Here is a 50,182-nt window from a genome sequence, read left to right as displayed (position 1 = left end):
AAACTGAACGAAAAGTCGCCTTTTTTGTTTTACATGTGTTTTATGAGATGAAAAACGAAAGTTTTTCAGTGGCCTCTACAGATTTGGATACTACTTTTTTAAGTAAGCCACCTGTGCCTTGTAGTATTCTAATTCTTCTTCCATACTATCGAATTTCGTACGAGAACGACCTTTCAAGGGGTTTTTGAAGCCCTTATTACCGTTGTTTTTCCCCCGTGAGTCTGAAATACCACCTGTTTCTTGATATTTCTGAACCCAATCCATTAACTGTGTTCTACTTTTAAGCCCATATTTCTTCGCTATAGCTGATTGGCTACCCTCATCATTTAAAAAACTTTCTACAACTTGTATCTTTAATTCATCTGAATAAGTTTGAAATTTAACCCCTTTTTTAACCATAATAAAATCCCCTCCAAGTAGAAGTGTAACATCCATGTTTGTTCATGGTCTTTTTACACTGTCTACCTTAAGGGGATAATATCAGGTTCGAAGTGAACAATAATAGTAGACATTGGTCCCGATCCTGAAACGGGCAAAAGACGCCAAAAATGGTTTTCAGGATATAAAACGAAAAAAGAAGCACAAACCGATATGGCTAAAAGAATCGTAGAAATAGAAGAAGGCTCGTATATCGAGCCCACAAAAATGAGAGTACGTGAATTCTTTATTCAATATCTTGAAGCTAGGAAGATAAATCTTAGAGAAACCACGTACTATAACTATAGTAGACATATTAATAATCGTATTATACCAAAACTCAGTAACATTCCAATGCAAAAATTAAAGGATATAGATCTTGAAAAATTTTATAGTGATCTATCAGAAAGTATGAAGCCCATTACGGTACGAAGTATACATCAGATTATTCGTACTGCCCTTTCTTATGCAATGAGACATAAAATTGTTAAAAAGAATGTTGCGGATGTTGTAAGTCCACCTAAAGGTGTAGAAAAAACAGTAAACACTTGGTCTGAGGAAGATGTACTGCGTTTTTTAAAAAATGCTCAGGATAGTCGTTATTATGTAGCTTATCTTCTTGCAATCACTTGTGGAATGCGTAAAGGTGAAATACTAGGTCTACAATGGAAAGACATTGATTTTGAAAGAAGAACATCATGAACGAATACATGTAGAAAAAGAACGTTACGGAAGTGAATATAACGACTATGATTTGGTCTTCCCTACCGTCAACGGTAATCCTTGCAATTTCAGAAATTTGACACAGCTCTGGAAAAAGCTTATAAAGAAAAGTGAGGTTCCTGATATTCGGTTCCATGATCTAAGGCATACCCATGCAACTCTAATGTTGAGACAAGGTATTCATCCGAAGATTGTAAGTAAACGTTTAGGACATAAAAGAGTAGGCATCACTTTAGACACCTACTCGCATGTCGTACCAGGACTACAAGAAAAAGCAGTTGAAGATTTTGCAAATAATCTATTTCAAAAACACTAATGTTTGTAAAATGTTTGCAAATACGGATTTTGCATAAAAATACTAGCAGATTCGTATAAAATTGAAAGGAGCAAAAAACATGAAAGAAATCAAGTCTGAAAAGGAATTCAAGGATATTATCGCAAGCGAGGAGCCAGTAGTAGTTAAGTTCTTCACTACATGGTGCCCAGATTGTGTACGTATGGATAACTTTATCGGAGATGTAATGGAAGAGTTCCAGAAATTCGAATGGTATTCTATTAATAAAGATGAGTTCCCAAGTATTGCAGAAGAGTATCAAGTAATGGGAATTCCTAGCTTATTAGTGTATCAAAATGGTGAAAAACTTGGTCATTTACATAGTGCGAATGCAAAAACAGAAGAGCAAGTTACTGAGTTTTTAGAAGCATACTAAAATAGAAGAAGTGCCTCTGAGATATATTCTTTCAGAGGCACTTTTTTAGTCTTTTTTAATGATTTTCTTTCGTAATTACTTAGTCATTTCTTCAGAAGTGTAATAGGCTATTTCCTCCTGACCAATATACATTAGGATACTTCTTTCTCCTTCATCTCCAAGATACATCTCCATTTTTATATGTAATTAACAAATCATATAGCAGATTACTAATCCCCTTTAATTTTTAATATTCATAAAATAAGCTTCATTTAAACCGCCAAATCCTTTCGAAATAGATATCGATAGCATAGAAATATCTTGCTTCCTCATTGGACGACTTACCCCCTGTGATACTAAGGATCGTAAAAAGCAGGATAATATTTTTCGCATCTTCCCCCTTCCTTATATCGCAAAGGAAATCCGATGAAATTTTTACCTTTTCTCACTTTGTACTTTGCAACATATTTTTCCTTTGCGAAACTTTGTTATCCCCTACTTAAAAAAATATAAAGCGTCAACAATGTTTGTATAGACCCACACGAGTTTCGTTTGATACTCTATTAATAGAAAGAATTTCCCAACAGAAAGGTGAGTGATCATTATGAATTCACTTTCTAATAAAGAAGCTGATAAAGGAGCTATTGTCAGCATTATCGCCTACATATTTTTATCATCACTGAAAATCGTAATTAGCTATATTGCCCTTTCCAGTGCATTACGGGCGGATGGTTTAAATAACTTAACAGATATTGGTGCTTCTTTAGCTGTATTAATTGGTCTTAAAATTTCTCGTAAGCCCCGTGATCCGGATCATCCATACGGACATTCACGTGCAGAACAAATCGCTTCACTTGTTGCCTCCTTTATTATGGCGACGGTCAGCTTAGAAGTAATCGTAAGTGCAATTCAATCGTTTTTCAATCCGCAAAAAACAGCACCAAATGTACTTGCGGCATGGGTTGCCTTATTTTGTGCTGTCATCATGTACGTCGTGTACAAATATAATAATAAAATTGCGCAGCGAACAAAGAGTAAAGCATTAGAAGCCGCTGCAAAAGATAATTTATCAGATGCTCTCGTGAGTATAGGTACAGTTGTCGGCATTGTAGCATCACAGTTCCACATGCCTATCCTCGATCCAATTGCGGCGTTAATCGTTGGCTTTATTATTTGCAAAACCGCGTGGGACATCTTTATAGAAGCTTCTCATATGTTAACTGACGGCATTGATCCGGATAAAATGGAGGAATATTCACAAGCTGTCAGACTCGTTTCTGGTGTTGAACATATTGTTGATATTCGCGCACGTATGTATGGAAACCAAACGTATGTGGATATTACGATTGAAGTAGATGCCCATATGGACGTGAGTAAAAGCCATCATATTACCGATAAAATTGAAGAAATGTTAGAACGAAAATTTGGAATTTTACACACTCATATTCATGTTGAACCTATGCAAAAAGAACCTATGATGACATAGGTTCTTTTTTGATGAATGCTTGATGAAACATAATACATAAAATAAGCCAACTTCCACCCGCTGCCCAGCCCGCTAATATATCGGATGGATAATGGACACCGAGATATACACGGCTAACAGAAATAGAAAATATAACAAAACATGTAATAAAAATAAGCAACAACTTTTTATGCAGTGTAATGCGATGTTCTGTGATTGTTACATAGGCGATAAACCCTAAAAATGCTGTAGCATTCATCGTATGGCCGCTCGGAAAACTATACCCTGTAGCTGTAACAAGCTGCGTGACATCCGGTCTTGGGCGCTCGTACCATAATTTTAAGAGGCTGTTAAGATAACGAGATCCATAATAATTAACGATTAAAAATAACGCACTTAACAACTTTTTTCGAATGAGAAAGTACATTACAACTATGATTAATACTGGAAAATATATTTTTTTTGAACCAATATAAGACATCCAGGTAAAATAAGCTGTCAAATAATCGTTCCGAAAACCTTGGATAAATTTGGAAATAACATCATCAAATCTCTCAACACAAGCGGTATGATACGAAAGTGATAATCCGACAAAACAAATGAGTAACGTACTTAACAAGTATACATGTCGATATCGTTTCACATACATAACCTCACTATATAAAAATAAGAAATGGAGCGGTTGTTTTAGTTTTCCTCCCCATTTCTTTTTTATGCATCATTTATTAAGAAATATAACTGTTAATTTTTTGCTGCATCGTTGGAATGTCTTCACGTGTTACAGTAAAGCGAACAACTCTTTCATCTAAGTCTAAAGCTTCTGAAAATAAACCTGCTAACCCACGGGCTTTTCTGTCAACTTCCATAATAATGTCCAAACGATCATAAGCACGTGGTAAAATTAATAATTCCAATTCATCCAATTTGCCATAATACTGTCCGGAAACTGGAATGAACTCAAACTCTTGCGCAAATGGAATATTGGCACGTAAATGACGTGGTAATTCTTCACACTCCGCTTGACGAAGCCTAAATCCTAATTGTTTTACGCTATCTAAAACACTGTTTAATAACACATTCGGTAGCACCTGAATGTAATCACGATCACTCGGATCAATACTGTGCTTAATATCAAGACCTGTATGAATCCAAACCGTTTTCATTCCAAATGTAAGTGGCGCTTCAATTGGCATTGAGAATGAAAATGGAATTTCTACTTTTTCATTTGGAGATATCGTAATAGGTTCGGTTAAACGTACTCGTTCTAGATCGAATGTAGCACTTACTTTTTTATCATCTACTTCTCGTATATACAATGTCGATAGTGTTAAATAAATGCTTTCAATTTGTTGATTGACTGATCCACCCGTAATATGAACCACACCTACAATTTCTTCTCCTACTAAATATTCATCTTTCTCAAGAACTGTATCCACTTTTGCATTTCCTATTCCAACGCTTGCTAAAAACTTTTGAAACATGTATCCCCCATCCTTTCTAATGCATGGCGTACATCTTCTCTAACTTCTTGTATATTTTCGTAATAAGGAGGCTTCATCCGTAGCATTCGCATAATAATTTCACAGTTTTCTTTCATTAGCTGTAACTCTTCGTACCATGGCCTTTCTTCTTTTGCAGTAGATTCATAGCCAGAGTATAATAAAAATAATGTAAAGTGGCCTAGCGCATAAAAATCACTACGATAGTGAATTTCTCGCATATAGGCTTGTTCTCCTTCATAGGTAGATGCTCGTTCATCGATTTCTTCTATAAATCTAGCTAATCCAAAATCGATAATACTAATCTGCTCCTCTTTTATTAAAATGTTAGGAATTCGTAAGTCTCGGTGAATAATACCTTTACTATGAAAATAAGAAACTGGCTCAAGTACTTTATATAAAATCTGAAAAACCTCACGCTCTTCATATACATGTCCATCTTTGAAAATGAAGTCTTCAAAATTCTTACCTGGCATGTACTCCATTACAAAAAACGGCTGTTTTTTCCATATAAAGCCGTCATATAAGCGCGGTATTGCCGGATGATCTAACTGCTCTAAAATCGCTTGCTCCTGTGCGAATGACCTTCTACCTGACATATATTTTTGCTTACTTTGTCTTAACTGTTTCAAAACTCTTTTTTCTTTCGTTTGCAAATCATAAACGATATATGTAAAGCCATAGCTGCCCATTCCAATTACTGATTCAATTTTATAGCGCTGCGAGACAATTGTATCCATACGCAGCGGTCTATCAAACCAGGCGAGTATATCACGCCATTTCATCAACTACTTGAAAAAAAGCTGCGGCTTTTACGCTTTCTTTTATAATGCTGATGTCCATAGCCATGAGAATTTCTCCTCTTGTTATAATCACTACTTGAATACGAACGACCTCTATGACGATAATGACTACTTGAATACGAACGATATCTATTCTTCTTTCCTAGTAAAGAATCAATAATTTTTTTGAACATCCCTTCACCTCTTGCTTAAAGTTTTCTTTTTATTATATCAATAATTACGCTTTATGTTTGTGACAAGTTTGTAAAGAAAGAATTTTGAAGTGTAAAAAACGACGAGTAGATCCCGTCGTTACTTTCACCCTTCATCCTCATCAAACACTTCATCAATCATACATTTTTCTAGTAAATATTCAAATGTAATATCAGCGAGATCTTCAATCTCTTCTCGCTTTGGTACATACCCTCTCTCAATTAGTTGCTCATAAAAAAACTCCGCAATTTCTTCCGTATCAATTACGACTTCAATTTCCTTCATGAGCATCACCCCTTTATTTCTGTTTTATGAAAAAATTTCAAAATTATGTATACGAGATTAGAAAAATAGATTTTCTTTTCCAAATCATACTTACTTGTCTGTCATATCCTTTCATCTTGCAGCATACGATGTAGTACAAGCAATTTGAAGGGGGAAATACGAATGGAATATCAATATGAAATAGAGCAAAGAAAAGAAGAGTTCATGCATGAAGATAAATGGGCAGACTCTATCATTAAAGGGCTTATTATTTTTTTAACTATTGTAGGTATACCGTACACAATATATATTTTTGTTCAATTTCTTCTTGCTTTCTAACTATTTTTTCTCTGTTAATTTAACTAAATAATTATGGACGACATCCATAACAATTTTATATTCTTCATCTTGAAATGTTTCGTATAATAATTGATAGTCGTTATAAATATCTAATAATCCATCAATAATTTCTTGTCTGCTTGTTTTAATACTCACCTTTTTTGAGTTGTTTATTGACTTCAATTTTCCTAAATCTAATTTATTCATCCCGGCTTTATCTTGTTTCATTTTTTTCAAGATTGCATTAGCAGTTTGTGCATTCGCAAGCAAAGTTAAATCTGATTCATCAGCCTCTAACCACTCACCATCTGTAATTCTCGATAATTCATATATTGTATCTTCCCAGGCATCATTTTTATACCGCCACACCTCTGTGCGAAACCCAACGATACGAAAAACATCTTTATCATATCCCGTAACTTGCACAAGATCACCGAACGTAAAATGATAGCGTAATTCAATCCATTCTGTTTCACCTTTTTTCATTTCTTGTTCCGTAACATGTTGAAGTGTTTGTTCCACGTAATATCCATCATGATTATTAACTTCATATACATAAACGCCATCTAATATTTTCATATTTGTAATTTTGCCAACAGTTCCATATAGCGTAATCACGACTATATCTCCTACATTATATTTAGGTTGTTTTTTTCTTGCCATTTATATCTCTCCTTTTTAAAGTCGTGATTTTGATACCAGTATATGCAAACGGCAGAAAAACGCTTATCACATCAGCTTATATTCAAAAAATTTTTCAATAAAAAAATACATCACTTTTTATAGAGTGATGTACCAATACAGATATATTTGTATGTGTTTAATCGTTATCTTTCTTGTATGTATAGCTCCCACGCCTCATCAAAAATAGACATACTGCCTAGTAATCCACTTAATTCTAAATATGAACTAATTTCATCGTAATCTTCTGATTGCTTCGGAAAACTTAAATCATCGTACATAGCTTCAGCTAAATCTGATATTTCATTTCTGATTAAAGACGCACGATACTTCATCATATAGTGATAAAATGACTTTTTCAAAAATATTCCCTACCTTTCTAACTTGGATACATTATACAAGGGTAAAAAGAAAAAAACCAGCATAATCGCTGGTTAAAAGTCGAAATAATTTCTTTTCAGGAGACGTGGACGTTCCATTAATTCTTCATATGTCAATTGTTTTGGTAAATCTTTTGTATAAATTAAAAACAACTGATCTTCTATTTCTTTTACAACATGATCAGCCTGATAGTCCATTCCACATGATGAACACGAAATACATGGTGTCTTTTGAATTTCAATGGCTTTTGTACCATCTGGCAATTCCCAATATACAGTATTCAGACTTTCTCTTGCTTCTGTACTGTCACACCACATACAATTCATACTGCGTCACCCTCAGCTTTTTTGCCATCTTCTAATTTCGACATTTGGGCTTGATACTTTTTATCTTTTAACTGATCACGCTTATCTCGTTTATCTTTTAAAGAAGAATGTGTTTCATTTGTTTCATAATCTTTCCGACGATTCATACGTTGTAAATCATCCGGAACAAGATTAAATTTCTTATCACTCATCAATCCTGCTACACCAATATCCGAACGTTTCTCTTCATATGTTGGATAAATCTCTTTAAAGTAACCTTCCGCTCTTCCTGGTACATAGTTTTCTGGTTCTGGATATGTTGTAATAACACCTTCAAAGTTACGAAGAACAACTTTATCTGCGCTTTGTGAAATTAAATAATTTGGCTGAAGAGCAATTTTCCCGCCGCCTCCTGGTGCATCTACAACGAACGTTGGGACCGCATAACCAGACGTATGTCCACGTAACCCTTCAATAATTTCTAATCCTTTTGAAACCGGAGCGCGGAAATGACCGATACCTTCTGATAAATCACATTGATAAATGTAATACGGACGAACACGAATTTTTACTAAATCGTGCATCAGTTTTTTCATAATCGGAACGCTATCATTAATACCTGCTAAAATAACCGCTTGGTTTCCAATTGGAACACCTGCATTTGCAAGCATTTCACATGCTAGTTTTGATTCTTCTGTAATTTCAATAGAAGTGTTAAAGTGCGTATTTAACCATACTGGGTGATATTTTTTAATAATATTACATAGATTTTCTGTAATACGTTGCGGGAATACAACTGGCGCTCTCGTTCCGATACGAATAATTTCCACATGCGGAATTGCGCGTAAATTTTTTAATACGTATTCTAAGATTTTATCATTAATAAGAAGACCATCCCCACCAGAAATTAAAACATCTCGTACTTGTGGCGTTTCACGAATATAAGCAATTGCATCATCTAATTGTTTTTTCGGAACACCCATTCCAATTTGTCCACTAAAACGACGACGTGTACAGTAACGACAGTACATAGAACATTGATTTGTTACTAAAAATAACACGCGGTCTGGATAACGATGTGTTAAACCTGGAACTGGTGAATCCTCATCTTCATGAAGCGGATCTTCTAAATCATACTTTGTTTTATATAATTCTTCCGAAATCGGTACAGATTGCATCCGAATCGGACAGCGTGGATCATCGGGATTCATAAGAGAAGCATAATACGGTGTAATATTTAACGGAATCGTTTTTGTTGAAATTTTAACACCTTCTTCTTCTTCTGGTGTCAAATTAATCACTTTCTTTAAATCATCTAACGTTTTGATCGTATTCGTTAATTGCCAAACCCAATCATTCCATTGCTCTTCTGTAACATCTTTCCATAATTCGATATCTTTCCAGTGACGATTTGGTTTGTATACATCATGTAACATTGCTATTCCCCCTTTTTTTACGCTCGCCATTTATATAAGCAATAATTATGCCAACTCCACATTTTCAAGAAGTGATGACGAAAGATACCCTATTATATATAAGAAAAAATATTTTTCTTATTTTAAATGGCGCTCTACTCAATACAATATTCGTTACTTTCTGTATATGTAAACGCTCTTTTTTTGGTGCAAACACACAAAAACCGCCGATTATTCGGCGGTTTTGTCATACTTATTTAATTTATACTGCAATGTTTGTCTTGGAATACCTAATAATTTAGCAGCTTGCAAAATATTCCCATCCGTTTCCATTAGCGCTTGATTAATTAATTCTTTCTCTGTTTGGTGAAGTGCCTCACGTAATGGAAGAATAGATTTCTTCTGTTTCTTTGAATCTACTTCTTTTCGAAATGTTCGTGGTAAACAACTAACTGTTAATGAACCTCCTTCTGCAATAATTACAGCGTGTTCAATCGTGTGTTTTAACTCTCTTACATTTCCAGGCCAATGATATGCTAGCAACCTTTCTTTCGTCCCATTATCAATATGGAGCACCTGTTTTTTATATTCTTTGTTATAGTCTCTTAAAAAGTAGGATGCTAACAATAATACATCTTCTTTTCGTTCACGAAGCGGTGGAATATATAGAGAAAATACATTTAAACGATAATATAAATCGGTACGAATTTTATTTTCACGTAAACATACTTCTGGAGGTTGATTCATCGCCGTAATCACGCGAACATCTACTTTTCTCGTCTTACTATCACCGATGCGACGAATTACTCCATCTTCTAATGCACGTAGCATTTTCGCCTGCAGATCAAGGGGCATCGAATTTAATTCATCTAAAAATAATGTCCCTCCATCTGCAAGTTCAAATAGCCCCGCACGTTCAATAGCTCCTGTATAACTCCCTTTAGTTGTCCCAAATAATAGACTTTCTAGTAAGGACTCTGGAAGAGCTGCACAATTCTGGGCAATAAACGGTTTGTTTTTACGGTTGGAAGCCTCATGAATCGCTTGTACAAATAGTTCCTTTCCTGTTCCCGTTTCCCCGTATATTAAAACGTTTGCATTTGTTGGAGCTACCTTTTGCGCCAAATCTTTTGTTTGTTTAAAGCGGGAATCATTCGTCACAATTGTATTAAAAGCAACGTGTTTTTTTGTTATCTTCTTCCTAGAGGATCGTTTCATTTTCGATTGTAAATCAACAATTGTATCCGTTAATTTTTGAATCGTCGAGTAATCTTTTGCGATTTCAACAGCACCTGCAATTTCACCTTCTATAAAAATAGGTAATGTGGTATTTACAGTACAAACATCTTCACCATTTAAATTTTGATAACGCTGCACTTGATGTAAAATCGGCTTTTTTGTATTTAAAACTTTCATAAGTGTACTCGTTTCCCTTGATAAAGATGGGAATGCTTCTAATAAATGCTTACCCAATACATTCTCAATCTTTGATCCGTCATGTTTTGCAGCAACAGTATTATAAAAAATTGTAATACCATTCTCATCCACAGCATGAATCGCTTCATCAATACTGCCCAAAATCGCTTCAATGACTTCTTGTGTCGAAACTGCCAGCAATGTCATTCCCCCCTCTTGCTAAAAATTCAGCAATTTATATGCCGAATTTCCGGCACCCCTGTGCGCGATTATAAGCATTGCCATTCCGTTCTACTTTTCTATTTATTTCATATCATTACTTTCCCGCCAACAAGTAATAAAGTGCAACTCTAATCAGCGGGGGGCTTCATCCCCCACTGATTATTAGCCCGCAACAATCTGGTATTCTAAACTTTCAAGTAAAGATCTTACTACGCATTCATGCGGGATAAATCTTTTACCCATACATTCATATCTTCTAATTTATCAAAAATATAACAATTATTTGCTAGCCTTCCTGTGTATGTATATCCTAGCTGATGAAAAGCTGCATTCATACCAAACGAAAGTGAACGTGCGATTGTGTAAGAACAAAAAATTGTTCTCTCTTGTAGTTCTTCTTCTAACTTAATGAGTAAACTTTTCATAAATCCATGCTTTCGATATTCAGGTAAAGTTGCACAATTCGTTAATTCTGCGTTACCTTCTTTCACATTCATTTCTGCTGAAGCAGTACTAATAATACGCCCCTCTGATTCATACACATAATAAATCGTATCTTCTTTCATCGTCTGAACAATATAGTCTGCTTCATTTAACGGTGTCGGATAAATTTCAAACACTTTTCCAAATACACTTGCCAATTCTTCTGCGTCTGCCTCTGTCGCTTTTCGTAGTACAAATTTCTCTGGAACTTGTTTCTCCTTTACTTCCTTTTCTCTCACACCATCTATAATGCGGTCCTCATCAATCCACTGGATACTATTTCGTCTTTCATCATCACGATATTTTACGAAAAAGTATGCATCATGTCCTTGAAAATAATGTGGAATCGTCGCTTCTAATAAAAAGCCAAAAGAGAGCCACGCCGAAACATGCTCTCCCTTTCCTTTTATAATGCATTTGGTGAAAGAATGCTTCTCTGCTAACTCTTCTATTTTTCGCATAAGACTTTCTACATTTCCTGTATAATGATCTACCCGAATACGTTTATTAAAATAATCTAGCACTCCTTCTACAGTATAGTAGTTTGTCTGTTCTCTGAATGATTCATAATAGTTCATTTTTTCACCTCACACCAGTCTAGTAATGTACATGCAATAACTTTTGCTGCGGCAATCATTTTATCCACTTCAATGTATTCATTTGGATAGTGGGCTACCTTTGTCTCTCCTGGTCCGAATATAATGGTTGGGATTTCTGCGATTTGTGTAAATAAACCACCATCTGTGCCCCATGGTGATGCTTCTATAATTGGACTTCTTTCTTCAATTTGAGCAAAATTATCTTGAAGCGTTGTAATGAGCGCATGCTCCTCATCTAATTCACCTGGGACCCACCTTGCCCCAAACCATTCTACCTCTACTGGATATTCTTCGAACCATGGATCTACATTCTTTAATTGCCCTATCCAATTTTCAAATTCTTCTTTTACCGCCTCCATAGTCTCATTCGGCGCAACTCCACATCTTCCTTCTAAAATCAACGAATCTGGTACGGAGCTTGGCCAGCTACCACCTTCAATTTTCCCAACATTGATTGGAACAGGGATTGGAATTTCTTTATATAACGGGTCTGTAATCCGTTCATTTCTTTTCTGTTCTAATTGTCTCAAATGTTCAACAACAAACACGCTCTTTTCAATTGCACTTACTCCTTCATAACGAGTCCCGCCATGTGCTGCTTTTCCTTTCACATGCAAGCGAAACCACATCGAACCTTGTTGTTTCGGGAAAAACTTCATATTTGTTGGTTCTGGAATGATAACCCCATCTGCCTTATACCCTCGTAAAATTGCTGCTAAAGTACCTGCTCCACCGCTCTCCTCTTCTATTACACTTTGAAAATAAATATCTCCTTTTAATTCAATACCCAGTTCTACAATCGCTTCGATTGCCAGCATAAGCGCCACATTGCCGCCCTTCATATCGGTTGTTCCACGACCATATATGCGATTCCCTACTTTTTCACCACTATATGGATGGTGTTCCCACTGATTCACATCACCTTCTGGTACAACATCGATATGTCCATTTAAAATCATTGATTTTCCATCGCCGCTTCCTTTTAACGTCGCAACAATATTTGGGCTATCTGAAAAATTCGTTCTTGGAGATACAAAATAAGGATGATCTTTCATTTTTGTAAAAGAAGGCTCCCAAATATCGAGATCTAAACCTAATTCACGTAGTTTTTCAATGACAATTGCTTGCGCGCCGCTCTCATCTCCAGATACACTTTTTTCTTGAATTAATCGTTTTAAGAGCTTTACACTTTCTCCTTCATGACTTTCAATATAATCACACACTTGTTTTTTTAATTGCTCCATATTTGTTAGCTCCTCTCATTCAATCACAAGTAAATTAGAACTCACATGAAAAGATGCCTCCGTATTTCGTTTTACATCCTCTACTGTATAAGGGCTCATTAACTCTTGGAGTATTAAACCTTCAGAAGTAACTTCCATTACAGCCATATCTGTAATAATTAAATCCACGCACCTTTTCGACGTTAATGGAAGCGTACATTCTGAAACAATTTTTGCATTTCCATACTTATCAACGTGATTCATCACAACAACGACCCGCTTTGCTTTTTGCGCTAAATCCATCGCTCCGCCAATACCAGGAACACGTTTCCCGGGAACAATCCAATTTGCTAAATCACCTTTTTCACTTACTTGTAGTGAACCAAGTATTGTTACATCAAGCAACCCTTTTCGAATCATTCCAAATGCAGTGCAACTGTCAAAATAACTTGCTCCTGTAATGAGTGACGTCGGCAATCCAGCCGCATTACACAAGTTTTCATCTTCGCTTCCTTTACTTGGCGTCGGGCCCATTCCAACGATTCCATTTTCCGCCTGGAACATAACATGTATATCTTCAGGCAAATGGTTAGGTACAAGAGAAGGGATACCAATCCCTAAATTTACAATCATTCCATTTTGAATTTCTTTCGCAGCACGCCTTGCTATCTTATCTCGTACTTCTACTCCCATACCCATTTCCAATTCACTCCTTCCGACGGCACAATATAATTTACAAAAACACCTGGAACAACAATTTCCTCAGGATCTAAACTTCCAAGCGGTACGATTTCTTCTGCCTCAACAATTGTAATATCTCCAGCCATCGCAACGTGTGGATTCATATTGCGAGCACTTTTATCAAACACAAGATTGCCAAACGGATCCGCCTTCTTCGCATATACAATCGATACCTCTGCAGTTAAAGCCGTTTCCACTAAATATGTTTTTCCGTTCATTTCGACTGTTCGTTTTCCTTCCTCTACAATCGTATCCACACCAACATCGACAAGAATTCCGCCTAATCCCATTCCACCTGCACGAATTCGCTCTGCTAGCGTTCCCTGAGGCGAAAACTCAATCCGTAATCGTCCTTCATTTAACTGTCTTCCTGCATTTGGATTTGAACCAATATGAGAAGTAATTAATGATTTCACTCGCTCATTTGTTACAAGGCGGCCAATTCCTACATCTGGAAATCCCGTATCATTTCCGATTAAATGTAAATTTGTAATTCCTTTTTGTGCAATAGCCTGTATTAATGATGGAGGGGATCCAATTCCGCCAAACCCTCCAAACATTAACGTCATATCATCATGAAACAATGACATAATCTCTTCAATTTCTTTTAATTTACCAAATGTATTTGTAATGGTTGTCATACGATACTGTGCCCTCCTTTTTGCATCATCTCTTCCACACTTTTCGCAAAAATCTCAAGTAACTCATCTAACTCAGAATATGTAGTTGTCATCGGCGGTGCAACAAGCAGCGCACTATCCTCTTTTCCTGCTTGCCCTGAAACAGCTTGATATAAAAGAAGTCCGTTTTTCGCCGCGACTGAAATGAGCTCAGACGCTTTTGTAAACGATTGCAATTCTACTCCGATCAGGAGTCCTTTTCCGCGCACATCGGCAATAATTGTCGATTGCTGCTGAACTTTCTGCAATCCTTTTATTAAATATTCTCCTTTTTCAGCTGTTTTTTCAGGTAAGTTATGTTTCTCCATATATTCAATAACCGCTAAAGCTGTCGCGGCTGATAACGGGTTAGCACTTAGCGTATGCCCACTCATAACTGATCGCGACCCTCGTAAAATCGGTTCCATCACACGGTCACTCACAACCGTCGCGGCCATCGGTGTATAACCAGCACCTAGACCCTTTCCTAACGTCATGATGTCTGGCTCCACGCCCCAGTGTTCCATCGCAAACCATGCACCTGTACGCCCAAGGCCTGTCATCACCTCATCAGCAATAAATAAAATATCATAATGGCTGCAAATATCTTTAATTACTTTATAATATTCTTTCGGTGGTACAACCGCACCGCCTGCCGCCCCAATAATCGGTTCAGCTATAAAAGCTGCAATATGTTCTGCACCAATTCGTTCAATTGCTCGTTCTAATTCCGTTGCACAAGAAAGCTGACACGTTGGATATACTTTCTGCACCGGACAACGGAAACAATACGGCGCTGGAACAGTTGGATAATCTTCTAAAATAGATACAAATCGCTGGCGACGAAGTGGATGCCCTGACATTGATAAAGCTCCCATCGTAATACCGTGATAACTCATCCAACGTGATAAAATTTTATGTTTCCCTTGAATACCGCGCTCTTGAAAATGTTGAATCGCAATTTTCATAGCCGTTTCATTCGCTTCTGTACCACTATTCACAAAGAAACTCCAGTTCAAATCTCCTACACTTAAATCACTTAACTTCTTTGCTAACTTCTCAGCTGGCTCACTCGTAAACTGTGAGCGGTACACAAAAGCAATCTCCTCTGCCTGCTTTTTAATCACTTCCGCAATCTCCGTTACGCCATGTCCGATACCTGCCGTAATCGCTCCTGACGAACCATCAAAATATTTATTACCATTTTGATCATACAAATACACACCTTTTCCATGTGAAATCATTGGATACGGCTGACCAACAAGTGGCTTAATTAAGTAATCGCGCATAGCGCTCCCCCATTTCTCCAATTTGTATATATATATATATATGAAGAAAATTGACGTTTCTTTCATAAAAAAGAACCCTCTGCAAACGCAGTGAATTTATCAAAAAACTATTATAAAATATACAAATGAGTGCTAAAAATCAAAATAAAAATAAACATTCAGAAATATAATAAAAGACCAAACCCTTTACCCCTCTTAAAAAAATCCTCCCCCCTATAAAAAATAAGCCTAAAAAACATACTACCTAATTATTTTTTCACCATACCATCAGCTTCGCTCAATTGCTGACATTGTGTAAACTTCGACGAAACTCCCGTCAATTTCCTTCCTATTTATTTTGTTTATCTGTCATATTTTTCAACAAATTTAGACAAATCCTTCAAAAAGAAACCTCCTATGATTACTCAATCATAGGAGGTTTCTTTCATATAATTTATTTTTCAAATTTTCGACATCTACTTATTCCTATTAAAAAACATACTTTTATTGCATTTTACAAAATATTTTTTACTGAGAAAAAACAAATGTGCTAATCCTCTGTACGAGGTTTCTCCTCTTACATAGCACCTTAATCTATCTAACTCTCCCAGCGATTCAACCCTAAATAACAAGCTCCATACACACCAGCATCATTGGTAATCGAGATGCTTCTTTATATTGGCGAATAAGTGCAGAAGTCGATGCATATCGTTCGTAACATCCTTTTCCACCGTAACTACATTCTTTTCCATGATATATTGATTATATAAATAATAAATTAAATCATGATATCATGTTGTCATTACCAGTTGTTATGAAGTATACCATTACAACTTTTTCTTTCGTAATACATTTTCTGAATTTTTTATAAAATTTTCCAAACATTTTTATTCATAGCTTAACAATATAATTCTATTTATTGCGAAATAAAAACCATGAATGGAATTGCCTGCAAGAGAAAGATTATTTTTATCAAATTGATTCTTCCCGTAAAAATCTGATCGATGAAGGTTAATTACTAATAAAATTCTCCCTACCTTAAAGTCCGTACAAATGAGAAAGATAGGTGCGCGGGATAATTGCCCACAAAAAAATCAATTGGTCTGGCTAAATGAAAGTTTCACTTTATCTCAGAAAAAGAAAAGGAGTGTTCCTATGATTCAACAATTAAAAACATATTACGGTAAAGATATAACGGTTAATGAAACAGTATTGTCTGGGGAGTATAGCTGGTTTTTAGTTGAAGGAAACAAAGTAGGGATTCGCAAATCTCGCTTACACCAAATGGAACGTCAATTACTTTCATCAATCTTAACGCCCATTCATACTGATACATTTTATGAAACAGAAAAAGAAAAGTCTTGGTATGAAGCGTTATATCAAAATAAGGATATTCCTATCGTATCTGTTCGTTTTTTACATTTTTTCACAAATCACTCTATAGTAGAAAGAGAAGAATTTCAAGATGCTTTACAGTCCATGTTTTCTTTCGCCACTACAACGATATGGGAGACTTCTCAAGCCGGCGTTCTCATCTTAGAAGAAGATATATCGAAATCTATATTACAAACAGCCCTTGATACATTAGAAACAGATTTTTTTATATCTCTATCCTTTTTTATTGGCAGACACTATACCGAAACAAATGGAATTTCTCATTTGTATCAATGGGAACGAGCATTATTTTCTTTTCTTTCTCCCTATTTATCAAAAAAGATTATACACATTGAACACCTACTCCCTTACCAATTAATGATCTCATTACCAAAAGAAGAAAGAGAAAAATATACAAATCAATTGTTAGCACACATTTCAAATGACAAAGAACTAATCGATAGTGTTAAAGTATTCTTCCAATGTAATATAAATGTATCACTTGCAGCGAAACATTTATATTTGCATCGTAATACCTTGCAGTATCGAATTGATAGATTCATTGAAAAAACAGGAATTAATATCAAAACATTTGAAGGCGCTGTAGCAGTTTACATGGCATTCCTTTCTTTAGATATCTCGTAAACTTGCATAAAAACCTCTCATTTTTTTGTGCAATTTGCCAATTTACCTACCTGCAAAAAAATCTTATAATTCAATTAATTCAAAGAATAAGGAGTGAGTAATTGTGGCAGAACTCGTATTAGATCATATTTTTAAAGTTTATGATAATAAAACGACTGCTGTTTCTGATTTTAATTTACATATTGAAGATAAAGAGTTTATCGTATTTGTCGGTCCTTCTGGATGTGGAAAATCAACAACTCTACGTATGATTGCGGGTCTAGAAGACATTTCTGATGGTTCATTTTATATTGATGGAGAACGTATGAATGATGTCGCTCCAAAAGATCGCGACATTGCGATGGTATTTCAAAATTACGCACTATACCCACATATGTCTGTTTATGATAATATGGCGTTTGGCTTGAAACTACGCAAACTTCCAAAAGATGAAATTAATCGCCGCGTAACAGAGGCTGCGAAAATCTTAGGACTTGAAGATTACTTAAAACGAAAACCAAAGGCATTATCAGGTGGACAACGCCAACGTGTTGCGCTAGGAAGGGCTATCGTTCGTGACGCAAAAGTATTTTTAATGGACGAGCCTCTATCCAATTTAGACGCAAAATTGCGCGTAAGTATGCGCTCTGAAATCTCTAAACTTCATCGCCGTTTAAACACGACCACTATATATGTGACACATGATCAAACAGAAGCAATGACAATGGCATCACGCCTTGTTGTTATGAAAGATGGTGTCATCCAGCAAGTTGGTACGCCAAAAGAAGTATACGATGCTCCTGAAAACATTTTTGTTGGCGGATTCATTGGTTCTCCAGCTATGAATTTCTTTACCGGAACATTACAAGATAACTATTTTCATATAGAAAATATTCGTTTCAAAGTACCAGATGGCCAACTAAAAGCATTAAAGAAAAAAGGATATAATGGAAAAGAAATCATACTCGGTATTCGTCCTGAAGACATTCATGATGAACTAATTGTTCTTCAATCTTCTCCTGAATCAACTGTCGAAATTACAGTTGAGGTCGCTGAATTATTAGGTGCTGAAACGATGATTCATGGAAAACTTGCGAGTCAAAACTTTGTTGCACGAATCAACGCTCGTTCAGAAATTAAAGCTACCGATAAACTTCCGTTAGCTTTTAGTTTAACTAAAGCGCACTTTTTCGATATTGATACAGAACAACGTATACGTAATGAATAGACATACTTGATTAAGGTATAAACCATTTTTCTTCCTGATCTTTCTGTACTATTTACCTAAGAAAGGCCAGGAAGCTTCTTTTTGATATTTTATTTTTTTACAAGTATTATATTTAATCCTTTTCGTTTTTTATTGCTACCACCTGACGCTCCTCTTATTTTTCATTTTCATTAACATTTTTTGGCTACTCCTTTTTTATCTCGCTATTCGCGAGCAGTAAGGCCCCACCCCAACATGCAACAAAAGCAAAGAAATTAGGTGGGAGATGAAGCCCCACCGCTGATTGAAGTTTCACTTTATAAAAATCTAATTTTTCTAATCCTCTATAGATACAACCTTATGTAACCTTACACATGCTTCTATTCAATGTAATTTCAAATTTTCAAGTACATATTTAACAATTAATTTCACAGTTTCTGGATAACCTTTACCATCATTAGTTTATCCCACTGCAACTTCTTCATTTGTTCTTTTGTGTTAAAATATCGCAAGACCTCATGTTCCAACTGATATTTTAAATACGAGTTTACATTAAAATAAAAAAGAAAGAACCGATTAACTATATTAACCAGTTCAGCATGACGCTCTTTATCAGTTATTAACGAACCCAACATGCCCCGATGATAATTAGTAAAATAAACAATACAACGATCAACGCAAATCCAGAACCTGTACCGCACCCTCCGCCGCCATAACCATATCCGCAATAACTACTAGGATATCCGTAACCCCACATGATTTGCTCCACTCCCTCCGCTACTTAAAAATTAAATTCCCTTAATAAATTATGTAGGACAACTCCCACTTTGTATGTGCGTTTGCCTATAAATTAAAAACTCCATAACTCCGCTAACGACTTTATAGTTTGCACCAGATCGAGCAACTTGTATATGTATAAAATTTGTGGCATTAAATACAGTGAAACTTTAATCAGTGGGGGTTTTCTTCATCCCCCACTGATTATTAGCCCTCACCAATCGGGCTTTTACGGGCAGTTGATCCCCTACCTACCTTGTTTCTCCCTGAATCTTGAGGTGGGGGTCTTACTGCCCGTTAATGCGGGATAAACTATCTATTATCCTATTTATATTTTGAAGCATTTTTTGCATAAGCCCTTTTCCGAGATGCATATAGTTATAGTGATGACAAAGGAGGAATTTTACATGGCTCAATCTGAAATTGAAAAATATGGACAAGAAGCAGCCCTGTATGAACAACTTGCCCGTTACTATCAATATACAAATCCCAAAAAATATATGGAATTATATATGAAATATCATAGTGCGATTACCAAACTTGTACATGTGTATGAAAAACGCGGCTCTCAAGAAGCAACATTGCCATCCTATATGAGAATATTCCACGCATCCCCTCATACACCAGCTATTGATTTTTTAGTTAACGGACAGAAGGTAGTAAAAAACATTTCTTTTAAACAACACAGTCCTTATTTGTCCTTAACTCAAGGGCAGTACCGGGTTGATATCGTTCCAGTCGGTAATGAAACACCTATTTTTTCAGCACTTGTTCCCATGATGGGTAACCACTCTTATACACTGGCAGCAATTAGTACCGATACACATCTACAGTTGCAACCAATGCTTGATAATACTCCTTTGCAATCTGGTCAAGCAAAAATAAGATTTTTACATTTTTCCTCTGATACCCCTGCTGTTCATGTATCCATAAAAGGTGGCGACTATTTATTCGAAAATGTCTTATTTAAACAAGTAACAGATTATTTACAGGTAAGCCCTGGAACAGCTGATATTGAAATTTCTCTTGCCGATACAAAAAAGATACTTGTAACCATCCCTGATGTAAAAGTAGAACCAAATACAATTTACACATTTGCATTAGTAGGATATTCTAATCAATCCCCAAAATTAGAAGCCGTGGTTCTTACAAATTAAAAAATCTACACCATTCTCTTGGTGTAGACTTTTTTCTCTTTATTTTTGAAATGAAATATGAAATTCTGTCCATTCTGAATCAGAGCGACACGTAATCGATCCATTATGCTTTTCAACAATTTGTTTACATACAAACAAACCGATGCCAGTTCCTAATTTCTTAGTCGTGACAAATGGTTCAAAAATCGTTTCAATACTTTCTGCCGGAATCATCGGTCCATTATTTTTAATAACAATATGAATCCTTTCTTCCTCTTCACATGTATCAATAATAATTTTACGATCTTCTTTAATCACTTCGAGAGCATCGATTGAGTTCATTAAAATATTTAGAAAAACTTGTCTTACTTCACTACGGTATCCTACAAATGAGATAGGATACGGTAAAATCTTTTCAATTGAAACATTTGCATTAACTAGACTTGGATATAAGAAATGAATAATATCATGAAACAAATCATTTAGCCAAAATCGTTCAGACTCATTCCACATTTCTTTTTTTGAAACAAGTAAAAATTGCGAAATACGAAAGTTTAATTGGTCCAATTCATGTGAAATAATATCTAAATATGATAAATTCGGATGATCTAATTTCAATAATTTCACAAACCCCATAATGGAGGTTAATGGATTTCGAAACTCGTGAACAAAACTAGCCGACATTTGTCCTAAAATCGTCAATCTTTCTTTATGTGTTTCATTTATATATTGCTGTTTTTCTTCTAAATTTCTCGATATAATTTCCGAATATTTTAAAACCGTATAATAAATTAATTTGTCAAAACAAGTATGTATTTTTGTCATAATTGGTTTTAATTCACGAGCTTTAACATCTAATTCGCACATTGCTTCAAATAGTTCATTTCTTCCTACATTCGCGTTATAGACAAAATCTCCAATATTAACGTCCGCCCCTGCTCGCTCAATTGCAATTTTTTCACATAACGGCTGTAGATGAGCTACATCCTTATTTTCCATAATAAGTTCAATGATTAACTCTAATAAATTCTCTCCATTCTGAGCTACTTCTTGCTTAAATGGATCTTTTTCGGAAATTATCATTTTGTTTTTCCAGTTCTCTACGAATTGGTGCCTGTTGTTTTTCAAGTGCGAACAAAATACTTCTTTAATATCCTTATCGATTGGAAAAACCCCCATTCCCTCCATTTCCATGCGACGAATACCCTATATATTTTGAATATTAACACAAAAAACGAGTTTCGTTAAGAGATTGTTGTCACATTTTGTTAATTTCTGTTGCTAAAGTTAATTTGAATATGGTATTTGAAATGTCTTTTTTTGCATCCTTTTCATTTCTTGCGTACAATAAGATATGAAAGGTGTGAAAAATATGGTAAATAAAAATGTGGAAGATTATCTCCAAGAAGGCATTCATGGCCAAAAGCAAAACAAACCAGAGGAACGCAATATGTACTTAGGCACATTGCGTGAGCGTGTGGAAATCGCTTTAACAATCGGTCAAGTGATGCAAAGCAATGTTTACACAGAAGTAACTAATAGCATGCGCACTTCTCAATCATTACAACTATATGTAAACGGCAGCATCTCTTACCCACATTTATCAAAATACATTAAATTAGCAAACGAAAAAAATGTACCTTTTACAATCGTCCAAAATAAAGGTACACAAACACCAATTGGTTTAGTTCTTGCGCATAACACAGCGGTAGATAAAGAACAAGTTTATGTTGAAGATACGATTTTTAAACAAGAGATGAAATAATACACGATAATGTGACACTTCCATTACCAATCGGTCTTTTACGGGCAGTTATCCCCCACTTCTCTTCCTTGCTCCTCTCTGAATCTTGAGATGGGGGTCTTACTGCACGCAAATAGCGAGATAAATAAAAGGTACACTTACTTAGATAATAAGTGTACCTTTTATTTGTATTTATTTTTTTATAAAGATTAGTTTCATCTCTGTCATTTCTTCAATCGCATATTTAATTCCTTCACGACCTGTACCACTTTCTTTGACACCGCATATGGCATGTGATCTACTCGAAAAGTTGAAATGTCTTTAATCATGAAACTGCCCATATAAATCCATTTTGATTTTTTGACATATAAGCTGCGGCTATGAATAACAAAATGGGGGGTCTGCATTTGTTTTCACTCGACATGGAGCAGAAAAAGGGTCTGACCGCCGGATGCTCTCTCCCACCTAAAAATTAGGTTTTATGTCAGTCTTTTAATTTGTATTTATCTAATTCTAGTTCATCAATTCCATGCATTGCTTTCGTTAAATGTCTGACTTATTTTATTGTAGCATTGTCCCATTACATAAAAAAATATTTTCCCTACTAAAAAAACTCTGCTAAATGCAGAGTTTACGAGCTTACTTGTTCTTGTAATGTTATTGGTTTTTCAGTTTCTGAAATTAAAATGGGAGCTGCTCGCTTTGTCACTTCTATCTGCTTGATATAGTGGCCATCCAATTCCTTAACGCAAAAATTATAATCTTCAATTTCAACAATATCACCTTCTGTAATTTCTAGGTGCTTTGTTAAAATCCATCCACCAATTGTATCAATATCATCATCATCAATAGATAAACCTAACAATACATTTACTTCGCTAACAAATACTTTTCCTTCTAAAATTGTCTTTGTTTCACTTATATGTTGGATTTCTGGTTTTTCATCTATATCAAATTCATCTTGAATATCGCCAACAATTTCTTCTAATATATCTTCAACTGTTACAAGACCTGCTGTTCCACCATATTCATCAATTAATATAGCGATATGTGTACGCTCTCGTTGCATTTTTAAAAACAAATCATGAATTGCAATCGATTCAATGACAAGTATAATGGGACGAATATACTGCTGCACCGTTTCTTTGCTAAAGGCACCATGTTTCACAAAATCTGTGAAAATATCTTTAAAGTTTACAAAACCGATAACATGATCCTTATCCCCATCAACAACTGGGTATCTTGTATATTTCTCATTGGACATTTTTTGCAATGCTTCTTTAACAGAAGTATCTTTATCTAAAATGTTCATCTCTGTCCGTGGGACCATAATTTCTTTTGCAATACGATCGTCAAATTCAAAGATTTTATTTACATATTTAAATTCAGATTGATTAATTTCACCGTTTTTATAACTTTCTGACACTAACAACCGTAATTCTTCTTCCGAATGGACTTCCTCGTGCTCTTTCGCAGTTTGTAAACCAAACATTCTTGTTACATATCGAGCAGATCCATTTAAAAGCCATATAAACGGAAAAGTAATTCGATAAAAGAAAATAAGCGGTTTAGCAACGAGTAAACTCACTTGTTCTGCCTTTTGAATCGCCAATGTTTTTGGTGATAATTCTCCCACAACAACATGGAAAAAAGTAATGAACATAAACACTAGAATCACGGCCAAAATATCAGCAACCTGGGGAGGCACTTCCCATCTTGCGAAAAGCGAATCAAACATGTGCTTTATTGCTGGCTTTCCTAACCATCCGAGTCCAAGAGCTGTAACTGTAATTCCTAATTGACAAGCTGATAAATACTCGTCTAAGTTTGTAATGACTGTTTTCACAGGAATTGCATGTTTATTTCCCTCTGCAATTAAAAAATCGATGCGTGAACTTCTTACTTTCACAATTGCAAACTCGGCCGCAACGAAAAATGCAGTTAAGGCAATTAAAACAATCACCATACTTATACTATATATGTCCAAATACGTTTCCTTACTTACGCTGTAAGCAAGGAAGCCACCTCCTAATTAATTTATTCAAGCGAAAAAGACTTTTCTTATCATCTTACAAGTTTCTACATTCGCCATCACCTTTTTATACATTATATGCATACATAAAGAGGATATTTATATTTATGATAATCTAAATATCTTCTTTCAGTCAAACTAGAATAATTGAAAAAAAACAGACATTTTTCTCTCTTTTTAGAAGAATCTATATGTTCAAAAACTAATTCTCGTGAAAAAACACTTTCTTTGCCGATTCCTCACTTCTTTTGTCACCCATGCAGGGAAGAAGCTTAATACCTCGAAATAATTCAACAGGATATATATAGGAGGGATTTACCTTGGAATATAAAACACCCATTATTGCGAAAAAGTTAGGTGTTAGCCCAAAGGCAGTGGTTCGAATTGCACAACAATTGAATCTCAATATAGAAAAAAACAAGTACGGTCATTTCATTTTCACTCAAGACAACTTAGATAAAATGTTAGAATATCATCGTTCTCATATAGAACAAACCTTATCTCCAGCTATAATTTCACAAGTAGAACCATCAACTGATTTTGAACAATTTGTTACACAATTAAATACAATTACACACCGTTTAAATCGTATAGAGGAAAAAATGCAAGATAAAGCAGATGATGTCGTCAATTACCAATTGCTACAACATCGCAGAGAAATGGAAGAAATGATGGATAGAATTCAAAAATTAGAAGCTGCTCTTGAGAAAAAAGAACCAATTTACATCACACCTGATATCACGCCAACATATGAACGAGAAGAAAAACCGAAACGTCGTAAAATGATTTTAAGTATATTCGGATTTTAGTTCTTTTCCAATCGTTTGTTCGCGCATGATAATCGACTCCCCCCTAGTCAATTATCATGCGCTTTTTTATTTATATAAAAAGGATGTCTCATTACAAGACATCCTTTTTGTTACGATAACATCATATTCATATCTTCTGCTGCAGTTGTAATAAGTTTTAAACCAAATGTTTCTTGTAATACATCAAGCACACCAGGTGAAATAAATTCAGGGGCCTTTGGACCGATACGAATATCTTGAATCCCAAGACTAAATAGCCCAAGTAAAATGGCAACCGCTTTTTGTTCAAACCAAGATAGGACAATACTAACTGGCAATTCGTTCACTTCACATTGAAAAGCATCTGCTAAAGTTGCCGCTATTTTTATTGTAGAAATTGAATTATTACATTGCCCTAAGTCAATGTAACGTGGAATCTCCGTACCGGGTACAACACCATAATTCACATCATTAAAGCGGAATTTCCCACAAGAAGTTGTTAAAATAACCGTTTCTTGCGGAAGTGACGTTGCTAATTCACGATAGTATTCTCCGCCTTTTCCTGGGGCATCACAACCTGCGATGACAAAGAAGCGCTTAATTTTCCCTCCCTTTACTGCCTCAATGATTTCTGGAGCTAATGATAATACTGTATTATGATGAAACCCTGTTACTAACTGTTCATCCGACTCCATATGTACTTCGGGAAGTTCTAGCGTTTTTTTAATCAATGGTGCAAAATCATCATTTTCAATTTTCCGTACACCCTCCAGGCCGGCAATATCATATGAAAAGAAGCGATCAGAGTATGATCCTTTAATTGGCATAACACAGTTCGTTGTAGCCAATATCGCACCGGTAAATTTTTCAAAAAGACGTCGTTGATCATACCATGCCTTACCAATGTTTCCTTTTAAATGTTTATATTTTTTCAGTTGTGGATATCCGTGTGCTGGTAGCATTTCAGAATGCGTATAAATATTAATTTCTTTGCCTTCTGTTTGCTTTAATAATTCCTCTAATGCAAATAAATTATGACCAGTAACAACAATTGCCTTACCTTCTACATGATTTTGTGTAATTTGAACAGGCTCTGGAACACCGAAATGATTCGTATGTGCCTCATCTAACAACTCCATCACCCGTAAAGCTGATTTCCCAACTTTCATAGCCATATCAATATGTTCTTGTTCATTAAAGTTAGAATTTGTTAATGTCATATATAACGCTTCTTGAGTTGTAGCATCTACAAATGGATCTGTATACCCTAGCTGCGCAGCATGGGTACGATAAGCAGCAATTCCTTTTAACCCAAACACAATCGTATCTTGTAAACTTGCAATTGTTTCATTCTTACCGCAAACACCCATTACTTTACATCCGCCTGTTGGCGTTTGTTCACATTGATAGCAAAACATATCATCCCACCCTTTCCCAATCATTCATTACAAACTAAGCTTAATATACATTGAGAAAAAGGGATGTGATATCAATCACAATAATTTATAAAAATTTGTGACACTTCATCTTGTTAACATAATATTTTTACTGTTCTCTTTGATTAATGCCTGCGCATGAGCATTTCCTTGAATAATATCCCGAAATTCTTTTAAGGAATACAAATGTGTTAATCCTTTCCGAGCATGAATTCGAACAGGTACCCCTTGCAATGTATCATGAAAATAAAACGGATCATCAATTGGTTCAATTGGAAAACCAATTGTAAGTAAATACATATACATTCTTTTTGTAACAACAGCAATATACCACTCAGCTTTCATTTCTAAAGCATGAATAAATAAAATAGCTGTTAACCTTTTGAAATGTCCTCTCCCGCGCGATGTTTTCGCAATACTTAACTTTCCTATTTCATAAACATTCTTTAAACCTTTCATTAACTCATTTTCAGAAAACGGATAGAAAAACTCAGAATTAGATTGTTCAGGTGTCGTATATCGAATACACTCTACTGTACCAATAGAATGTCCTTCTTCTATTAATAAAAATCGTGATGGATTTAAATTACGCTCTACAAACATTAAATCTCTCTCTTCACAAAAATCTCCCCACAGTTGCTCGAACCAAAAATGTTCTTCCTTTGTTTGAACACGCTGGAACATATTTCCCCGCCTTTCCCATCGCCGCCCTATATTTTGATAACGCTTTCAACATCTATCATATAAGAACAAATCTCCGCATGCAACTAAAAGGTATTTACTACATTATACATTCTATAAAAATTAACCAGTTCCTATTCATTTTTTTATATTTATATAAAGTGACACTTCCATTGTATATAATTAGAAATTACCTTTATTGTTTTATCACCTCTATGGGTATTTAATTCTACAATACCATAAATTCACAATTATACTCCCTTCAACAATTCAATTTACTTACACAAAAAGAAACCTTTTCCGTAAAGAAAGGTTTCTTTTCATGTTACAATATTTTTTAACCATTTCTCGAAAATCTGTACAAGACCATGCTTTCCAGCTAACTTTTCTTCTCCCTGCTTTGTTTTATATGGATATAATTGCAAAAAGACTCCGCAACCTGCTTCTATTTTCTTCCCGTGCATATGACTGCCTGGGTATACACAAATCACTTCATGAATCGCCCTTCGGTGAAAAATACGTTTTCCATCTTGTTCTTCTACATATTTAATGGACCAATATTTGTACATTTGCTCTGTTGCTTTTGTATTTCCAACAGGCTGAAAAATATTAAACATAGGACTATATTTCACCTCAACAATAATAGACGACTGGTACTCATAACGTTCCCCTTGCTTCACATAACAATCTAAACGAATGTCTGGCTTTTTCGTATCTTCTCCATTATAGAAATGACTTCCTTTACTAAGTGCAATGAGTGGGTGCGTTTCAATAAGGTCATTAAACACTACATGGATTTGAATATTTTCACGATTTAAAACAATTGTCGTACCATCCTGTAAACCATCTAAGTAAAAATAAGTTTGAATTTGTTCGCGTAATGAAATTTCATCTTTAAATTCTAACTGTTGCAATATAGAAATAATGATAAAAAATGCATAATACTCATACACTAAAAACGTTGGTTTATACACAAATAATAAAGCTGGAGATTGTTGATTATAACGTGGTAGAAACTCTAAATGATATAATAGTTGCCGATGAGTAACAGGTAAAGCATGCATAGTTATATTTGTCTTTTCAGAAATCCCTCTCCAGAATGGAGAATTTAACAAATTTTGAAAGTACAGTATAGCTTGGTGGACAATATGATTTAAAATTTTATACTCTTGTATTTTCATAGATGCTTTCCGCAAGTCTGCCTCTTTTAACAAATGAATATTTCGATATTTTTGCTTTTCCCTATCTGTTACAGACCCGTTTCTTTCAATGGTTTGCATAATTGTTTTTACTGCTTGTTGTTCCTCTTTTTTTGTATGTGTTGCTCTTTCTAATATTTCGATTGTCTTTTGTAAGAAAGCCTGCGCTTCAAGTAAATATTGATAAAATTGTTTCGTTGTAAATTTTAGAAAAGCATTCTCCAAACTATCTGTTTGTTCTATAAATCTGCGATTATAATACTTAGCGTGAGGCTTTTTCTCGTTCATTATCACACTTTTCATCGTCGCTTTTCGTTCCCGTATTTCCCACTCATATCTATCGATATATCTTGTGTTCTCTTCAACTTTTTTATAAAGCTGCTTTATTTTTTTCATTTTTTGTGGCAGCATTCGAAGTAGCATTAAATAGGAAGAATCTTCAATGTCAATTAGCGTTGAGAATGTCTTTTTATAATAACCACGATCTAGCATAATTTCATTCAAAATTGATTTTACATAATTTTGAATCGTTTCAAATTGATCATCAAAAAAATTTTTAGGAACAATTTGAAACGCTCCATAGTATATCTCTTCTTCCACTTTCACCTCGAAATGATACAAACCACAACGCCAAGGATAAAAAAAATCAGTTTTTCCATGTTCATATAATAATAATTTTTCTCTTTTTTCATGCAATTCATATTGCCATTCTTTCTTATCTTTTTGCCCTTCATACACTTTATTCCATATAAAAGTAACACGGATTGGCTTTTCACAATGTAAAGTCAAACGTAATGCTTTTAATTCTTGCACTTTATAAACACAATGTGCCATTGTTGTAGTGTGTTTACAAAGACGATTCAAAAATATAAAATCTCCTTTTCCTTCTGTTCCAATAATTAATTTTAATACGAACGGGAGCTTATCTTTTGTATCTACAATTTCCGTCTCGTGCTGCTCCTCATTTCGCATACCCATACAACTCCAATTCACGCCGTTTTTGTCTAATATAAGCTAGAGAATGTTCGAATGCGGAGACACAATTCGCAAGTGGAGATTGTAATAATGATACTAGCGATAGCCCTTTCTTTTCATCCTCACGAAGAAGTGGACCAATTGTCATTTCCGTACCACGTAATTTTGTTAAAATACGCTGTTTTACTTGTAAATCAAAACCCTCTTCTCGGCTAATCATATAAGATTGATTATCTTTTGGAGGGATATTTTGCAAATAAGTCGCAATCGCAGCAGCGCATCGAAAAGAAACGCCTTTCGATGCGTCATGTGATGATAATACGCCATGTAATCTATCTAATAGTTCTAATTCTTCTTCAAAAAGCACATCAATTATCTCTTTATTTCGTAACCAATTCATACGAAACTCTCCTGTTGTTACTTGTAGGGGCGGGATTTGTATCCCTCTATTTTGCTGCATATTGATTTCACAAAATGGAATCTTTTGAAGTGTAATAAGATTTGTTCGATCCAATAAGCGATCAGATAATTCTTTCGTTGTTTCATCAAAATTCACAGTCCCGATAAAAATAATATTTTCACCAATTTCAATTTTAGGTGGAATTATATTTTCTATTTCATTTCCTTCCTCATATAAAGAAAGAATACGATTTTTCTTTTCTAATTGAAGAATAGATAAAAATGGTGTAAACCAATGTTCAATATGTGACATATTCATTTCATCAAATACAATCATATAAAGCTGATTCGGATTTTCATATGCTTTTAATAATGTCCGAATTAACTTCGTTTCACTTTCGATATATGTTCCATTTGGATGAAGATAACCTATTATATCGTGTGGTTCTTGATAAGATGGAGAAATTGGAATCCATAACAATTCTTCTCCATACGTTAACCCTAACGCTTCTGCATATACTTGCACAAAACGAGATTTCCCGATTCCTGGGATACCAGCAAGAATCGTTAACATATTTGTTTTTACACTAATATGAAAGTTAAAAATATCCGTTGCATCTAAATACAAACCTTTATTATTGATTAAGTTCTGTACATAATGTATAAATGTAGATTCACGCTCATTCCATTCTTGGTCTTCTTTTTGCCCTTTTATGTCTACTACTTCCACCCGTTTTCCCTCTTCTTCGATTTGCTTTAGAAGTTGATCATACATATTTTCTCTTACAAAATACAAATGATCATCCGCTTTCACTTCTATATACTTGGTCCAATTATCAATTTCGATATATTTGCATTCCTTTTTTTGTTCGCAATATGCAATTGAACTAATGGATGATTTTAATGATAAATTCCCATATAATCTACCTTCATACCATAACAACTGTGGTACTTCGAAATCGTGTGGGAATTTAGGAATAAGAAAAGATAAGTACCCATTACCTAGCTTTCGCTCTAAAGATTCTCTCTTTTTATATCCTACTAATCTTGGCGAAGGGATAATCTTATATGCATCCGCGATTTCCCGTTGTTCTGTACATATTAATTCAACATACAAGTTCCCTCTTTCATAATAAAGGCGAAACAATACCAATTGTTTTTCTAACTTTTTTTTCTTTAAATCCGCAAATATTCTCTCATTTTTTTTGTTAGTATATAGTCCTTCAAACAAATATACTTCACCTTCAAATTGCGATTTCAAAATAGAAGGAATTTGTGAAAGACATTGTACAGAAAAAGTATTCTTTTTTTCCTCCTCACCTTCAACGAACTTTCCAAGAAATCTCATGTGATACATCCGCTTTATAAAACTTGGATGGAGAGCTTTATGTAGCTTCAATATACTCACCTTCTTTTTTTCATACTGTTCTTATTATATGAACTGTAAAAGAAAACTAGAAACAAAAAAACCTGACGTACACCGTCAGGTTACAAAAGTAAAACTTATATTAGTGAGAAGGGAAAGCTTTTTTCTCTTGCATAATCGCATTGTGAGCAATTTTCATTTTAGCAAGTACGTATCGTAGTTTATCCTCGGCATTTTCATCTTTATTATGTTGCAGGCTTGCTAAAGTCTCCACAGAACCAGCTAAATTCTCAATCGCTCCACGTAGTTCGGGATGATGATTAAAAAATGATTCTTGTACTAATACTTTTCGTAAATCACTTGCCAATTCCATAATTCTTAAGAGTTGTTCTTTTTCTTCCATTCTCATCCCTCCTAAACATCTTATATATTAGATATTCTGTAAATAAAATAAAATTCCTTGTATGCAAAGAAAAAAGTCCTTCAGGAGGACTTTTTTACATTTTTATATTACCTGTTACAAGCATATAAAGCGATATTACTGCTGCAACCACGATTACAACCATGACACATCTCTCCATGCCAGAAAAACAGCGATTTCCTTTTTCTTTTCGAGCAAACATATAAACAACAAGTCCAATACCATATACGATTGAGACAAGTAATAAGTTTTTTAAGCCTGCTGCATAAATCAACCATACGGAATACAATGAGGCAATTAAAGCAAGCATTCCATTTTTTAGCCTCGCACGTTTCAGTTCCTTCGTTACAACTAATTTCAACTGATAAAGTGCTGATAATAAGTACGGAAGTAAAATAGATGTAGACGCGATAAAATACATCATTTGATACGTTGATTCCGAAAACAAAACGATAATAAACAATGTTTGTGCGACACCATTTGAAATCCATAATGCAATATGTGGTGTCTGCTTTTTATTTGTCTTCGTAAAGGCTTTCGGAAATACGCCATCTTTCCCTGCTACGTGAGAAATTTCTGAAACGAGTAAGAACCATCCAATTAATGTCCCAACAAGTGAAGCAACCAATCCGATATTAATGGCAAATGCTCCCCATGGTCCAACAACATGCTCTAATACATGGCCCATTGACGGCGTTTCTAACAGAGAAAGCTCTTGTCTTGTCATTGCCCCCATAGAAAGGACTGAGATTAAAATATAGATGGACATAACTAAAATTAATCCAACAACCGTTGCTTTTCCAACATCACGGCTGTTTTTTGCTCTTCCAGATAATACGACTGCTCCTTCCACACCGATAAATACCCAAAGTGTAACAAGCATCGTATTTTTCACTTGACCAAGGACAGAAGAAATAGAAACGGTTCCCTCACCCCAAAAATCATGTGTAAATGTATCCCAGCGAAACGCTGTAACCATAACTGCAATAAATAATAAAATCGGAACTAGTTTTCCAATTGTTGCAACAAAGTTCATAATAGACGCTTCACGAATTCCAATTAAAATAAGGAAGTGCAGCGTCCATAATAAAAGAGATGCACCAACGATGGAGGCAACGTTGTTTCCTCCTTTAAAAATAGGGAAAAAATATCCAAGTGTACTAAACAATAACATAATCGTAGCTACGTTTCCTAAAATCCCTGCAAGCCAATATCCCCATGCACTGTTAAAACCAACATATTCACCAAATCCTGTGCGCGCGTAACTATAAATTCCGCCTTCAAGCTCTGGTTTTTGTCTTGCTAACGTTTGGTATACAAGTGCAAGTGGAATCATTCCCATTGCTGTAATACACCATCCAATTATCGTTGCGCCACTATTTGCGCCTACTGCTAAATCATGCGGTAAACTAAAAACACCACCGCCAACCATTGTTCCTACTACTAATGCGATTAATGGAAAAAATCCTAATTTCTTTTCTATCGGTACCACCCCATCTGTCATTCTAGGTGTTATGTTCATCCGTTCAACTATTAAAGTCACCTTTTTCTCTAATAGATGTTTCTATTATATTTTTTCAGGAAAACATTACTTATTCTAAAAGAAAATGAGCAAAAAGGGAATACTTTTTTGAAAAATTGTATAAGTATGCACAAAAAAACCGTTCATTTTATTATGAACGGTCGATTTCCAGTCATTAAATTGTATATTTTTTGCAAATATTAATGAATCAATCCCTCTTTTTCTAAAAATTGTTTCGCTACTCTTTCTGCACTTTTACCATTTACATTTACATCATAATTCATTTTTCTCATATCTTCATCTGATATTTTCCCAGCAAGTTTATTTAATGTCTGTTCAAGTTCAGGATATTTATCAAGCGTTTCTTTTCTTAATAAAGGAGCTCCTTGGTAAGGTGGGAATAACCCTTTATCATCTTCTAGTACTTGGAGGCCATATTGTTCAAGTTCGCTGTCAGTAGAATAAGCATCAATAACAGTAACCTCCCCCGACTCAATTGCACCATATCGTAACTTCGGCTCCATTGTTGTTACGTTTGCAATCTGGAAATTATACAATTTTTGCATCCCTTTATAGCCGTCTTCCCGATCTGCAAACTCTAACGTAAATCCAGCCTTAACATTTGCTGCAACATTTCGTAAATCTGAGATTGTTTTCACATTATACTGCTCTGCAACTTTTCTTGGCATTGCAAGTGCATATGTATTGTTATATTCCATCGGCTTTAGCATCACCATATGATATTTCTTTTCCATCCCTAGGCGTGCTTGTTCATATACTTCTTTACGATTTGTACTTTTTGGGTCTTCTTTTACAAAAGTAGATAAAGCAGTCCCTGAAAATTCAGGATACATATCAATTTCCCCTGATTTTAAAGCTTCAAAAACAAATGCTGTTTTCCCAAGTCCTGGTTTCAATTCTACATCTAAATCAGTATCTTGCTCGATCAGCTGCTTATACATTTGAATTAAAATTTCTGGTTCAGCTCCAAGCTTTCCAGCAATCACAATATCTTTCTTTTGCGTATTCCATAGAAATGGTGCAGCTATAACAACTACAATGATACATATTGCCGATATAATTCGCTTAGGAGAGCGTCCAGTGCTTTCAAACATCCGAAGTACTCCGTCAAAGAATAAAGCTAACAATGCGGCTGGTACAGCCCCTAATACGATAAGAGCATGGTCATTTCGATCTATACCGAGTAAAATAAGTTTTCCAAGCCCTCCAGCTCCTATTAAAGCAGCTAACGTAGCTGTTCCGACAATCAATACCATTGCCGTACGAATTCCAGCCATTATAATTGGCAATGCAAGAGGAAGTTCTACTCTCCATAATCTTCTAAAGCTATTCATTCCCATCGCTCTTGCTGCTTCAATAAGCGATGCATCTAACTTACGGATTCCCGTATATGTATTTCGTAAAATTGGCAATAACGCATACACAACTAGCGCGATAATTGCTGGCACCTTTCCAATACCAACAAGCGGAATTAAAAGCCCTAGTAAAGCCAATGAAGGAATTGTTTGCATAACAGCAGATGTGCCTATAATAAACTCAGCAATTCGCTCTCTTCTCGTTAACAAAATACCGAGTGGAACTGCAATCATCACCGCAAAGAATAAAGAAATAAGTGAAATTTGTAAGTGCTCAATCAGCGCACTAAGTAATTCTAATTTTCGTTCTTGAAACGTTTGTAATAATGCAGACACGGTTTACCCCCTCTCCTTCATTTGTCCAGCCAAATATGCCACAATATGACGGCTCGTTAATGTCCCCACGTATTGCCCCTCTCTTTCAATCGGGATTGCCTCTTCTGCTTCCAAACGAATCAACGCCTCTTGTAGTGAAGCATGCAGAGATAGAGGTAAAACATCATTGTCTACTTTTCTATCACTCGCAAGTGGCAACACATCTTCAATGCTCTTCCCTTCATACCAAGGGCGAACACGATTTCCAATAAATTCTTCTACAAAATCATTTACTGGGTTATGTATGATTCCTTCCGGTGTATCTAATTGAACGATTTTTCCTTTTCTCATCACGCAAATACGATCACCAAGTGTTAACGCTTCTTGCATATCATGTGTCACGAACACGATTGTTTTTTGAATTTTTTTCTGTAATTCTACAATATCCTTTTGCAACTGTTCTCGGCTTAATGGATCTAGCGCGCTAAATGGTTCATCCATGAGAACGATTTTCGGGTTAGCAGCCAGTGCTCTTACCACTCCCACACGTTGCTTCTGTCCACCAGATAATTCATCAGGCATACGATTTCGATATACATCTGGATCTAATCCAACCATATCAAGTAACTCATCCACACGCTCTCGAACTTTTTCTTTACTCCATTTTCTCATTTCAGGTACAATCGCAATATTTTCAGCAATTGTCATATGAGGAAACAATGCAATTTGTTGCAGAACGTACCCGATATCCCAACGCAGTTCATGAATATTGTAATCTTGGATGTCTTTTCCATCGATAGAGATGGAACCTTCTGTCGTTTCAATTAAACGATTAATCATTTTCATCGTTGTTGTTTTTCCGCAACCACTCGGACCGATAAGGACAAAAAACTCTCCTTTTTTAATTTCTAAATGTAATGAATCTACTGCTTTTGTACCATCTTCATATGCTTTTGACACATGATTAAATCGAATCACAAATACAACTCCCTTATTATTGTTTCTTTCATTCTGATAGAATCTTTCCTTCTTTTCAAATGATACGCTTTTTATTCACGAAAAAAGAGCCCTTACTTGAGCTCTAATGATCGAATAATACTGTTTTAATAATTGCTGCATATTCACGTATATATGCTTTCTTCTCTGAACGCCTTGGCGTTGGTGCCGCGAGTGACTCCATCTGCATTCCTAAACGCTTAGCAATAATTTTTGTTCGATATAGATGATATGTATTACTCACAACTACCGCGTGCATTACATGATATAAATCCATGCTAAACTTTAGATTTTCATAAGTACTTGTCGAACGATCCTCAATGAAAATACGATTCTCTTCAATTCCATGTTTTATTAAATAATTTCGCATGCTATGTGCTTCAGGAATGTCCTCATCTTCACCTTGTCCTCCAGATACAATTACTTTTGTTTCCGGATGAGAATTTAAATACATTAAGGCTACATCCAGTCGATTTTGAAGAGATAAAGAAGGTTTATCCCCAAATAATTTTGCACCTAAAATTAATACATATGGAGCGTTATCACTTAACTTTTCACAAGCAACTTTTTTCATTCGATATGTCATATACATTATGCATAATGGTGGAAATAATAAAATAACAAGTAGTATCCATTTGTTCATATATAAGCTTACACTCCCTTTCTTTATATTATATAGAAAAAGAAAGGGAGACAGAAGTGTTTTTTAGTGACTACGTTGTCCTGCGTTTTGAGCATTACGCCCTTTTTTAGAAGATGTATGACACTGAGTTTGATTTCCTTTATGTTTCGCTGATCCTAACGCTTTCGTTTTTCCCATTTTGTTTCACATCCTCTTTTTATATGGTTCCTTTATAGATTTTGTATTTTCTCTCTCGTCATACAATGGATTTATTGGAAGTTTCTCCTTATTTCAAGAGTATTTTTTATTTTTGGGATATCAAGATAAAGTGAAACTTTAATCAGTGGGGTTTTCTTTCCCACACTGATTATTAGCCCTCACCAATCGGACTTTTACGGGCAGTTGATCTCCCACCTAACATCCTTGTTTCTCTCTGCATCTTGAGGTGAGGATATTCCTTCCCGTTTATTCGGGATAAAAGGTTGCATTTAGTGCATTCATTACATTCTTATTGTATTTAATATATATTAAATACAATAAGAATATTGTAATATAGTGAAAAAGAGATGATTTTATGTTGAAAATAGGACAAAACAAAGTACGTTTAATTTCAGGAATTAGCTTATTAATATTGGTTATGACTAATTCTTTTATAAAAAGTGATTCTTGGGTCATTTGTATAGATGTCATTTTAGTCTTGGTTAACTTATTTCTATTTATTATTTCTAGAGATATAACAAAAGCCGATTTACTTAGAAAAAAAGGTAAGTTAGATGAAATGAAATAATTTTGTGTTATTTTTAAGGATGAAAAGAGAAAGTAAATTTTTATTCAAAAGTTTTTATTTCTTTTAAGAATACATGAGATTCTGTAACTTTGATTCAAACTATGTATTATAATGAAATATGCGATAAAACCTATATCTAAAAAGGGGGCGATTCTATTATGTATAAACTCAAAACAACAGAAACCAACAATAGTGTAATCGAGTTTATTGAAAATGTTGACAGCCTAAAAAAACGAGAAGACGCATATCAGTTATTAGATATCTTTACTGAAACAACAGGTTATCCAGCAAAGATGTGGGGACCAAGCATAATTGGATTTGGTACATACCACTATAAATATGCATCTGGTCATGAAGGAGATGCACCATTAGTAGGCTTTTCCCCTCGTAAAGCCAAGATTAGTTTATATTTTGCGACGGGTGACCCTAAGCGAGAAGAATTATTAAAAGACTTTGGAAAACATACATCTGGAAAAGCGTGTATATACATTAATAAAGTAGCAGATATTGATCTTAATGTTCTAAAAGCATTAATTAAACAATCTGTCGTTTTTTTACAAGAAACGTATCCAGATCGTTAATATGTGTATAGCAATTAAACGAATGAAGCAACAGGTGTTTTGAATACAAGTCAAAAAAATACCACTTAAATAGAAAGTGGCAAATTTAACTTATTAGGAATATCAGCTTTAAAATGCGGAGTATGTTGTATAGAAAAAGAATATCCTTCTTGAACAAACGATAGTTCATTCTTACTAAACTGACAAGGTACATCATTTTGTCTTAGATGATTCTGAACCTTTTGTATGAAGTGTAGACTTGGTGTTCCAAATGAAACATGTATCTTTGGAGGCAAAGCTTTCATTGCAATTGGAATCCAAGTTCTCCCCTTCCAACTTGCAACAATATGGGCTGTGCCACCAATCATAAAGTTTAAAATTCCACCATCTTCAAATGTTTTCATGCATAAATTAGATTTTAGCCATTCTCTAAATATAGGTACATTTTCAACTGGGCAACCTATTTCTCTCATATAAAGAATGTTTAAAGGTGTATGTGGAACTAAAACACCTTCATCAATATATTTATGTGCAATAATCTCTAGAAGATTTATGTGCAATAATCTCTAGAAGATTTCCATCCCCATCGCGAAAATATAAATTTAATCGATTATCCTCTTCATCAATGTCATGACCGTCTTCCCATTTTACAATAAGCAAACCAGATTCCTGAATCCGTTTTGCTGCTTCATAAAATTTTGAAAATGGTACTTGAAAAGCAAAATGAGCAGGTGAAATTGGCTCATATGCTTCTTCAAAAGATAAAGTTACATGTGGCGCTAATCGAAAACTTATCTGTTTATCCGTTTTTAATAAAATTGGGATCCCGAGGCGTTCTCCATATACTTGTTCTACGCCTTGAATAGATACTGTCTGTAATCTCAGCTCTGAAAAATGTGTAATCATCCTTATTCACCACCTTAATTTCCATACATAAAATCAATTTTATTAAAAATTCTTCTATTTATATCACTATTCTGTGGACCTTATTAATTGAAATCGTTTTCACAAAGGTGCTAGAGGCAATGAATAATAGAACATTGCCCTCTAAAAAATTATCACTCAACCCCTAATTGCTTTTTCACTTCTTTATACACGCTCATATATGCTTTTAACTCTTTGAAAAGATCATGAATTAATGGTTTTGCATCTTCACTAAGTTCACCATCTTGTACGTATAAACCGTCTAGTACAACTTGTTTTGGAATCGCATTTGCATATACGCCTCGCGCGACAATCCGCATGCTATTAAGCGCGTTTATACCGCCTTTTCCGCCGCCTGCAACCGCCAATAAAGCAACTGGTTTATGGACAAATTCACTGCTACTTAAGAAATCTAATGCATTTTTGAGCGCACCACTCATCGCATTATGATATTCAGGTGTGCAAAGGACAACACCATCAGCTTCTTTCACTATTGTTTTTAATTTAGTTACCGCTTCTAGTTCACGTTGTGATTCTTCACCGTTATATAAAGGCAATTGTTCTGTTGCTAAATCATATAACTCTCCTTCAAATTGTTCTGCAATATATTTTGCAATGACACGTGTTCTACCAAATTTACGTGGTGTTCCGTTAATTACAACTAATTTCATGTTTATTTCTCCCCTTTGTTTTAAGTTCTACCTCTATACTATCAGAAAATTCTACACAAAAAACAGTAAAAAGAGGGAAAAGCTTTGAGAAAATAGTATGAGAAATACAAAAAGAACTCATACTTTCGTATGAGTTCCTGATATATCAATTAATCATTCTTTACAACAGCGTGTCCGCCGAACTGATTTCGAAGTGCTGAAACAACTGTAGTCGCTTCTGAACTACTAGTAACTTCAGCTAATTCCGTAATTGATTTATGTACAGCATCTTGCGGATGTTTAATAATATGTTCAGCAATACTTCGAAGCTTCGGTGATAAACCATTTAATGAAGCCCGAATCTTTCCTATTCCACTTTTTGTACCAGACATGATGTATCTTCCCCTTCCATAGTAGCTCTATCGTACCTAATTATCGAAAGAAGAAAAATCTTTATTGGATATTGTTATGTATTTTATATGCTTTTGTATATTTTGCAGTGTCGTCTTTATACCGTAATAATCCTGTTCTTATATTGACTTCTACCTCTTCATCAATATATGTAGTACGGAATGTTATCGTTTCATTTTACAAGCGACTAGGCAAAATTTTAAACTTATATAATACTCCGTAACGTTTTGGAATCGTAACATAGAATTGGTTATTTGAACTTGTAATCTGAATCGCTTCATTGTTTTCTGTTATGTATTCTCCTACACATTCGGATAGATTTAAACAATTTTGTTCATACGAGCGTATAGCTACTGGCACCTCAACATCTTCCTATACAACACCATTTTTCACAGCATACAAAGCCGCTTGCGTCCGATCATCTACTTCTAATTTAGCAAGTACATTTGAAACATGTGTTTTAACTGTCTGTTCTGTAATATGAAGCTCTGCTGCAATTTCTTTATTACTTCTTCCTTTCGCAATTTCACGCAGTACTTCTTTTTCCCTTTTTGTCAGCATAGAAAAACTATCTTTTTTTTCCTCTTTCACTGCCGGTCGTCCTAACAAAGCAGGCGTTACTTTCGGATGGAAATTTGCATTGCCTTGATGTACAGCAATAATAGAAGCAACAAGTTGATCTGGCTGTACTTCTTTTAGTTGATAACCATCCGCACCAGCTTCCATCGCTGGAAGAACGTAATCTTGCTCTGAAAAACTGCTTAACATAAGGATTTTAATTGTCGCATCATATTGCTTCAATCTTTTTGTCGCTTCAATTCCATCCATTTTCGGCATTGATAAATCCATTAATACTACATCTGGCCTTTCTTTTCGAACAAACGCTAACGCCTCTTCCCCATTCTCTGCTTCTCCTATAATTTCAAATTCCTCTTTCGTTTTTAAGAAGAATACAAGTCCCCTTCGCACAATATGATGATCCTCTACAAGTAATAATTTAATTTTCAATGTGTTTCTCCCTTTCAAACCGGTAATTGAATCTCAATCTTTGTCCCCTGTCCCGGTTTCGTTCTTATTCGAAATGTTCCTTTCATCAATTCAATTCGTTCTTTCATACTTTTTAAACCAAGTGCTGAACCTCTCACTGTTTCTCTAATAAACCCAATGCCGTCATCTTCAATTTGAAAGTTCAACTTATTATTTTCTATTTTCAAGCTAACAGATACTCTCTCACATGAAGCATGTTTTTTACAATTATGTAAGGCTTCCTGACTCACACGCCACAGTACTTCTTCTATTTCATCACCAATTGAAATAACTCCATCAATTCGAATTGCTACTTGAATACCTAATAGCTTTCCGTAATTCTGTACTGCTTCTGCAAGCCCTTTTTCTAATCCTTCTGGCCGTAATTGCCAAATTAATAATGTCATCTCTTGCAGCGCTTCTTGCGATAATTCCCCTATGTAACGGAGCATCTCTTGTAATTCTTTGTCCTTTGCCATATCAAGAGTCCCTCTAGCAGTTAACATAATAGAAAATAGCAATTGTTTCACCGAATCGTGTAAATCACGTGCGAGTCGATTTCTCTCCGCTACAATTACATACTTGCGCTCTTTCTCAACTAGCCTAATTCGTTGTATCGTTGTTCCAATTTGGAATGCAATCGCCTCTAATAACGCTAGTTCTTCTTCTGAAAAATGTGTTTTATGAGGTGAAGCAACATTTAATAAACCGAACTTCTCGCTGCCAGCACGAAGAGGAATCGTCGCATGGTGTGTAATCTCTTCGGTCTCTCCCCAATTATATTCAATAGCATCTTCAATTCGTTTACACTCAATGATATTTGTTGCCTTTTCTAAACGTCCATTTACGAATCGATTCACGCACCAACAATCTCCTTCACACATCGGCTTCTTTTCCCGCCATGTGAGTGCTGGTGGCAAATTCCTATCAACAAGCATACGATGCGTTCCTTTTTCATCAATAAAAAAAATCCAACCTGTTTGTAAATTCATAACTTGCAATAATGTATGTAATACTTTTTCCAACATTTCCTGTAAATCAGTTGCCTCATTTAACAACTCTGCAATTTCTTTTAACGCCTCTAACCGGCGCATTTGCTTTTCATCATAATTCATGTTCATCACCAACTACCATTATAACATTAAGAAATTTCTAAATACTATAAATTAAAAAAGAAGCTGAATGTATCAGCTTCTTTACTCTATATCAATAACTTTTCGATTTGTTGTATTTGTTTACTAATCTTGCAGTTCCGAACGACCAAGAGCCGTCTAAGTATTGTTCCATTCCTTTTCTCCCGCATTTTTGTTTCTCTTCACTGCACTTCGGCATGTAAACAAGACTTAAAGTGTCCAATTGCAAACTCATGTCCTTGTTCATTAAAAGAAGCCACTGCTTTTTCATGTACAACGATGTGAAATCCTTTATTATAGGCATCCACTGCTGTATGTAGAACACAAATATCCGTACATACACCAACAAGGTGGACTTCTTGTATTCCTCTTTCTCTTAGTTTCATTTCTAAGTCCGTTCCAGCAAAAGCACTATAACGTGTTTTGTCCATATAGTATACATTCTCATTGTCTTGATATTTTTCATACACCTTTTGTAACTCTCCGTATAAATCTCTTCCTTTTGTTCCCGCTATATTATGTGGTGGAAATAATTGTGTCTCAGGATGATAGGAATCATTCTTTTCATGTTTATCAATGGCAAACACAACATAATCTCCGTTTTCAATATACTGCTTCGTAATCGCTACAAGATGCTGTTCAATATCTTGTCCCGGCTTTCCACACGTTAAAGCACCATCTTCTGCTACAAAATCATATGTATAATCAATATTTATAAGAGCACGTTTCATCACTCATTCTCCTCCCTACTCGTTTCACGCTAAACAATAGAAAACGTGTTTTTACGACGCAATATATTTTATTCGACATTTTCAAACAAATCCCTACGAAACATTTATATTTAAAGTATAGGTATATATATTATCACTTTCATTTGATTTGGATATATTGATTGCAATACATCGGTAATTTCAAAATCTGGTCCTTCTCTTCTTTCATAATTCGAGTTTGGTAGCCATGTACCATAAATATACCTTCTCGTATTTTGAACTAAATCAGTCGAACCATTTACTTTGAATTCAGCATATTTACCTTCTGGAATTTCAAAATTAACAAACCCATCGTCTAATTCTGCAGCACTCCCCTGTACTTCTTCTCCAATAATGAACGAAAAATTACCATCATCATGAAAATTACATGCGATACCATATGACATATTAGGTGCAATTTTCTCAAGAATCCTCAAATAATATTCATTACTTCCAAAGTCAAAATAAAATTTTGGAATTTCCTCAAAGTATTTTTCATTGTTTAGATTAGTTTTATATTCAAAACCGATAATATCCCTTTTGCTTAGTTGTACAATATTAGGTTTATTCATAATCAAGTCTCCCTTCATCTCCTTTTTATAGTCAAAAAAATTCATTTTAGCTTGTAAATGTAAAGCGATTTCTGACTTTCGATATTTAGCAGGAGTCATTCCAAAATAATTTACAAATGCCCGTGTAAATGCCTCTTGTGAGTTATATTGAAAATCAATCGCAATTTCTAATATATTCTTTCTTGTTTCCCTTAATGAAATGGCAGCTTCAGATAGCCTTCTATTTCTTATATATTCTTGTACAGAAAAACCTGTAATCGCTTGAAACAGCCTTCGAAAATGAAACGGAGAAAAACAAGATTGCGAAGAAACTTCAACAACATTAAGTCTGTCCTGTAGATTGCTTTCAATAAATTCAATAGAGTTTTGGATTTTTTCGAAATAATCCATCTTCACTCCCCCCTCTTTTAATCTATTTTATATTTTCATCAAAATATTTTTTGATAATTTGTGCTAATTCTTATTGTAACTTATTCAAATTCTTCTTAATGTGTATTTATAAAAAGATAAATTGAAACTTTAATAAGTGGGGGATTCTCCATCCTCCATTAATTATTTCCCCTCACCAATCGGGCTTTTATGGGCAGTTACTCTCCTGCCTAATTTCTTTATTTTCACCGAATTTTGAGGTGGGAGTCTTACTGCCCGCAAATGGTAGAATCGGAATAAAAACCAAAAAGGTACATCACTCTTTATCGTGATGTACCTTTCCCTCTCTAACATAACAGAGTATTACCTTTTTAATGTGCAGGTTTATTTTCAAATTTAGCCTGTACAAAGTTAATAACTTTTCCCGCTGGATTATTATTTTCAAATTGAACTGCAGTTATTGTATGATACCCTGTCTCTAACGTTTTTTGTTTTAATTCTACTGTTGTCTGCGTCATGCTAGTAACATGATGTTTATCTTCAAATATATTATCTACGAATACGAATGTTTCTTTATCATTTTGAAAATCGGCAAGTTCTAATTCAACTTGCTGAATTAGAGTATCCTTCTTTACAAATACAGTTGGTATCTTCCCATCTTCAGAAGTACCATCTGGCGTGATTACTTTTACTTTCCCTTCACCAATTGGCATTGTTCCCTCTGGAAAAGGAGTCACACTCTCATCACTTGCATTTACAACTTGTTCTTCTTTTACTGGCTGAGTTTCTTCTTTTCCATTCGGGACACCACACCCCACCAGTAACAAAGCAGACAATCCAGTGATTATGAATTTCTTCAAAATTCATCCCCCCTGTAAATTTATTCTTTATTTATTATACAGAAATAATTATCTGTTCTAAGTTCAGTTTTTTAAACTTCCGTGAACAAACATTCTGTTCATCATTACTGTACCATACTTTCTTTTTTAACATCATTAATTTTTTCAAGAAATAATTAGAAATTCCTTCTTACTCTCCATTCTAGCCCATTATCACTAAAAAATATTCTCCTCTAGAAAAATTAGAAAAAGACATTGATACATCCAATGTCTTTTTCTAATTTTTCACATAACATCCTACAAAATAAACTTTGTAATATCTTTTACTTCTTTTCGAGCAAGTTTCTTCGGTTTATCTTTTGGATACCCTAGCGAAATTACCATATTAATTTGTTTCTCAGGCTCAATCTGTAAATATTGTCGCAGTTCATTTTGAGCTAATAACACCGGCCCTGTCATCGGGCAGGTCCCAAGACCTCTTGCATATGCTGCTAACATTAAATTTTGCGCAGCTAAACAACTACTCTTAATCCCCTCTTCTTCCCATACTGAATCTGGAACGAAGTCAATTGGATCAAATATCTTTTCACGAAACTTTGACTCATATGGTGTAGCTAAACATACGATTAAAACCGGTGCATCAGAAAAAGCAGTTGCATATGGTCCAAACGAACGCGTAAGTAATTTGCCTGCTTTTTCTTCTCCTTTTTCCGTTGCTTTTTCAGCCAATTTATGTAAAGCATCCCATGTCATTTGCTCAATTTCTTTAATTTTATTCCGATTCATAATAACAATAAATTCCCACGTTTGTGAGTTCGTATCGCTTGGAGCATAACGAGCACAATCAATAATTTCCTCTATGTCACCAATAGATACTTCTTGTTCTGTAAACTTCCGAACACTGCGTCGTCCGTGAATTACTTCTTTAAATGCTTCATAATTCATATACATAAAATCCCCTTTTATAGCGTTTTCAAAAATTGTCCTATGCTTAATTATATCACGAAAAAAAGCTGGAGGAATACCAGCTTCATTTTCCTTGCGCATTCAATTTATTACTTTAAAGGTAGCGATGCTTTCTTCATAAGCTTCTTGTAACTTCCTTGTAACAGGTCCCCGTTCACCATTACCAAATGATTCGTCTCCAATTTGAATGACAGGGAGTATTTCAAGGGGTGTTGCTGTAAAGAAGCATTCATCTGCCTCGTATACTTCTTGTAATGAAAACCCTCGCTCTTCTACTTCAATATGTAGAGCTGTTGCTAATGAAATGACATGATGACGAGTAATTCCATGTAAAATAAGTTGATCCGCTGGGTGCGTAATCACTTTATTATTTTTTATAATAAAGAAATTCGAATGGCATCCTTCTGTTACAATTCCATCTCGAACTAATATCGCTTCTTGATACCCTTCTTCATTAATTTTATTCTTAATCATAATATTAGGAAGAAGATTTAAAGATTTGATATGGCAAAACTTCCAGCGAATATCCTCTTCCACTGTTACTTTTATTCCCTTTTCCATTAGAGATAGCGGTCTCGGGAATGAAACAATGTTTGCAAAACAAGTTGGCTCTAGATTTGATTCATATACATGATTTCGTGGCTGCATGCCTCTTGAAATTTGAATATACACATTCCCATCTTCTTGAAATTGATTTTTCTCAATTAATTGCTGAAGTTGTTCAATTAATTCTTCTTTTGTAAAAGGTGGAACAAGATGAATTTCCTTCATAGATTTAAAGAATCTTTCTAAGTGTAAATCTAGTAGGTGAGGTTTCCCATTATATAAACGAAACACTTCATATATACCATCACCAAATTGTAAACCTCGCTCTTCTAATGCAACCATTGGCTGTTCTTCCTTCATATTCACAATTCTTCCATTAAACAAAATCCAATCTTTATGAACACCTGTTGCCATATTACCACTCCTTTCCTAATAATTATTTTCATTTTACAACTTATTTGCACTTAATAGTGATGATTTTTCAGTTATTTAAGAATATAAAAACACATCACAATTTAATAGTGATGTGTTTTTATAGGTTATTTACTTATTTCAGAAAGTATTTTTCAATATCATCCAACATAAGATTTGCCGCTTTAATGCCGCCTGCTGTATTCCAAATAACTTCATCTACTTCGAATACTTTATTATTTTTGGAAGCTTGTAGCTGTTTAAAGAGTGGGTCTTCTGTCCATTCTTTCGCTATCGTATTTCCTTCATTATTTTTATTAGCATCTTTATCAGATGTGAAATAGAATAAGTAGTCTCCATCCATATTTGGAATTTGCTCTTTTGTAACACCTTTTATCGCAAAATCATCCTTATCTTGAAGTGTTGGCCTCTTAAATCCGATATCTTGCAAAACAACACCAGAGAATGAATTCTTTTGATAAATACGAACATCACCTGGAACGAAACGAATGATAGAAACTTTAGATACTATTTTATCTCCTAGTTTCTCTTTTATCGCTTCAATACGTTTCTTATAATCATCCAGCGCTTTTTGACCTTCTTTTTCTTTATTTACGGCTTTTGTGTATAACGTAAAGTTTTCTTTCCAATCCCCGCGTAGTGCTTCAGCATAAACAGTAGGTGCAATCTCTTTTAATTGTTCATATACTTTTTCATGACGCATCTTATTCCCAATAATTAAATCAGGCTTTAATTTCATAATCGCCTCTAAATTAACGTCACGCTCAGTTCCTACAACTTTTGTATCTTTCAATTCTTTTGCTAAATGCGGATACCATTCTTCACCAGCTCTTGGTTTTGTAGAACCAACCGGTGTAACTCCTACCGCTAAAAGTGCCTCGGCACCTTCATTTGTTAGGACAACGACTCTTTTAGGTATTCCTTTAATCGTTGTTTCCCCCATCGCATGCTTAATTACATACGATTCTTTTCCTTCTGCTGCTGTATTCGTTTCTTTCTTCTCTTCTTTGCCACATCCTGCAATCATAACCGTTAACATTACAATGCAGAGAATAAAGATATTTTTAGTTCGAGTCATATGTCCTCCTAGATGAAATTGATTATCATTAACATTTTAAAGATTAATGTATTGACTAAAAGTTGTCAATATATTTTAAAATTTTTTCTAGAATATGTTCTCTCAACTATTCCAACATGGATACAATTTCATCCTACCGATAAACATGGAAAATGAACAGGCATACAAAAGTAATTGTCACTTCAATCAATGCATAACACATGTTTTGACTTGCCCTTTTCAACACGAATTGCATAGCTATTACAATGATAAGTCCAATTTGCATGTTTATAATTTTAATATATTATTTCCTCACAAAAAGCCCTCCCTCTAAGTTCTTCTGTTTGCAAGACATTCAAGGCAGGGTGTCATTCAATTCTATTGTTAATCTTTTATATTTTAATATTGATCATATTTGATATAAGATGGATCATTATATATCCACTGATTTCCTCCTAGGTTTAGCCAACTGTTTTGGTTTGCGTATACTAAATAGGATTCTGGAGAATTTAACTGACGAATCACTGAAGACGATGTTGATGGACCGCTTCTTAAATTCACATTCGTCCCTCGAATATTCGCCACTCCAATCGGACTTCCATCACTATTTCCGTATTTCACATAATCAATATACGATGGATCATTATATATCCATTGGCCTGCCCCTAAATCTAGCCAACCGTTACTTTCCTGATAAACTACATACGATTCTGGAGAATTTAACTGACGAATCACTGAGGATGATGTTGATGGGCCGCTTCTTAAATTCACGTTCTTTCCTCGAATATATGCTACACCTTTTGTTTGAGGAGCTGGACTTGGCGGTTCTGGATTTGGTGGGTTTGGATTTGCCGTTAATCCTAAGATTACAGCAATTCCTCTTGCATATGCTTGGCATAAATCTTCTATAAACTGCGGATTTTTCAATAAATTTGCATCAAATGTTGTATCAATAAAAGCTGTTTCTGTTAATAAAGCATCCATAGCTGTTTCCCTTAGTACTGCATAATTGGCCTTTTTTGCACCACGATCACGCAAACCGTATTTCGTTAAAACAGGATTAACTGCCACATGCATCTTTTGTTGCTTGGCTGCTGCAGAACTGCTATCTGATAGTCCATTATAAATATAACTTTCAAAACCTGTTCCACCGCCACTATTAATATGAAATGAGATGAAAAAATCTGCTCCGAAAGAATTAGCAATATTTGCACGTTCTGATAATGAGATAAAGACATCACTATCGCGCGTCATCTTAATATTAATTGCATAATTTGCAAGTAAAATATCTCGAACACGCTTAGCAATTTGAAGTGTTAGATTTTTTTCAACCAAACCGTTTCCAACAGCACCGGAATCGTATCCGCCATGACCTGCATCTATAACTAGCTTCATATACCATTTCCTTTCTATATTTAATAGAGCTTATATTTATGCTCGTCCTATTTTATGTACAACATAAAAATTTGGTTACAAAACAAACAAAAAAACCACCTTATGTAAGGCGATTTCCATCATCTCGATTGAGCCAATTTAAAATAAATATGTACGACTGATAATGAACATGCCGTATACAAAACAAACAAAATAGAATAGCCATTCCACTGCCACTATATATTAAGCCAAACTTCAAAAAAATGTTCAACATTGGTGGAAAGTGGATTGCATTTTGTAATACATACAAAGTAAAAAACAAAATAAAAAATACCGGAATGTATTGCCATTCATACGGTTTACGCTTTTTACGCATCATTTTCCGGATGAAAATTTGGCATAGTTCTGCTCCTATAAAACAACTCCCTATTAGTAAAAAACCAGACGTCATCGTCATACATCCACCTGCCTTATATTCATTTCTTTCCTTAGTTAACTTCTTTCCTTTTAGAAGCGTTTTATGTACATTTCACCGTTCCATATAAAGCCGAGTCCCTCTATAAAAGATTTAGCTTGTTTAGTTAGATCCCCTTGTAACACCTTGATATCTTTCATATCTCTACTCTTCATCATTTCTTCAAATGTAAAATAAGTGTTCGTTCCATATCCGTAACCTTGATAATCAAAATGAATTATTAAATTAGATAATATAGCACGCTCACCTTGAACGGTATAATCAATTACACCAATATATGTATCATCAATTTTTATACAATATTGAACTTCCTTTATATTCAAACCATTAGAAGCAAACATTTCTTCAACAACTTTTTTTGTTTCTGTATTCACTTTTTCAAACGTAATCATATTTTGTCCATCCTTTTATTATTATTGTATCAACTACAATACGTATTTATGAAAAAAACCTTAAGATCGTATGTGAACTGTACCCCGAATCGTGGACACTTAAAAAAAGTCCATGCTTCGGGGTTTTTGTGTATCTTTACACTCAT

General features: G+C 34.8%; 51 protein-coding genes and 4 pseudogenes. 11 read left to right on the top strand and 44 right to left on the bottom strand.

The annotated features are described in order from the left end of the window. Positions 1–90: 90 nt before the first annotated feature. A complete protein-coding gene (locus JDS96_RS19190) occupies positions 91–399 on the bottom strand; it encodes a helix-turn-helix domain-containing protein (protein ID WP_199667706.1) in 309 nt (102 codons plus the stop codon). A 99-nt stretch (positions 400–498) separates the two neighbouring features. On the opposite strand from JDS96_RS19190, the pseudogene JDS96_RS33290 reads away from it, so the two are divergent. From JDS96_RS33290 to JDS96_RS19160, 3 genes and pseudogenes are all read left to right on the top strand, one after another. Continuing rightward, positions 499–1,456 (top strand): annotated as a pseudogene (locus JDS96_RS33290) (site-specific integrase). 79 nt (positions 1,457–1,535) lie between these two features. Continuing rightward, a complete protein-coding gene (locus JDS96_RS19170) occupies positions 1,536–1,850 on the top strand; it encodes a thioredoxin family protein (protein ID WP_016114761.1) in 315 nt (104 codons plus the stop codon). 583 nt (positions 1,851–2,433) lie between these two features. Next, positions 2,434–3,315 carry a cation diffusion facilitator family transporter gene (locus JDS96_RS19160; protein WP_199667703.1) on the top strand — a complete coding sequence of 294 codons (882 nt, stop codon included), beginning with the start codon at positions 2,434–2,436 and terminating at the stop codon, positions 3,313–3,315. Here JDS96_RS19160 and JDS96_RS19155 read toward each other — a convergent pair. The 5 genes from JDS96_RS19155 to JDS96_RS19135 form a co-directional block, all read right to left on the bottom strand. Continuing rightward, on the bottom strand, positions 3,302–3,937 hold the full coding sequence (locus JDS96_RS19155; RefSeq protein WP_199667702.1) for a phosphatase PAP2 family protein: 636 nt from the start codon (positions 3,935–3,937) through the stop codon (positions 3,302–3,304). The genes JDS96_RS19160 and JDS96_RS19155 overlap by 14 nt on opposite strands. A gap of 82 nt (positions 3,938–4,019) precedes the next feature. Beyond that, positions 4,020–4,775 carry a sporulation protein gene (locus JDS96_RS19150; protein ID WP_199667701.1) on the bottom strand — a complete coding sequence of 252 codons (756 nt, stop codon included), beginning with the start codon at positions 4,773–4,775 and terminating at the stop codon, positions 4,020–4,022. Continuing rightward, complete coding sequence (locus JDS96_RS19145) at positions 4,757–5,578, bottom strand: serine/threonine protein kinase (protein WP_097794998.1); 822 nt, start codon at positions 5,576–5,578, stop codon at positions 4,757–4,759. The genes JDS96_RS19150 and JDS96_RS19145 overlap by 19 nt, the downstream gene beginning before the upstream one ends. Continuing rightward, a complete protein-coding gene (locus tag JDS96_RS19140) occupies positions 5,578–5,769 on the bottom strand; it encodes a hypothetical protein (protein ID WP_199667700.1) in 192 nt (63 codons plus the stop codon). Before JDS96_RS19140 ends, JDS96_RS19145 begins: the two co-directional genes overlap by 1 nt. Before the next feature lie 124 nt (positions 5,770–5,893). Next, positions 5,894–6,073 (bottom strand): YozD family protein, encoded by a 180-nt coding sequence (locus JDS96_RS19135; protein ID WP_003197525.1) that lies wholly within the window; start codon positions 6,071–6,073, stop codon positions 5,894–5,896. A 162-nt stretch (positions 6,074–6,235) separates the two neighbouring features. On the opposite strand from JDS96_RS19135, the gene JDS96_RS19130 reads away from it, so the two are divergent. After that, positions 6,236–6,391, top strand: a complete 156-nt coding sequence (locus tag JDS96_RS19130) for a DUF3930 family protein (protein WP_003197522.1) — start codon at positions 6,236–6,238, stop codon at positions 6,389–6,391. On the opposite strand, the gene JDS96_RS19125 is transcribed toward JDS96_RS19130, so the two are convergent. The 10 genes from JDS96_RS19125 to JDS96_RS19080 form a co-directional block, all read right to left on the bottom strand. Beyond that, positions 6,392–7,054: a hypothetical protein gene (locus JDS96_RS19125; protein ID WP_006094764.1), complete on the bottom strand. Its 663-nt coding sequence runs from the start codon at positions 7,052–7,054 to the stop codon at positions 6,392–6,394. A 164-nt stretch (positions 7,055–7,218) separates the two neighbouring features. Further along, complete coding sequence (locus tag JDS96_RS19120; protein WP_018766382.1) at positions 7,219–7,434, bottom strand: YozE family protein; 216 nt, start codon at positions 7,432–7,434, stop codon at positions 7,219–7,221. 72 nt (positions 7,435–7,506) lie between these two features. Next, a complete protein-coding gene (locus JDS96_RS19115) occupies positions 7,507–7,779 on the bottom strand; it encodes a YokU family protein (protein WP_018766383.1) in 273 nt (90 codons plus the stop codon). Next, on the bottom strand, positions 7,776–9,194 hold the full coding sequence (kamA, locus tag JDS96_RS19110; protein ID WP_018766384.1) for a lysine 2,3-aminomutase: 1,419 nt from the start codon (positions 9,192–9,194) through the stop codon (positions 7,776–7,778). Before kamA ends, JDS96_RS19115 begins: the two co-directional genes overlap by 4 nt. A 210-nt stretch (positions 9,195–9,404) precedes the next feature. After that, a complete protein-coding gene (locus JDS96_RS19105) occupies positions 9,405–10,796 on the bottom strand; it encodes a sigma-54 interaction domain-containing protein (protein ID WP_003197487.1) in 1,392 nt (463 codons plus the stop codon). A gap of 224 nt (positions 10,797–11,020) precedes the next feature. Next, a complete protein-coding gene (ablB, locus tag JDS96_RS19100) occupies positions 11,021–11,872 on the bottom strand; it encodes a putative beta-lysine N-acetyltransferase (RefSeq protein WP_033797343.1) in 852 nt (283 codons plus the stop codon). Beyond that, complete coding sequence (locus tag JDS96_RS19095; protein WP_003197483.1) at positions 11,869–13,137, bottom strand: peptidase; 1,269 nt, start codon at positions 13,135–13,137, stop codon at positions 11,869–11,871. The genes ablB and JDS96_RS19095 overlap by 4 nt, the downstream gene beginning before the upstream one ends. Before the next feature lie 15 nt (positions 13,138–13,152). Then, positions 13,153–13,815: a CoA transferase subunit B gene (locus JDS96_RS19090; RefSeq protein WP_018766387.1), complete on the bottom strand. Its 663-nt coding sequence runs from the start codon at positions 13,813–13,815 to the stop codon at positions 13,153–13,155. Next, on the bottom strand, positions 13,800–14,498 hold the full coding sequence (gene atoD, locus JDS96_RS19085) for an acetate CoA-transferase subunit alpha (RefSeq protein ID WP_040119531.1): 699 nt from the start codon (positions 14,496–14,498) through the stop codon (positions 13,800–13,802). Before atoD ends, JDS96_RS19090 begins: the two co-directional genes overlap by 16 nt. Then, positions 14,495–15,805 carry an aspartate aminotransferase family protein gene (locus tag JDS96_RS19080; RefSeq protein ID WP_018782161.1) on the bottom strand — a complete coding sequence of 437 codons (1,311 nt, stop codon included), beginning with the start codon at positions 15,803–15,805 and terminating at the stop codon, positions 14,495–14,497. The genes atoD and JDS96_RS19080 overlap by 4 nt, the downstream gene beginning before the upstream one ends. A gap of 1,134 nt (positions 15,806–16,939) precedes the next feature. Here JDS96_RS19080 and JDS96_RS19075 point away from each other — a divergent pair. Both JDS96_RS19075 and JDS96_RS19070 read left to right on the top strand, forming a co-directional pair. Continuing rightward, positions 16,940–17,803, top strand: a complete 864-nt coding sequence (locus tag JDS96_RS19075) for a PucR family transcriptional regulator (RefSeq protein ID WP_199667699.1) — start codon at positions 16,940–16,942, stop codon at positions 17,801–17,803. A gap of 103 nt (positions 17,804–17,906) precedes the next feature. Beyond that, positions 17,907–19,010: an ABC transporter ATP-binding protein gene (locus JDS96_RS19070; RefSeq protein ID WP_003197473.1), complete on the top strand. Its 1,104-nt coding sequence runs from the start codon at positions 17,907–17,909 to the stop codon at positions 19,008–19,010. A 598-nt stretch (positions 19,011–19,608) separates the two neighbouring features. Here JDS96_RS19070 and JDS96_RS19065 read toward each other — a convergent pair. Continuing rightward, positions 19,609–19,746 (bottom strand): YjcZ family sporulation protein, encoded by a 138-nt coding sequence (locus tag JDS96_RS19065; protein ID WP_003207130.1) that lies wholly within the window; start codon positions 19,744–19,746, stop codon positions 19,609–19,611. A gap of 427 nt (positions 19,747–20,173) precedes the next feature. Here JDS96_RS19065 and JDS96_RS19060 point away from each other — a divergent pair, with 427 nt between their 5' ends. After that, positions 20,174–20,923 carry a DUF4397 domain-containing protein gene (locus JDS96_RS19060; RefSeq protein WP_041488423.1) on the top strand — a complete coding sequence of 250 codons (750 nt, stop codon included), beginning with the start codon at positions 20,174–20,176 and terminating at the stop codon, positions 20,921–20,923. Positions 20,924–20,962: 39 nt separating this feature from the next. Here JDS96_RS19060 and JDS96_RS19055 read toward each other — a convergent pair whose 3' ends face one another. Then, positions 20,963–22,096: a BA2291 family sporulation histidine kinase gene (locus tag JDS96_RS19055; RefSeq protein WP_003197467.1), complete on the bottom strand. Its 1,134-nt coding sequence runs from the start codon at positions 22,094–22,096 to the stop codon at positions 20,963–20,965. A gap of 178 nt (positions 22,097–22,274) precedes the next feature. On the opposite strand from JDS96_RS19055, the gene JDS96_RS19050 reads away from it, so the two are divergent. Then, the gene (locus JDS96_RS19050; protein ID WP_199667698.1) at positions 22,275–22,667 is read left to right on the top strand and encodes a YueI family protein; all 393 of its coding nucleotides are present in this window, start codon (positions 22,275–22,277) and stop codon (positions 22,665–22,667) included. Between the two features lie 171 nt (positions 22,668–22,838). On the opposite strand, the pseudogene JDS96_RS19045 reads toward JDS96_RS19050, so the two are convergent. Together JDS96_RS19045 and JDS96_RS19040 are read right to left on the bottom strand one after the other, a co-directional pair. Next, positions 22,839–22,987: pseudogene (locus JDS96_RS19045) on the bottom strand (aldehyde dehydrogenase family protein); the annotation flags it as partial. 290 nt (positions 22,988–23,277) lie between these two features. Further along, the gene (locus JDS96_RS19040) at positions 23,278–24,612 is read right to left on the bottom strand and encodes a hemolysin family protein (protein ID WP_199667709.1); all 1,335 of its coding nucleotides are present in this window, start codon (positions 24,610–24,612) and stop codon (positions 23,278–23,280) included. 386 nt (positions 24,613–24,998) lie between these two features. On the opposite strand from JDS96_RS19040, the gene JDS96_RS19035 reads away from it, so the two are divergent. Then, on the top strand, positions 24,999–25,487 hold the full coding sequence (locus tag JDS96_RS19035; RefSeq protein WP_003197459.1) for a hypothetical protein: 489 nt from the start codon (positions 24,999–25,001) through the stop codon (positions 25,485–25,487). Positions 25,488–25,597: 110 nt separating this feature from the next. Here JDS96_RS19035 and hcp read toward each other — a convergent pair whose 3' ends face one another. The 9 genes from hcp to JDS96_RS18990 form a co-directional block, all read right to left on the bottom strand. Next, complete coding sequence (hcp, locus tag JDS96_RS19030; protein WP_199667697.1) at positions 25,598–26,884, bottom strand: hydroxylamine reductase; 1,287 nt, start codon at positions 26,882–26,884, stop codon at positions 25,598–25,600. Positions 26,885–26,989: 105 nt separating this feature from the next. Further along, a complete protein-coding gene (locus JDS96_RS19025) occupies positions 26,990–27,586 on the bottom strand; it encodes a hypothetical protein (protein ID WP_003207128.1) in 597 nt (198 codons plus the stop codon). A gap of 317 nt (positions 27,587–27,903) precedes the next feature. Further along, positions 27,904–29,754: a hypothetical protein gene (locus JDS96_RS19020; protein WP_199667696.1), complete on the bottom strand. Its 1,851-nt coding sequence runs from the start codon at positions 29,752–29,754 to the stop codon at positions 27,904–27,906. Next, on the bottom strand, positions 29,744–31,555 hold the full coding sequence (locus tag JDS96_RS19015; RefSeq protein ID WP_199667695.1) for an AAA family ATPase: 1,812 nt from the start codon (positions 31,553–31,555) through the stop codon (positions 29,744–29,746). Before JDS96_RS19015 ends, JDS96_RS19020 begins: the two co-directional genes overlap by 11 nt. A gap of 109 nt (positions 31,556–31,664) precedes the next feature. Continuing rightward, a complete protein-coding gene (locus JDS96_RS19010) occupies positions 31,665–31,925 on the bottom strand; it encodes a hypothetical protein (protein WP_003197448.1) in 261 nt (86 codons plus the stop codon). A gap of 94 nt (positions 31,926–32,019) precedes the next feature. Continuing rightward, positions 32,020–33,447 (bottom strand): arginine-ornithine antiporter, encoded by a 1,428-nt coding sequence (gene arcD, locus JDS96_RS19005; protein WP_199667708.1) that lies wholly within the window; start codon positions 33,445–33,447, stop codon positions 32,020–32,022. A 218-nt stretch (positions 33,448–33,665) separates the two neighbouring features. Continuing rightward, positions 33,666–35,177 (bottom strand): ABC transporter permease/substrate-binding protein, encoded by a 1,512-nt coding sequence (locus JDS96_RS19000; RefSeq protein ID WP_199667694.1) that lies wholly within the window; start codon positions 35,175–35,177, stop codon positions 33,666–33,668. 3 nt (positions 35,178–35,180) lie between these two features. Beyond that, the gene (locus JDS96_RS18995; RefSeq protein ID WP_003207125.1) at positions 35,181–36,134 is read right to left on the bottom strand and encodes an ABC transporter ATP-binding protein; all 954 of its coding nucleotides are present in this window, start codon (positions 36,132–36,134) and stop codon (positions 35,181–35,183) included. 103 nt (positions 36,135–36,237) lie between these two features. Further along, positions 36,238–36,795 carry a YdcF family protein gene (locus JDS96_RS18990; RefSeq protein WP_006094751.1) on the bottom strand — a complete coding sequence of 186 codons (558 nt, stop codon included), beginning with the start codon at positions 36,793–36,795 and terminating at the stop codon, positions 36,238–36,240. A gap of 553 nt (positions 36,796–37,348) precedes the next feature. Here JDS96_RS18990 and JDS96_RS18985 point away from each other — a divergent pair. Then, positions 37,349–37,561, top strand: coding sequence for a hypothetical protein (locus JDS96_RS18985; RefSeq protein ID WP_003197440.1), 213 nt, complete (start codon positions 37,349–37,351; stop codon positions 37,559–37,561). Between the two features lie 158 nt (positions 37,562–37,719). Then, positions 37,720–38,142, top strand: a complete 423-nt coding sequence (locus JDS96_RS18980) for a DUF1801 domain-containing protein (RefSeq protein ID WP_003197438.1) — start codon at positions 37,720–37,722, stop codon at positions 38,140–38,142. 65 nt (positions 38,143–38,207) lie between these two features. Here JDS96_RS18980 and JDS96_RS18975 read toward each other — a convergent pair. From JDS96_RS18975 to JDS96_RS18905, 15 genes and pseudogenes are all read right to left on the bottom strand, one after another. After that, positions 38,208–39,027 (bottom strand): annotated as a pseudogene (locus tag JDS96_RS18975) (VOC family protein). Positions 39,028–39,179: 152 nt separating this feature from the next. Further along, positions 39,180–39,716 (bottom strand): NADPH-dependent FMN reductase, encoded by a 537-nt coding sequence (locus JDS96_RS18970; protein ID WP_006094747.1) that lies wholly within the window; start codon positions 39,714–39,716, stop codon positions 39,180–39,182. A 209-nt stretch (positions 39,717–39,925) separates the two neighbouring features. Continuing rightward, positions 39,926–40,087, bottom strand: a pseudogene (locus tag JDS96_RS18965) (MurR/RpiR family transcriptional regulator); the annotation flags it as partial. Between the two features lie 196 nt (positions 40,088–40,283). Next, positions 40,284–40,466: a hypothetical protein gene (locus JDS96_RS18960; RefSeq protein WP_199667692.1), complete on the bottom strand. Its 183-nt coding sequence runs from the start codon at positions 40,464–40,466 to the stop codon at positions 40,284–40,286. A 12-nt stretch (positions 40,467–40,478) separates the two neighbouring features. Then, positions 40,479–41,114 carry a response regulator gene (locus JDS96_RS18955; RefSeq protein WP_003197417.1) on the bottom strand — a complete coding sequence of 212 codons (636 nt, stop codon included), beginning with the start codon at positions 41,112–41,114 and terminating at the stop codon, positions 40,479–40,481. A 14-nt stretch (positions 41,115–41,128) separates the two neighbouring features. Next, a complete protein-coding gene (locus JDS96_RS18950; protein ID WP_199667707.1) occupies positions 41,129–42,247 on the bottom strand; it encodes a GAF domain-containing sensor histidine kinase in 1,119 nt (372 codons plus the stop codon). Positions 42,248–42,447: 200 nt separating this feature from the next. After that, a complete protein-coding gene (locus JDS96_RS18945; RefSeq protein WP_018766414.1) occupies positions 42,448–42,996 on the bottom strand; it encodes a cysteine hydrolase family protein in 549 nt (182 codons plus the stop codon). Positions 42,997–43,106: 110 nt separating this feature from the next. Continuing rightward, positions 43,107–43,976, bottom strand: coding sequence for an AraC family transcriptional regulator (locus JDS96_RS18940; protein WP_199667691.1), 870 nt, complete (start codon positions 43,974–43,976; stop codon positions 43,107–43,109). A 350-nt stretch (positions 43,977–44,326) separates the two neighbouring features. Continuing rightward, complete coding sequence (locus tag JDS96_RS18935) at positions 44,327–44,815, bottom strand: hypothetical protein (RefSeq protein WP_199667690.1); 489 nt, start codon at positions 44,813–44,815, stop codon at positions 44,327–44,329. A gap of 276 nt (positions 44,816–45,091) precedes the next feature. After that, complete coding sequence (locus JDS96_RS18930) at positions 45,092–45,739, bottom strand: nitroreductase family protein (RefSeq protein WP_199667689.1); 648 nt, start codon at positions 45,737–45,739, stop codon at positions 45,092–45,094. Positions 45,740–45,841: 102 nt separating this feature from the next. Further along, positions 45,842–46,720, bottom strand: coding sequence for a D-amino-acid transaminase (gene dat / locus JDS96_RS18925; protein ID WP_003197405.1), 879 nt, complete (start codon positions 46,718–46,720; stop codon positions 45,842–45,844). 133 nt (positions 46,721–46,853) lie between these two features. Next, positions 46,854–47,816: an ABC transporter substrate-binding protein gene (locus JDS96_RS18920; protein ID WP_033798849.1), complete on the bottom strand. Its 963-nt coding sequence runs from the start codon at positions 47,814–47,816 to the stop codon at positions 46,854–46,856. A 378-nt stretch (positions 47,817–48,194) separates the two neighbouring features. Continuing rightward, complete coding sequence (locus JDS96_RS18915) at positions 48,195–49,190, bottom strand: N-acetylmuramoyl-L-alanine amidase (protein ID WP_003207118.1); 996 nt, start codon at positions 49,188–49,190, stop codon at positions 48,195–48,197. 100 nt (positions 49,191–49,290) lie between these two features. Further along, positions 49,291–49,620, bottom strand: a complete 330-nt coding sequence (locus JDS96_RS18910; protein WP_018766421.1) for a hypothetical protein — start codon at positions 49,618–49,620, stop codon at positions 49,291–49,293. A 56-nt stretch (positions 49,621–49,676) separates the two neighbouring features. Continuing rightward, positions 49,677–50,036 carry a GNAT family N-acetyltransferase gene (locus tag JDS96_RS18905; protein ID WP_018782142.1) on the bottom strand — a complete coding sequence of 120 codons (360 nt, stop codon included), beginning with the start codon at positions 50,034–50,036 and terminating at the stop codon, positions 49,677–49,679. Between the last annotated feature and the right edge of the window lie 146 nt (positions 50,037–50,182).

The sequence above is a fragment of the Bacillus cereus group sp. N21 genome (assembly GCF_016483395.1).
Classification (GTDB): Bacteria; Bacillota; Bacilli; order Bacillales; family Bacillaceae_G; genus Bacillus_A; species Bacillus_A pseudomycoides.
This window is presented reverse-complemented; position numbering and strand designations above follow the sequence as displayed.

What these genes read in the sequence shown, in the direction of transcription:
- ablB (WP_033797343.1), bottom strand. Translation starts at nt 11,872, where the DNA reads ATGAACTATTATGAATCATTCAGAGAACAGACAAACTACTATACTGTA.
- JDS96_RS18920 (WP_033798849.1), bottom strand. Translation starts at nt 47,816, where the DNA reads ATGACTCGAACTAAAAATATCTTTATTCTCTGCATTGTAATGTTAACG.
- JDS96_RS19150 (WP_199667701.1), bottom strand. Translation starts at nt 4,775, where the DNA reads ATGTTTCAAAAGTTTTTAGCAAGCGTTGGAATAGGAAATGCAAAAGTG.
- JDS96_RS18990 (WP_006094751.1), bottom strand. Translation starts at nt 36,795, where the DNA reads ATGAACAAATGGATACTACTTGTTATTTTATTATTTCCACCATTATGC.
- JDS96_RS18985 (WP_003197440.1), top strand. Translation starts at nt 37,349, where the DNA reads ATGTTGAAAATAGGACAAAACAAAGTACGTTTAATTTCAGGAATTAGC.
- JDS96_RS18980 (WP_003197438.1), top strand. Translation starts at nt 37,720, where the DNA reads ATGTATAAACTCAAAACAACAGAAACCAACAATAGTGTAATCGAGTTT.
- JDS96_RS18950 (WP_199667707.1), bottom strand. Translation starts at nt 42,247, where the DNA reads ATGAATTATGATGAAAAGCAAATGCGCCGGTTAGAGGCGTTAAAAGAA.
- JDS96_RS18970 (WP_006094747.1), bottom strand. Translation starts at nt 39,716, where the DNA reads ATGAAATTAGTTGTAATTAACGGAACACCACGTAAATTTGGTAGAACA.
- kamA (WP_018766384.1), bottom strand. Translation starts at nt 9,194, where the DNA reads ATGTTACATGATGTATACAAACCAAATCGTCACTGGAAAGATATCGAA.
- JDS96_RS19010 (WP_003197448.1), bottom strand. Translation starts at nt 31,925, where the DNA reads ATGGAAGAAAAAGAACAACTCTTAAGAATTATGGAATTGGCAAGTGAT.
- JDS96_RS19105 (WP_003197487.1), bottom strand. Translation starts at nt 10,796, where the DNA reads ATGACATTGCTGGCAGTTTCGACACAAGAAGTCATTGAAGCGATTTTG.
- JDS96_RS19140 (WP_199667700.1), bottom strand. Translation starts at nt 5,769, where the DNA reads ATGTTCAAAAAAATTATTGATTCTTTACTAGGAAAGAAGAATAGATAT.
- hcp (WP_199667697.1), bottom strand. Translation starts at nt 26,884, where the DNA reads ATGTTTTGCTATCAATGTGAACAAACGCCAACAGGCGGATGTAAAGTA.
- JDS96_RS19170 (WP_016114761.1), top strand. Translation starts at nt 1,536, where the DNA reads ATGAAAGAAATCAAGTCTGAAAAGGAATTCAAGGATATTATCGCAAGC.
- JDS96_RS18915 (WP_003207118.1), bottom strand. Translation starts at nt 49,190, where the DNA reads ATGAAGCTAGTTATAGATGCAGGTCATGGCGGATACGATTCCGGTGCT.
- JDS96_RS19130 (WP_003197522.1), top strand. Translation starts at nt 6,236, where the DNA reads ATGGAATATCAATATGAAATAGAGCAAAGAAAAGAAGAGTTCATGCAT.
- arcD (WP_199667708.1), bottom strand. Translation starts at nt 33,447, where the DNA reads ATGACAGATGGGGTGGTACCGATAGAAAAGAAATTAGGATTTTTTCCA.
- JDS96_RS19020 (WP_199667696.1), bottom strand. Translation starts at nt 29,754, where the DNA reads ATGCGAAATGAGGAGCAGCACGAGACGGAAATTGTAGATACAAAAGAT.
- JDS96_RS19060 (WP_041488423.1), top strand. Translation starts at nt 20,174, where the DNA reads ATGGCTCAATCTGAAATTGAAAAATATGGACAAGAAGCAGCCCTGTAT.
- atoD (WP_040119531.1), bottom strand. Translation starts at nt 14,498, where the DNA reads ATGACAACCATTACAAATACATTTGGTAAATTAAAAGAAATTGAAGAG.
- JDS96_RS19075 (WP_199667699.1), top strand. Translation starts at nt 16,940, where the DNA reads ATGATTCAACAATTAAAAACATATTACGGTAAAGATATAACGGTTAAT.
- JDS96_RS18910 (WP_018766421.1), bottom strand. Translation starts at nt 49,620, where the DNA reads ATGACGTCTGGTTTTTTACTAATAGGGAGTTGTTTTATAGGAGCAGAA.
- JDS96_RS19050 (WP_199667698.1), top strand. Translation starts at nt 22,275, where the DNA reads ATGGTAAATAAAAATGTGGAAGATTATCTCCAAGAAGGCATTCATGGC.
- JDS96_RS18945 (WP_018766414.1), bottom strand. Translation starts at nt 42,996, where the DNA reads ATGAAACGTGCTCTTATAAATATTGATTATACATATGATTTTGTAGCA.
- JDS96_RS19080 (WP_018782161.1), bottom strand. Translation starts at nt 15,805, where the DNA reads ATGCGCGATTACTTAATTAAGCCACTTGTTGGTCAGCCGTATCCAATG.
- JDS96_RS18930 (WP_199667689.1), bottom strand. Translation starts at nt 45,739, where the DNA reads ATGAATTATGAAGCATTTAAAGAAGTAATTCACGGACGACGCAGTGTT.
- JDS96_RS19025 (WP_003207128.1), bottom strand. Translation starts at nt 27,586, where the DNA reads ATGTTCCAGCGTGTTCAAACAAAGGAAGAACATTTTTGGTTCGAGCAA.
- JDS96_RS19065 (WP_003207130.1), bottom strand. Translation starts at nt 19,746, where the DNA reads ATGTGGGGTTACGGATATCCTAGTAGTTATTGCGGATATGGTTATGGC.
- JDS96_RS19125 (WP_006094764.1), bottom strand. Translation starts at nt 7,054, where the DNA reads ATGGCAAGAAAAAAACAACCTAAATATAATGTAGGAGATATAGTCGTG.
- dat (WP_003197405.1), bottom strand. Translation starts at nt 46,720, where the DNA reads ATGGCAACAGGTGTTCATAAAGATTGGATTTTGTTTAATGGAAGAATT.
- JDS96_RS19115 (WP_018766383.1), bottom strand. Translation starts at nt 7,779, where the DNA reads ATGAATTGTATGTGGTGTGACAGTACAGAAGCAAGAGAAAGTCTGAAT.
- JDS96_RS19090 (WP_018766387.1), bottom strand. Translation starts at nt 13,815, where the DNA reads ATGGGTATGGGAGTAGAAGTACGAGATAAGATAGCAAGGCGTGCTGCG.
- JDS96_RS19190 (WP_199667706.1), bottom strand. Translation starts at nt 399, where the DNA reads ATGGTTAAAAAAGGGGTTAAATTTCAAACTTATTCAGATGAATTAAAG.
- JDS96_RS19055 (WP_003197467.1), bottom strand. Translation starts at nt 22,096, where the DNA reads ATGGAAATGGAGGGAATGGGGGTTTTTCCAATCGATAAGGATATTAAA.
- JDS96_RS19145 (WP_097794998.1), bottom strand. Translation starts at nt 5,578, where the DNA reads ATGAAATGGCGTGATATACTCGCCTGGTTTGATAGACCGCTGCGTATG.
- JDS96_RS19160 (WP_199667703.1), top strand. Translation starts at nt 2,434, where the DNA reads ATGAATTCACTTTCTAATAAAGAAGCTGATAAAGGAGCTATTGTCAGC.
- JDS96_RS19095 (WP_003197483.1), bottom strand. Translation starts at nt 13,137, where the DNA reads ATGGAGCAATTAAAAAAACAAGTGTGTGATTATATTGAAAGTCATGAA.
- JDS96_RS18905 (WP_018782142.1), bottom strand. Translation starts at nt 50,036, where the DNA reads ATGATTACGTTTGAAAAAGTGAATACAGAAACAAAAAAAGTTGTTGAA.
- JDS96_RS18940 (WP_199667691.1), bottom strand. Translation starts at nt 43,976, where the DNA reads ATGGATTATTTCGAAAAAATCCAAAACTCTATTGAATTTATTGAAAGC.
- JDS96_RS19040 (WP_199667709.1), bottom strand. Translation starts at nt 24,612, where the DNA reads ATGGTGATTGTTTTAATTGCCTTAACTGCATTTTTCGTTGCGGCCGAG.
- JDS96_RS19135 (WP_003197525.1), bottom strand. Translation starts at nt 6,073, where the DNA reads ATGAAGGAAATTGAAGTCGTAATTGATACGGAAGAAATTGCGGAGTTT.